Source organism: Pseudomonas sp. FW305-7 (genome assembly GCF_058786735.1).
In genome coordinates this window covers 625,953-667,540 of sequence record NZ_JBYSZA010000001.1, presented here as the reverse complement: position 1 = coordinate 667,540, position 41,588 = coordinate 625,953, and the positions used below count along the sequence as shown (strand labels likewise).

General features: G+C 60.5%; 31 protein-coding genes (1 of these 31 only partly in view). 26 read left to right on the top strand and 5 right to left on the bottom strand.

Features of this window, described 5'->3' with window-relative positions:
* The first annotated feature begins 15 nt into the window (after positions 1-15).
* The 3 genes from AC3WMT_RS03060 (at position 16) to AC3WMT_RS03050 (ending at position 1,723) form a co-directional block, all read left to right on the top strand.
* Positions 16-375 (top strand): DUF6124 family protein, encoded by a 360-nt coding sequence (locus AC3WMT_RS03060; protein WP_103302434.1) that lies wholly within the window; start codon positions 16-18, stop codon positions 373-375.
* Between the two features lie 226 nt (positions 376-601).
* Positions 602-889, top strand: a complete 288-nt coding sequence (locus AC3WMT_RS03055; protein ID WP_103302433.1) for a hypothetical protein — start codon at positions 602-604, stop codon at positions 887-889.
* Positions 890-1,363: 474 nt separating this feature from the next.
* Entirely contained in the window at positions 1,364-1,723 is a 360-nt protein-coding gene (locus AC3WMT_RS03050; RefSeq protein WP_103302432.1) for a DUF6124 family protein, read from the top strand.
* Positions 1,724-1,880: 157 nt separating this feature from the next.
* Here AC3WMT_RS03050 and AC3WMT_RS03045 read toward each other — a convergent pair whose 3' ends face one another.
* The 3 genes from AC3WMT_RS03045 to AC3WMT_RS03035 form a co-directional block, all read right to left on the bottom strand.
* Positions 1,881-2,270 carry a hypothetical protein gene (locus AC3WMT_RS03045; protein ID WP_103302431.1) on the bottom strand — a complete coding sequence of 130 codons (390 nt, stop codon included), beginning with the start codon at positions 2,268-2,270 and terminating at the stop codon, positions 1,881-1,883.
* Positions 2,271-2,427: 157 nt separating this feature from the next.
* Positions 2,428-2,913 carry a hypothetical protein gene (locus AC3WMT_RS03040; protein ID WP_103302430.1) on the bottom strand — a complete coding sequence of 162 codons (486 nt, stop codon included), beginning with the start codon at positions 2,911-2,913 and terminating at the stop codon, positions 2,428-2,430.
* Positions 2,914-3,360: 447 nt separating this feature from the next.
* Complete coding sequence (locus tag AC3WMT_RS03035) at positions 3,361-3,843, bottom strand: GNAT family N-acetyltransferase (protein WP_103302475.1); 483 nt, start codon at positions 3,841-3,843, stop codon at positions 3,361-3,363.
* A gap of 541 nt (positions 3,844-4,384) precedes the next feature.
* Between AC3WMT_RS03035 and AC3WMT_RS03030 the strand changes: the two genes are divergently transcribed.
* The 3 genes from AC3WMT_RS03030 (at position 4,385) to AC3WMT_RS03020 (ending at position 6,115) form a co-directional block, all read left to right on the top strand.
* Positions 4,385-4,744, top strand: coding sequence for a DUF6124 family protein (locus AC3WMT_RS03030; protein WP_103302429.1), 360 nt, complete (start codon positions 4,385-4,387; stop codon positions 4,742-4,744).
* Positions 4,745-4,984: 240 nt separating this feature from the next.
* Positions 4,985-5,488 carry a hypothetical protein gene (locus AC3WMT_RS03025; RefSeq protein ID WP_103302428.1) on the top strand — a complete coding sequence of 168 codons (504 nt, stop codon included), beginning with the start codon at positions 4,985-4,987 and terminating at the stop codon, positions 5,486-5,488.
* Positions 5,489-5,590: 102 nt separating this feature from the next.
* Positions 5,591-6,115, top strand: coding sequence for a phospholipase D family nuclease (locus tag AC3WMT_RS03020; RefSeq protein WP_103302427.1), 525 nt, complete (start codon positions 5,591-5,593; stop codon positions 6,113-6,115).
* Positions 6,116-6,381: 266 nt separating this feature from the next.
* On the opposite strand, the gene gspI is transcribed toward AC3WMT_RS03020, so the two are convergent.
* Positions 6,382-6,756 (bottom strand): type II secretion system minor pseudopilin GspI, encoded by a 375-nt coding sequence (gene gspI / locus AC3WMT_RS03015; RefSeq protein WP_158249162.1) that lies wholly within the window; start codon positions 6,754-6,756, stop codon positions 6,382-6,384.
* A 147-nt stretch (positions 6,757-6,903) separates the two neighbouring features.
* On the opposite strand from gspI, the gene gspG reads away from it, so the two are divergent.
* The 9 genes from gspG to AC3WMT_RS02970 all read left to right on the top strand — a co-directional run bounded on the left by gspG (position 6,904) and on the right by AC3WMT_RS02970 (position 29,531).
* Positions 6,904-7,362, top strand: a complete 459-nt coding sequence (gspG, locus tag AC3WMT_RS03010; protein ID WP_103302425.1) for a type II secretion system major pseudopilin GspG — start codon at positions 6,904-6,906, stop codon at positions 7,360-7,362.
* Positions 7,363-7,370: 8 nt separating this feature from the next.
* The gene (gene gspK / locus AC3WMT_RS03005) at positions 7,371-8,330 is read left to right on the top strand and encodes a type II secretion system minor pseudopilin GspK (protein WP_103302424.1); all 960 of its coding nucleotides are present in this window, start codon (positions 7,371-7,373) and stop codon (positions 8,328-8,330) included.
* A complete protein-coding gene (gspL, locus tag AC3WMT_RS03000; protein WP_103302423.1) occupies positions 8,327-9,505 on the top strand; it encodes a type II secretion system protein GspL in 1,179 nt (392 codons plus the stop codon). The genes gspK and gspL overlap by 4 nt, the downstream gene beginning before the upstream one ends.
* Complete coding sequence (locus AC3WMT_RS02995) at positions 9,498-10,043, top strand: type II secretion system protein M (RefSeq protein ID WP_103302422.1); 546 nt, start codon at positions 9,498-9,500, stop codon at positions 10,041-10,043. Before gspL ends, AC3WMT_RS02995 begins: the two co-directional genes overlap by 8 nt.
* The gene (gene gspD, locus AC3WMT_RS02990; protein WP_103302421.1) at positions 10,040-12,421 is read left to right on the top strand and encodes a type II secretion system secretin GspD; all 2,382 of its coding nucleotides are present in this window, start codon (positions 10,040-10,042) and stop codon (positions 12,419-12,421) included. Before AC3WMT_RS02995 ends, gspD begins: the two co-directional genes overlap by 4 nt.
* Positions 12,422-12,650: 229 nt before the next feature.
* Positions 12,651-14,057, top strand: a complete 1,407-nt coding sequence (gene gspE / locus AC3WMT_RS02985) for a type II secretion system ATPase GspE (RefSeq protein ID WP_103302420.1) — start codon at positions 12,651-12,653, stop codon at positions 14,055-14,057.
* Entirely contained in the window at positions 14,057-15,268 is a 1,212-nt protein-coding gene (gene gspF, locus AC3WMT_RS02980) for a type II secretion system inner membrane protein GspF (protein ID WP_103302419.1), read from the top strand. The genes gspE and gspF overlap by 1 nt, the downstream gene beginning before the upstream one ends.
* Positions 15,269-15,764: 496 nt before the next feature.
* Entirely contained in the window at positions 15,765-16,865 is a 1,101-nt protein-coding gene (locus AC3WMT_RS02975; RefSeq protein WP_103302418.1) for a substrate-binding domain-containing protein, read from the top strand.
* Positions 16,866-17,045: 180 nt separating this feature from the next.
* A complete protein-coding gene (locus AC3WMT_RS02970) occupies positions 17,046-29,531 on the top strand; it encodes a filamentous hemagglutinin family protein (RefSeq protein ID WP_103302417.1) in 12,486 nt (4,161 codons plus the stop codon).
* 186 nt (positions 29,532-29,717) lie between these two features.
* On the opposite strand, the gene AC3WMT_RS02965 is transcribed toward AC3WMT_RS02970, so the two are convergent.
* Positions 29,718-30,665 (bottom strand): SphA family protein, encoded by a 948-nt coding sequence (locus AC3WMT_RS02965; RefSeq protein ID WP_103302416.1) that lies wholly within the window; start codon positions 30,663-30,665, stop codon positions 29,718-29,720.
* 211 nt (positions 30,666-30,876) lie between these two features.
* Between AC3WMT_RS02965 and AC3WMT_RS02960 the strand changes: the two genes are divergently transcribed.
* The 11 genes from AC3WMT_RS02960 to AC3WMT_RS02910 all read left to right on the top strand — a co-directional run.
* A complete protein-coding gene (locus AC3WMT_RS02960) occupies positions 30,877-31,917 on the top strand; it encodes an AraC family transcriptional regulator (RefSeq protein WP_103302415.1) in 1,041 nt (346 codons plus the stop codon).
* A gap of 230 nt (positions 31,918-32,147) precedes the next feature.
* Positions 32,148-33,035, top strand: a complete 888-nt coding sequence (locus tag AC3WMT_RS02955) for a Dyp-type peroxidase (protein ID WP_103302414.1) — start codon at positions 32,148-32,150, stop codon at positions 33,033-33,035.
* Positions 33,036-33,059: 24 nt separating this feature from the next.
* A complete protein-coding gene (locus AC3WMT_RS02950) occupies positions 33,060-34,028 on the top strand; it encodes a Gfo/Idh/MocA family protein (RefSeq protein WP_103302413.1) in 969 nt (322 codons plus the stop codon).
* A gap of 223 nt (positions 34,029-34,251) precedes the next feature.
* Complete coding sequence (locus AC3WMT_RS02945; protein ID WP_103302412.1) at positions 34,252-35,004, top strand: GntR family transcriptional regulator; 753 nt, start codon at positions 34,252-34,254, stop codon at positions 35,002-35,004.
* A complete protein-coding gene (locus AC3WMT_RS02940; protein WP_103302411.1) occupies positions 35,001-36,731 on the top strand; it encodes a fumarate reductase/succinate dehydrogenase flavoprotein subunit in 1,731 nt (576 codons plus the stop codon). The genes AC3WMT_RS02945 and AC3WMT_RS02940 overlap by 4 nt, the downstream gene beginning before the upstream one ends.
* A gap of 28 nt (positions 36,732-36,759) precedes the next feature.
* A complete protein-coding gene (locus tag AC3WMT_RS02935; RefSeq protein ID WP_103302410.1) occupies positions 36,760-37,005 on the top strand; it encodes a 4Fe-4S dicluster domain-containing protein in 246 nt (81 codons plus the stop codon).
* 213 nt (positions 37,006-37,218) lie between these two features.
* Positions 37,219-38,643, top strand: a complete 1,425-nt coding sequence (locus tag AC3WMT_RS02930) for an ABC transporter substrate-binding protein (protein WP_177431348.1) — start codon at positions 37,219-37,221, stop codon at positions 38,641-38,643.
* A 137-nt stretch (positions 38,644-38,780) separates the two neighbouring features.
* A complete protein-coding gene (locus tag AC3WMT_RS02925; protein WP_103302408.1) occupies positions 38,781-39,563 on the top strand; it encodes an ABC transporter permease in 783 nt (260 codons plus the stop codon).
* Entirely contained in the window at positions 39,563-40,411 is an 849-nt protein-coding gene (locus AC3WMT_RS02920) for an ABC transporter ATP-binding protein (RefSeq protein WP_103302407.1), read from the top strand. Before AC3WMT_RS02925 ends, AC3WMT_RS02920 begins: the two co-directional genes overlap by 1 nt.
* Positions 40,408-41,370 (top strand): HEAT repeat domain-containing protein, encoded by a 963-nt coding sequence (locus tag AC3WMT_RS02915; protein WP_103302406.1) that lies wholly within the window; start codon positions 40,408-40,410, stop codon positions 41,368-41,370. The genes AC3WMT_RS02920 and AC3WMT_RS02915 overlap by 4 nt, the downstream gene beginning before the upstream one ends.
* A protein-coding gene (locus tag AC3WMT_RS02910) for a DUF971 domain-containing protein (protein WP_103302405.1) crosses the window boundary here: on the top strand, positions 41,367-41,588 show its 5' portion. 57 nt of this gene lie beyond the right edge of the window; the window shows 222 of its 279 coding nt (coding positions 1-222); it begins with the start codon at positions 41,367-41,369; its stop codon lies off the right edge, out of view. Before AC3WMT_RS02915 ends, AC3WMT_RS02910 begins: the two co-directional genes overlap by 4 nt.

Sequence of the window (41,588 nt, the reverse complement as noted above, 5' to 3'; positions counted from 1 at the left end):
TTTGGAGATTCACTCATGATCAAACCAACACCCAACCCGCCCGAAACCGACTCGGTTTCCCCCTACGAATCCCTCGACTCAAAAAAACTCCACGAAGCCGCCGACCGCGCCCTCGACCATTATCTCTGTCCGCCCGGGTCCACGCCGCCCCCACGTAGAATCCGCGGGATGTATGCCGTGACTGCGGACAACAAAAACGAAGAATTGCTGATTGATGCCAGCGAAACACTTGCTTCGGCCAAAACCATCGCGCAGGACTGCGCCAGTCTGTTGCCGGCGGCGCAGCGTCGGGCGTTGTTGGGGATTGCGCAGTTGATCATGCTTGGTGAGTTGGCGGTGAATCGGGCGCTGGATAATCTGCAATTGGCGGATTGATGCTGGCGTCGGGCACTTCTGGTGATTGATTAGGTGTCCGTTCTGGCGCCTTCGCGAGCAGGCTCACTCCTACAGGGTTTTATGTTGATCACAGATATTTTGTAGGATGCTGATACCTGTAAGAGTTGGGCTGGTGGTGAAAAATGGCGACTGATTCATTTTCTGAAAAGCAATCAGCCTTCTTTCCTGCCAAGACCCAACTACTCCTACCTCCGGCGCCGCAAGAATGAAAAAGCTTTTAATCGCAGTAATCCTCGCCGTGGTGACGATGCTCTACGTCGGTTACTACGAAGCCCTAGAGGATGGTGACATCGAGACGATTGTCTTCATCAAGAAACATCCCACGTTTCAGATGAAGTTCTACAACATCCACGCAAACGACGGTGAGATCAGGAAGGTAGAGCGCCTGACGGCAGAGGAGCGGGGGAGGATTATCGACTACTGCCGGTACCGCTTGGGAATTGATGCAGACCTGAAAACCCAGGATGACGTTGAGATGTGCCGGAAAAAATAGAGCTGTTCATTTGGCCGAGGTTGTTAGTTACGACTGACAATCTCGGCCATTTTCTTTTGTCTGTTGGGACAAGGGCACGAATCTGTTGAGGGATCCGAGACGGAATGAGGGGCCCCCATAAACACCAATGTTTAAAAGACATCTTCAAACACTCTCTCAGGCTACAAATCCTTGCGCCTTTGCCTACAGCTACGCCAGAATCCGCCGGCTTGTGCGCTTTGTACCTGGTCTTTATCGTCTACGTGTCGCTGGCAACCCAGCGACCGGGTTTAGCGACCTGACCAGGTATAAGTACAACGACGCTCCAGTTTGTCGCAGACGTTTGCGATGACGATATGGTGGCTGTGCGTGGGAGACCTTCGGGTCTGCCGGGTCTTATACCTCTCGGTTCGCTAACCCGCGTACAGCTGCCACCCTTACTTGTTTAGCGACAGGTGTTGGTGGTTCCACCAGGTATAAAAATGGAGCTTCACCATGATCAAACCAACACCCAACCCGCCTGAAACCGCCTCGGTTTCCCCCTACGAATCCATCGATTCCAAAAAACTCCACGAAGCCGCCGACCGCGCGCTCGACCATTACCTCTGTCCGCCCGGTTCCACGCCGCCGCCACGTAAAACCCGTGGGATGTATGCCGTGACTGCGGACAACAAAAACGAAGAACTGCTGGTCGATGCCAGTGCAACACTCGCTTCGGCCAAAACCATCGCCCAGAACGTCTCCAGCCTGTTGCCGGCATCGCAGCGTCATGCGCTGGCGGGGATTGCGCAGTTGATCATGCTCGGGGAGTTGGCGGTGAATCGGGCGTTGGATAATTTGCAATTGCCGGAGTGATGCGGGTGCCGGGATAACCTGGTGATTGATCGGGTGTTCATTCTGGCGCCTTCGCGAGCAGGCTCGCTCCCACAGGGTTTTATGCTGATTGCAGGTGTTGTGTACGATGTTGAAACCTGTGGGAGCAGTTGATTATTACCGCTTCGTCTTCGTGTGATTATTGAGGCGCTTCAGGACATTCGCGGGTCCATCGCGTCACGGTCATGTCATTGAATTTCTCACCGATGGTATCGACGCGTAGGCAAGTTCCTTTCTTCGCGTAGTACAAGATGCAACGCGAGCTATCAAACGAGCAGGTATCCAGTTCGAAGAACTCGTGTGCAGCCAGCTCCTTCTCTACGCCGCTGTATTCATAGCCGTCGTTGGTATGCATCCGCGTCGGGTTCCATCCTTGTTTGATTAGCTTGGGTCTGGCCGCAGCCAAACGCTCACCGACGACGATGTCTGCTGGCCCGTGCATGTCGTTTGGCGCCTGTGAGTCATCGGCAAACGCTGCGCTGATACCCGTGCAATAAATTGCGAAAAATACGAGGGTCGAGGCCTTCAATTACAGTTCCTATAGCCGACTCTAGCTCGACAAAAACTCCGGATCCTCGGTATGAGGTTGCGGAGGATGGTGATTCTTGGTGCCAGCCATTCGGGACGTGCTGCCTCCCTTGTTGCTGCTTTCGGCCTAGCGCCGAGCCTAGTAGAAGTGACCTAGGTTATTGCCTGCTTTTATTAGTCGTTCCTGTGATTTTTCTTCCGGTGCAATGAAAGGCTGCCACCAAAAAATCCTTGAGCGACCACGCCCAAAGACCCAGAAGCATGCAGATCACCAAAAAAGTGAAATATTGATGAAAGTCCGTACGGGGCACATTTTGGCTGCTTGTTCCAACCAGCCCGAGACTTATCACGCTGACGCAAAAAAAACTCAGGCATCGAATAGCGAGATAGCAAAGGTCTCTGAAGTTAACCGTGCGTACCCAGCTTTTTGCAGTTTCAGAAAATAAAGCCGACCACACCAGATGAAACAGGCTTGCGTACATAAAGCTCAGGCTCAGGCGTTCCGCTACATCAGCGCCGGAACCAAGGAAAATTTGTGAATAGAAATGGTCGAGGAAAACACCTACGGGACGCATGAGGTCGAGGAAAGGAAACAGGGCAACCCCACCTGCGAGGTAAATGGCTAAAAAAGCGATGATTTTCATCTCGCACTCCTTTGCTTTATTTACCAGATCGATTGATGTCAGATCGGTGTCTCGCGTTCTAAACATCAGCCTCGATATTGGCATTGCATGACTTTTTTCAGCTAGGTAAGTCAACAGCATAGTCATGCTGACCACGTTCGGTAATTCAGTCGTTGGCCATCAGGAGGGAAGAGGGCCAGACGGCAGAGAAGCACGGTTTTGCGGCGAGCGGGGTTTCGATGGGCTGCGAGGTTGAGCATTTCGCTAGGGATAAGTGGACGGATCTATTCAGAGAGGCGTTACGGAATTCGTTCCCGATAAGAAGGAAAAGGGTGCGGATTTATTTTTGAAAAATAGATCCGACCCTTTGAATGTTCAGCGGGCGAATGAGATTACCGACTTACTGCCGCACAGGTAGATGCCCATCCAACGGTGCAACCTCTGACAGGGCACCGTATCAACATCTGCCTAGTCGCCAAAATCAACGGCATTACCGCTAGCCCGGACGTAATAGTTATCGAATTCACCGCTTTCGACGAACACGAAGCCATGGCGAGTGTAAAAACGATTTGAAGCGCTTTCCTTGAGAGCACCTACTTTGATGGGACGCCCGATCTCATCAGCCTCTCTGAAAATCCGAGTAAGAACTTCAGAGCCGATTCCTGCTCCTTGCGCACTGGGTATCACATACAAGTGGTCAAGCAGAAGCTCGCTCTGATGGTCTTTGATTACGACAAAACCGACCAGATCACCTGAGACTTCTATGCGGCGTGTGCTGTTAGCGTCGAACCCAGCAATGAATCGTTCGCGCGCACGATCCGGCTTAAATCGTCCAAGCCGTTCAAGGCTCTCGCGCATGGCCTCAATCCTGATGGCTACCAGATCTTCCAGGTCGTTACTGGAAGCTGCGCATAAAACGACAGCGGAGTTTTGATCAGCGGAGGCTGGCATAACAAGCACCCTAAGCATGGCCGGTCAGTGATTATAGAGAACAGAATCCGCGTAACCACTGCGGCCTCGGTTCAATGGAGGCGATGGTTCCATAGTCAGCTTCAGGGGGATGTGTTCGCTGGACGCTTAAGTCTGTTGGGGCAAGGGGGTGGAGCTGTCGTGGGGTTCGAGACGCAATGAGGATTCCGATAAACACCAATGTTTAAAAAGACATCTCCAGTCACTCTCTCAGGCTACATATCCTTGCGCCTTTGCCTACAGCTACGCCAGAATCCGCCGGCTTGTGTGCCTTGGGGGCCGGTTCTATTGTGGTGCGGTCGCTGACGAATCAGCGATCGGGTTTCGCAGCCCGGATCAATCAAGGCGCACAGCGCTCCGAAACGTTGCCACCTTTGGCAACGGTGCATTATGGCGGCTGTGCGCGGGATACCTTCGGGTATGCCGGGTGCCTTGATTCCCGGTCTGCGAACCTGCGTACAGCTGCCACCTCTCTTCGTTTCGCAGCGAAATGTGGCGGCTCCAACAATCAAGGAGCTTCACCATGATCAAACCAACACCCAACCCGCCCGAAACCGACTCGGTTTCCCCGTACGAATCCCTCGATTCCAGAAAACTCCACGAAGCCGCCGACCGCGCGCTCGATCATTACCTCTGTCCACCCGGTTCCACGCCGCCGCCACGGAAAACCCGTGGGATGTATGCCGTGACTGCGGACAACAAAAACGAAGAACTGCTGATTGATGCCAGCGAAACACTCGCTTCGGCCAAAACCATTGCGCAGGATTGCGCCAGTCTGTTGCCGGCGGCGCAGCGTCGGGCGTTGTTGGGGATTGCGCAGTTGATCATGCTTGGTGAGCTGGCGGTGAATCGGGCGCTGGATAATCTGCAATTGGCTGATTGATGCGGGTGTCGGGTACATCTGGTGATTGATTGGGTGTCCGTTCTGGCGCCTTCGCGAGCAGGCTCACTCCTACAGGGTTTTGGGTTGGTCACGGATAGTGTGTCCGGGTGCTGAAACCTGTGGGAGTTGGCTTGAGCGCGATGGCGGCCCGACAGCCTGGATTTTTGTCTGTAAGCGGAGGGACGCTTGCCCATGCTAAATTTCGCGAAATCAAATAGTTGAAAATAGAGTTCGAACGCTATGTTGACCCTTTCCAAGGGCGAGAATCAGGGCTTGAAGGTCAAACCTCGCTGGCCATCCTCTGAAGTACTGATTGAACAAAATGTCTTCCTTAAATTGATTGAAGCCCAGTCGAAGCTTCCCCCGTCAATTCAACTCCTGCTCGTTCGGGGATATGAAAATAAAACCAGTCAACTTGGGTTATTCAGGGTCCTGTCGAGGTGGCTGGGCATCCGGTTGTTTTGCGCTTGCTACCCAGGCCGAAAAGACGAGGTGAGCGATATATTCGGCTCCAATGGGCATGACGTGGATGGCTCTCATGTGGATGTTTCAATCATTCTGAATGGCAGGAGACTGCGATTTTTGCCGTTGGGCGTATTTACATCGCCGAGCCTTCAACACAGCAGGGCGGCTGAACATCTCAGCGTTCTCAAAGAGGTCAAGGCTGCGCTGATGCAGTGCGGCTTCAAGATTCACCGCAACCCGACAGAGAGCATGCAGATACATTGCGACTTTGCAGGATAGTTGGCTGGTGCGGCTGATGATCTTTTTCGGGAGGAGGTGGCTCAGATGGATTTGCATCCTGCGAGTAAAGCGTCCCGGCTGTTTAACTGAAGGTCTTCAAGCATGACTAAATTGCAATGCGCCGCGCTGGCGATCTTGCTCAGTACCACGGCCATAGCCCAGGCCGAACCAAGCGTGCAGGTCGGTTTTTCCCCGGAAGGTTCGGCGCGAAAGCTGGTTTTGGAAACCATCGGGTCTGCGCAGCACAGTATTCAAATGCTCGCCTATGCGTTCAAGGCCCCCGATATCGTGCAGGCTTTGATTGATGCGGAGAAGCGTGGGGTGGAGGTGCGCATTGTGGTCGATAAAAAGCGAAATCTGGGCAAGTCCAGTAAGACGGCGATGGACCTTGTGGTTTTGAACGGTGTGGAACTGCGTACCAATGAACATTTCCATCTTCATCACGACAAAACCATCATCGTCGACGGTAATACGGTAGAAACAGGTTCGTTCAATTTCGCTCCGTCCGCCGAAACGGCTAACTCGGAAAACGTGGTGGTGATTCGAGATATGCCGGAGGTTTCGCGTCAATACATCGCGCATTGGCAATCACGCTGGGAGCTTGGTGTGCCTTATCCGCAACGCTGATCGGCATATGAATGTCTGGCTGGGATGGCAGGTTAGTCAGTCATCGGGCGTAAGCCGATATTCGACCGATTGCCGTGTTCGGTTATAGGGAGTGCTGGCGGTGAATCGGGTGTTAGATAATTTGTAATTGACGGGGTGATGCGCGTGTCGGGGTCACCTGGTGATTGATTGGGTGTCTGTTCTGGCGTCTTCGCGGGAAAGCCCGCTCCCACAGGGTTCTGTGGTGAGTGCAAAATCTGCAAACACCACAAAACCTGCGGCAGCTCCTACAGGGGGCGGTTTAGTAGGGTTTCGAGTTTTGCTAGCGGCGGCGCATCCTGATTGCGGTCGAATACCTGGATGCCAATCTTGAGTAAGCGGCCGTTTTCGGCTGCGCTGATCAGCTGTTCACAGCGCAGCATTAGTCGCCCCTGATCGCAATCCAGCGCTTTCATACCCATCGGCAACTTGCCTTCCAACCGCAACTCCGCCATCCGACTCTGCGCCGCAATCAGCGCCACCGACCGATCCCTTAAAACCCCGCTGCTCTGCGTCATCAACCCCGCCACCCGCACAGCCGCCGACATCGCCACAGCAATAATCGCCAGCGCCACCAGCACCTCAATCAATGTGAAACCCGCTTCTCGCGAACGCGCACGCATAAACCGCCCAAAACCCAAACCCAGCCCTCGACGCTAACCCCCGTCCTTGACGGCTTGACGACGAAAACACCCGAGGATTTTCAACATCACTGACATATCTTCTTGCAACACTGCGCGTCGAATCGAATCAAGCCAGGGAATGTCGAGATGGATATCGCACCTTTCAAATCGCTTCAGCAACCGATGCGCAAGCCGCGTGGGCAGCAGGGTTTTACCCTGATCGAGATCATGGTGGTCGTGGTGATTCTGGGGATTTTGGCGGCGATGGTGGTGCCCAAGGTGCTCGACCGGCCGGATCAGGCGCGGGCGACGGCGGCGAAGCAGGATATTGGTGGGTTAATGCAGGCGTTGAAGTTGTATCGCCTCGATCATGGCACTTACCCGAGCATGAATCAGGGGCTGAAGGTGCTGGTGGAGCGGCCGGCGGATGCGAAGAACAGCAATTGGCGTTCGTACCTGGAGCGCTTGCCGAACGATCCGTGGGGGCGTCCTTATCAATACCTCAACCCCGGCGCCAATGGCGAGATCGACATCTTTTCCCTCGGTGCCGACGGTCAGCCTGACGGCGACGGCGTGAATGCCGATATCGGTTCCTGGCAGTTGTAAGGCCGGCCATGAACAGCCGCTCGCCTGAGGGGGCGAAGCAACAGGGCATGGCGATTATCAGCGCGTTGTTGATTGCCGCCGTGGTGGCGGTGATTGCGGCGGGCATGTTGACGCGCCAGAGCGTGTCGACCCGTGCGCTGGAGGCGGATCAGCAGCGTGTGCAGGGGCGTTGGCTGGTGCAGGGCGGTTTGGAGATCAGCCGTCAATTGCTTTGGGATGCACGTCAGCGCGATCCGTTGACCCGGCTCGATCAGCCGTGGGCACAACGTCTCTCCGCGCAAGGTTTTGAGGGGCGACTGGAGGATGAGCAGGGCAAGTTCAACCTGCGCAATCTGGTGGCCAACGAGCGGGTTGATGAGGCGCAGGTGGCGGCGTTTCAGCGCTTGTGCGAGTTGATCGGGGTCAGTGCCGGGTTGAGTCAGCGCATCAGTCAGCGGGTGATTGCTTCCTACCCGCGACTGCTGAATGCGCAGATTGCCGAGGCGCCGAAAAGCGGTTTCGACAGTGGTCGCGCGACCTCGCCCAACGCTTCACACAAACCGCAGAAGCCGACGCTGCCGATGCTGCGCAGCATCGATGATTTGCGCAGTGTCGATGGCGTGAATGAGGCGCTGATCGGCAAACTGGCGCCGTACCTGACGGTGATCCCCGCGACGACTTGGCTCAACGGCAACACCGCCACCGCGCCAGTGTTGGCCGCGTATGTGCCGGGGCTGTCGCTGGAGCGTGCCAATGCGCTGATCGCCGAGCGCGATGCCGGGCGCTGGTTTATCAACCGTGGCGATTTCGTTAACCGTTTGCGCATGCCGCAACTGGAGCTGACCAGCGTCAAGGTTGGCATCACCAGTGACTGGTTTCGCCTGCGTGGCGAGGCGCGGCGCGATCAGCGGCGGGTCAGTCTTGAGGCGTTGCTGCATCGCAGCCAGGACCGCTTGCCGCAAGTGATCTGGTCGCGGGTGGGCGTATGAGCCAGTTGAAAGTGGCGTTGCCGCCCTTGGTGGAGCTGGATTTACAGAGTGAATTGCACTGCGCCTGGCTGGATCGTCAGGGTCAGGTCACGCGGGAAGAGCGCCTCAGCCTGAGCCAGTTGAGCCAGCAGGCGAAACTGCCGCCGCTGGTGTGTTTTCTGCACCCGGTCGACAGCCTGTTGGCGAGTCTCGATTTACCGCCGTTGCCTGCCAACAAGATTGTCGCGGCGGTGCAGTGTGCGGCGCAGGCCTTGATGCTGGGCGACAGCAGCGAGATGCACATCGCGCACAGCTCGCGGGACGAGGCCGGGCAGGTGCAGATCGCCTGGGCGCCTCGGCAGCACTTGTTGCGTTTTGGCCAGTTGCTCAAAAGCGCTGGGCTGAACCTGCGTGGCCTCTATCCGGCGCCGTACCGTTTGCCGGTGCTGCCCGGCACTGTCGCTTGCGTGCAGGACGGTCATCTGTTGCTGCGCGACAGCGTGCAAGTGGCGCGGGTGCAGCCGTTGTTCGATGACGGCCTCGACGGTGTCGTATGGGAACCGGGCGTCACTTTGCACTGGATCGGTGATCAACCACCGGCGGGCGCCGAATTGCCGATGGCCGATGCGCAACGCTGGACCGGGCCGCTACCCGGTTGGGGATTGCACGGCGCAGTCCAGCAGCAACAAACCGAGCATCGTGGCTGGGGCAGGGCGATCGCCCTGTCAGCGTTGGCCGTGGCGGTGTGGGTGATCGGTTTGAGCCTGTATGCCGCCCGTGAAGCCGGTCAGGGCCAGCAATTGAAAGCCCAGATGAACCTGCGGGTAAAGCAGGCCTTTCCCGAGTTGCCGGTGATCCTCAACCCGCTGCAACAGGCGCGTCAGCAATTGGCGGCGCGGCAGAAGAGCACGGCGGATGATCCGGCGCAGACTTTCAATCGTCTGGTGTTGCAGGCCGGCAGCGGCATGCCGTCGATGGCGGGCAGTGTCGAGCGGCTGGCGTTTGTCGACGGCGCCTTGCAGCTGAGTCTGCTGAGTGAAGCCCGTCGTGGCGGCAATGATCAGGACTGGCAAAGCACCTTGGCCCAGGCCGGTATCAGCGTGACGGCAGATGAGGAGGGTTGGACCTTGCGTCCGTCCACTGAAGCCACCCCAAGCGACAGCGATGACAGCGGCGGAGCAGAAGAAGATGAATAAGGCCTCGCTCGCGCTGTACCGCGCCAAGTGGCAACGCGTTAACGCTCAGGTGCAGGCGCGTTGGCAGCCGTTGGCGCTGCGCGAAAAACGCATGGTTGCCGGCATGGCCATAGCGCTGGTCGGCCTGCTGCTGTGGGTCGCGTTGATCCAGCCGCCGTTGAAGAAAATTGCTTATTGGCAAACCGAAACGCCAAAGCTGCGCGCTCAGACCGAGGCGCTGGAAGTGCTGCTGCGCGAAGTCAGCGTGCGCCCGGACGGGCAAACCGTGGCGCAGTCGCTGGAGCAGACCCTGCAGGCCAGTGGCCTGGCGGGACATTACCAATTACAGGAGGCGCAGGGTGCCTGGCTGCTGACCTTCGACGCGGCACCGGCCGACGCCGTGCTCGACTGGCTGTTGAGCAACCCGGCACAACTTTCTCTGCAAGTGGTCGAGGCCCGTTTGCAACGCGCAGACAACCCCTCGACCGAAGTCACCGCCGGCACTTTGTCAGGCACCGTTCGCATGGATCAGGCGCTGGGCGCTAAGGAAGCTTCATGAAGGGGTCAGGATCCAAACCGGCACGTCTGGCGTTGCCGATGTTGCTGATGGCGTTGAGCGCGTGCAGCAACACCACCACACCACAGAATCAGCCGCCGTTGCTGGTCGACAGTGAGCTGGGCCGGCCGCTGGCCAACACCCAACGCAGCGGCGACGCGGTGCTCGACCGCGAGCGCGCACAGGCGCAGGCGCGACCTGTGCCGAAGCAATTGCACAACATCAGCAAGCGTGCGCGCAGTGGTGCGGCGGCGTCGGGCGTTGCCTTGCCGAGCAATCCTTTGGGCGATCAACCGGTGACGCTGAATTTTGTCGACGCCGATATTCAAGCGGTTGTGCGGGCGCTGTCGCGTTCGACCGGGCAGCAGTTTCTGGTCGACCCTCGGGTCAAGGGCACGTTGACGCTGGTCTCGGAAGGTCAGGTGCCGGCGCGGCAGGCTTACGACATGCTGCTCGCGGCGTTGCGTATGCAGGGTTTCAGCGTCGTTGATGTCGGCGGCGTGGCGCAGGTGGTGCCCGAGGCGGATGCGAAGTTGTTGGGTGGGCCAATTTACAGCGCTGACAAACCGGCCGGTAACGGCATGCTCACCCGTACGTTTCGTTTGCAATACGAGAACGCGGTGAACCTTATTCCGGTGCTGCGCCCGATTGTTTCGCCGAACAATCCGATCAACGCCTATCCGGGCAATAACACCATCGTCATCACCGATTACGCGGAGAACCTGACCCGCGTGGCGCAGTTGATTGCGAGCATTGATTCGCCGAGTGCGATTGACACGGATGTGGTGCAGATCCAGAACGGTATCGCTGCCGACATTGCGCCGATGGTGGCGGATTTGCTCGATGCGCCAGGCAATGATCCGACGCAGAAAATCGCAGTGATCGGTGATCCGCGCTCCAACACCATCATCATTCGCGCCGGCAGCCCCGAGCGCACGGAGCTGGCGCGTAATCTGATCTACAAACTCGACAACGCGCAGAGCAATCCGAGCAATTTGCATGTGGTTTATTTGCGCAACGCGCAAGCGGCGAAACTGGCGCAGGCATTGCGCGGTTTGCTCACGGGCGAGAGCGACAGCGGCACCAGCGACAGTGCGCGTTCGGTGCTCAGTGCGATGGGTGCGAGCACTGGCGGCAACGCTGGGCAGAACGGCCAGAGTGGTGCGCAAAGCAGCGGCACGACATCGACCAGCAATAGCAGCGGAAGTACCGGTGGCAGTTACGCCCAAGGCAGTGGCGGCACCAGCAGCGGCGCTAATCAGGCCAGCGAGCAGAACGTCGCCTTCAGTGCCGGTGGCGTGACCATTCAGGCCGACGCCACCACCAACACTTTGCTGATTTCTGCGCCGGAACCGCTGTATCGCAACCTGCGCGAAGTCATCGATCTGCTTGACCAACGGCGTGCGCAAGTGGTGATCGAAAGCCTGATCGTCGAAGTCGGCGAGGACGATGCCAGTGAGTTCGGCGTGCAATGGCAGACCGGCAACCTCGGCGGTAATGGCGTGATCGGTGGCGCGAATCTGGGTGGTTCGGGGATCAACCTCAACGGCAAAACCAGCCTCGACGTGCTGCCGCAAGGCTTGAACCTCGGTTACGTCAACGGCACGGTGGACATCCCTGGCATCGGCAAGATTCTTGACCTGAAAGTGCTGGCCCGGGCTTTGAAGAGCAAGGGCGGCACCAACGTGCTGTCGACGCCGAACCTGCTGACGCTGGACAACGAAGCGGCGAGTATTTTTGTTGGCCAGACCATTCCGTTTGTCAGTGGCAGTTACGTTACGGGCGGCGGGGGCACCAGCAATAACCCGTTCCAGACGGTGACCCGTGAAGAGGTTGGCTTGAAGCTCAATGTGCGCCCGCAGATCTCCGAGGGCGGCACGGTGAAGCTCGATATCTACCAGGAAGTCAGCAGCATTGATGAGCGTGCCTCCAGCAGCGCAAAAGCTGCGGGCATCGTCACCAACAAACGCGCAATCGATACCAGCATCCTGCTCGATGACGGCCAGATCATGGTGCTCGGCGGCTTGCTCCAGGACGGTTACAGCCAGAGCAATGACGCGGTGCCATGGTTATCGACGATCCCCGGCCTTGGCGCATTGTTTCGCAATGAACGCCGGGCGATCACCAAGACCAACCTGATGGTGTTCCTGCGCCCGTACATCATTCGTGATAGCGAAGCGGGGCGCAGCATTACGCTGAACCGCTATGACTTTATGCGCCGGGCGCAGGGTGGATTGCAGCCGGAACGCAGCTGGGCGATGCCGGACATGCAGGCACCGCAGTTGCCGGCGGCGGCGCAGGGTGTGCCGGCGGTGGGGCCGAGTTCGGGGCCGCGAGCAACCATCAAAGCCGTGCCTATTGAAGGGAGCACACGCTTTTGAAACCCGCCCTCAATGTGAGTGATGCCTTTGTGGTGAGGGGATTTATCCCCGATGGGTTGCGCAGCAGCCCCAAAACCAGTCACCCGGATTTTACTGATGGACCGCATGTGCAGGATTTACGACTGCTGCGCAGCCGATCGGGGATAAATCCCCTCGCCACAGGGGATCCCAGTGCTCCAAGGGATTGCATTGCCACCGGGGAGATCATTCGGGTTGCGGAGGGGCGGCGATGAGTGTGTTGCCTTACGCCTGGGCCAAGGCGCAGCGGGTTTTGTTGTGTGATGGGGTGTTGACGGTGTGCCCGTCGACGCCGGGTTGGTCGATCAGCGAGGCGCGGCGGCAGTTTGGTGCGACCACGATTCAGCGTGTGCGCGATGACGAACTGGATGGCTTGCTTGCCAGTGCCTATGCCGACACGGGTAGTGCGGCAGCGGTGGTCGGCGCAGCAGAAAACGAAGTCGACCTCGACCGCTTGATGCAAGACATGCCGGAAATCACCGACCTGCTCGACACCCAGGACGGCGCACCGGTGATTCGCATGATCAACGCCTTGCTCACCCAAGCCGCGCGCGATGAGGCCAGTGACATTCACATTGAGCCCTTCGAAACCCATTCGGTGGTGCGCTACCGGGTCGACGGCACGCTGCGTGACGTGGTCTCGCCGCGCAAGGCGTTGCACGGTGCGCTGGTGTCGCGGATCAAGATCATGGCGCAACTCGATATCGCCGAAAAACGCCTGCCGCAGGACGGTCGCATCGCTTTGCGCGTGGCCGGGCGGCCGATTGATATTCGTGTTTCAACGGTGCCGACCGGGCATGGCGAAAGGGTGGTGATGCGTTTGCTCGACAAACAGGCCGGGCGTCTGCATCTGGAAACCCTCGGCATGGACGCGCAGGTGTTGGCCAAACTCGATCACCTGATCCGCCAGCCCCACGGCATCGTGCTGGTTACCGGCCCGACGGGCAGCGGAAAAACCACCAGCCTGTACGCCGCCCTGGCGCGACTCGATGCGAGCACCAGCAACATCCTCACCGTCGAAGACCCGGTGGAATACGACCTGCCGGGCATCAGCCAGATTCAGGTCAACGCCAAGATCGACATGACCTTCGCGCTGGCGCTGCGAGCGATCCTGCGCCAGGACCCGGACATCATCATGATCGGCGAGATCCGCGATCTGGAAACCGCACAAATCGCCGTGCAGGCGTCGCTGACCGGGCATTTGGTGCTGGCAACGCTGCACACCAACGACGCGGTGTCGGCGGTCAACCGCTTGATCGACATGGGCGTCGAACCGTTTCTCCTGGCCTCGTCGATGCTTGGCGTACTCGCGCAACGCTTGGTGCGACGCTTGTGCAATCAGTGCAAACAGGAAGACCCGGCGACACCGGGGACGTGGCGCCCGGTCGGCTGCGCGGCTTGCAATCAAACCGGCTACAGCGGCCGCACCGGCATTCACGAATTGTTCTGCATCGACGACGACATCCGCACCCTGATTCACCAAGGTGCAGGGGAGCAGGCTCTGCGTGCATCGGCGGCCAAGGCGGGGATGTTCAGCCTGCGCGAGGACGGTGAGCGCTGGATCCGCAGCGGCGCCACCGCCCCTGAAGAAATCCTTCGTGTGACACGGGACGCCTGATGAATCGCTATCGTTTTGAAGCCGCCGATGCGACCGGCAAGATCGAATCCGGGCACCTTGAGGCGGACAGTCAGGGCGCCGCTTTCAGTGTGTTACGCGGGCGCGGGTTGACCGCGTTGTCGGTACACAAGGAAAGCAATGTCGCCAGCCATGGCGGTGGCGGATTGTTCAGCGCCAAGCTCTCGGACAACGATCTGGCCTGGGCCACGCGGCAATTGGCGAGTCTGTTGGGCGCCAGTCTGCCGCTGGAAGCGGCGCTGAGTGCCACGGTCGAGCAGGCCGAGAAAAAACACATCGCCCACACCCTCAGCGCCGTGCGCGCCGATGTGCGCAGCGGCATGCGTCTGGCGGAATCGCTGGCGGCGCGGCCACGGGATTTTCCGGAGATTTATCGCGCGCTGATTGCAGCGGGGGAAGAGTCCGGGGATCTGGCGCAAGTCATGGAGCGCCTGGCGGATTACATCGAGGAGCGCAACAACCTGCGCGGCAAGATTCTCACCGCGTTTATCTATCCGGGCGTGGTCGGGCTGGTGTCGATCGGCATTGTGATCTTTCTGCTCAGTTACGTCGTGCCGCAGGTGGTCAGCGCGTTTTCTCAAGCGCGGCAGGATTTGCCGGGGCTGACCCTGGCGATGCTCAATGCGAGTGATTTCATCCGCAGTTGGGGCTGGCTGTGTGCAGGGATCATGGGCGCAAGCTTCTGGAGTTGGCGCTTGTATCTGCGCAATCCGGCGGCGCGTTTGAGTTGGCATCATCGGGTGTTGAAGTTGCCGCTTTTCGGGCGTTTTATCCTGGGTCTGAACACCGCACGTTTCGCTTCGACCCTGGCGATTCTCGGCGGCGCCGGGGTGCCGTTGTTGCGCGCATTGGAAGCAGCGCGGCAGACACTGTCCAATGACCGCTTGAGCCTAAGTGTCACTGAGGCGACGGCCAAGGTGCGCGAAGGCGTCAACCTCGCCGCAGCATTGCGAGTGGAAAACGTCTTCCCGCCGGTGCTGATTCACCTGATCGCCAGTGGTGAGAAAACCGGTTCGCTGCCGCCTATGCTGGAGCGGGCGGCGCAGACGTTGTCCCGCGATATCGAGCGGCGGGCGATGGGTATGACGGCGTTGCTCGAACCGCTGATGATTGTGGTGATGGGCGGGGTGGTGCTGGTGATTGTGATGGCGGTGTTGTTGCCGATCATCGAGATCAACCAACTGGTCCAGTAGTGGTGTGTCTGAAATATTGATGGTGACTGGGCCGGCCTCATCGCTGGCAAGCCAGCTCCCACAGGGAACAGTGTTGTTAATGCGATTTGCGGCACAACATAAAAAACTGTGGGAGCTGGCTTGCCAGCGATGGGGCCAGTCAGGGCAATAAATAATCCAGATTTTTTCCCAGGACTCCAGCGTCACCCGATCCTTGATTCCCCCATCCTCGGGTTCTCCTTTCTGTCATCTGCAACCACCCGCCAACGGCTCCAGCCCGATTCAGCCCAACCCGCGATCCAGACGCTGCGCAGCATCCGACAAACACCCGAGAAAATCCCTTCAGAAACACCCCGCAGCTCCCGAGGTTTTTTCCTTTATCTGTCACCGGAAACTGCGAATTTCTCAGTGCGACTCAACCAAGGCCAGCGCTAGCGAGGGCCCGGTGAGTCCTCCCAGTGTCATGCAAGCCATCCGAAACCCTGTGTTCACAACCCAGTTGAAAAGGAGATTCTTCATGTTCAAGCGCACTCTGATCGCAGCCTCACTGACTGTCGCCGCATTGGCCTCTGCCCAGGCCATGGCCGTAACCGGTGGTGGCGCTTCACTGCCTGCCGCTCTGTACAAAGGCTCTGCCAACAGCATCCTGCCTGCCAACTTCAGCTACGCCGTGACCGGTAGCGGCGTTGGCAAAAGTGCTTTCCTGACCAACAACTCTGCACAGTTCAGCACCACCGGCACTGTGCACTTCGCCGGTAGCGATTCGATTCTCAGCGCTTCGGAACTCAGCACCTACACCACCAACTTCGGTACTTCATACGGCCCGCTGATCCAGTTGCCATCGGTGGCCACTTCGGTTGCCATTCCGTACAAAAAAGCCGGCCAGACCGCGCTTAACCTGACCAGCACTCAGCTGTGCAACGCGCTTTCGGGCAGCGTGACCGATTGGGGTACCCTGTTGGGCACTTCCGACACCACCCCGATCCGTGTGGTTTACCGCAACGTTTCCAGTGGCACCACTGAAATCCTCAGCCGCCACTTGAATGCTGTTTGCCCAGGCAAATTCGCCGTCAACTCCACCTTCAGCAACGCTCGTCTGCCAGCCGGTTCTGCTCTGCCTTCGACTTGGGTCGGCGTAGCCAACACCGCTGACGTGGCGACTGCCGTGAACGCCGTAGACGGTTCCATCGGTTACGTCGGTCCGGACGGCGTGAACGCAACCAGCAACGCCGTGGTTGCCCGCGTCAATGGCGTACAGCCAACCAACGCCAACGTGACCCTGGCACTCAGCACTGCTGCCTTGCCAACCGCGCCGGCCAACCCGGCACAGTGGGCGCCAGTCGTGCCTAACCCGGCCACCGGTTATCCGATCGTGGCTTACACCAACTTCATCTTCGGCCAGTGCTACAAGGACGCAGCCGTGGCCGCTGATGTCAAAGCCTTCCTGACCACTCACTACAGCAACCCGGGCAACAACGTTGCCACCGTTGCCCACAGCTTCACGCCGGTTCCAAACAACTGGAAAACCGCTGTGACCGCCAACTTCATCACCAACAGCTCGGGCAACAACCTGGACATCAACAACGCCAACGCCTGCAACGGTGTCGGTCGTCCTTAAGCAAGCCTCGTTTCACGCGCAATGAAATGGCAGCTGCCTTCGGGCTGCTGCCATTTTTTTTGCCGATTTACACCTCGAACATGAAATTTGTGTGACATCCGTTCGGTCGTGATGCTCGCCAACTGCCTATGTCGTAACAGCAGGGCTGAACCGGCCTGCAATCAAAAAGGATCTGTAGTGATGCTTGCTCGCACCTCCCGTCGCAGTACCCGTGTCCAGCCTGCAAACCGTGGCGCTGGCGATCCGGCCCAGTGGTTGCTCAAGCCGCTGGCCCAGGCGATGGCGTTGTGTCTGGTGGCGGGCAGTGCCGAGGCCGCAACCGCGTTCAGCTCGAGCTGGTTTGCCGCTAAAGGTGTTGCGCAGCAAGCAGCGGCGGCGAGACCTGGCGTGGGTGGTTTGCCGGGGATGACGCCACCGCTGGCCCAGCAGCAGCGGGCCAATCAGCAGTTACAGCGTTCGTTGCAGACACTCAACAACACCGTGGCGGCGATCGCCGCCCAGCAGGCGGCACAAGCGGCCGGACGCGCCGCCGCACTGGGCAGCGTGCAAGTGGTGCCCGATGGACTGGGCGAGGGCGGTCTGAAAGTCGACAACAGCCTGGCCCAGGGCTGGATGAATGCCAAAGGCCCGCAACAAACCCAGGCCGACGGCAAGACCTCGGTGAAGATCGAGCAGACTGCCGACAAGGCGATTCTCAATTGGGAAACCTTCAACGTCGGGCGCAATACCACGGTGGAATTTGCCCAGCAGTCCAACTGGGCGGTGCTCAACCGGGTTAATGATCCGAGCGCGCGGCCCAGCCAGATTCAAGGACAGATCAAGGCGGACGGTACCGTCATGCTGATTAACCGCAACGGCATCGTGTTCAGCGGCAGCAGTCAGGTCAATGTGCGTAACCTGGTGGCGGCAGCGGCGGATATCAGCGATGTGCAGTTCCGCGACCGTGGTCTGTATTTCGACAGCAAGGGCAGCCAGCCAACCTTCACCGACGCTGCCGGCAAAGTCCTTGTGGAACGTGGTGCCGCGATTGAAACACGCAAACCTGCGCTTTCCACCGATTCCGGCGGCTACACCCTGTTGCTCGGCAAGGAAGTGCAGAACGACGGCTCTATCAGCACGGCCAAAGGTCAGACTGTCCTCGGCGCGGGTGACCGCTTCTACATTCGTAAAGGTTCGGGCACCGAGGGTAATGGTTATTCCACGACCTTTGGCAGCGAGGTCATTCCCGGTTTCAAGGCTGACAGCACCGGCAAGGTCAGCAACACCGGCCTGATTCAGGCCGCGACGGGCGACATCACTCTGACTGGCCGCGACGTCGTGCAAAATGGCGTGCTGCTGGCGAGCACTTCGGTCGCGACGCGTGGCACCGTGCACTTGCTCAATCCGGCCACTGACACTCGGGGCCGTGTGACATTGGGCGAAGGCAGCGTCAGTGCAATCCTGCTCGACAGCAGCGACCTGACCGCCCTCGACAGTCAGCGCGAGTCGGCGCTGATCGGTGTGAATGCCGACAACCGGATTCGCAGTGACCAGTCACGCATCGATATCGGCAGCGGGGGTACCGTCGAGTTTCAACGAGGCTCGATCACCCTCGCTACTGGCGGTCAGGTCGCCGTGGCTGCCGGCCAGCGCAGTCTGGTGCGCGACGGGTCGGTGATTGATGTCTCCGGCGCCCTGGGCGTGAAAGTGGCCATGGAAGCCAACAACATCAAGATCAACGTGCAGGGTAACGAGCAGCGCGATGCCTCGGTCAATCGCCAGAGCGGTGCGCTGAACAGTAACGATGTCTGGGTCGATGTTCGCGAATTGGTCTTCGTGCCGGTGGGCACCAACGGTTACGCCACTGACCGCTGGTACACCGCCGGCGGGCTGCTGGAAGTGGGCGGTTACCTTGGCACCCAGGGCCACGGTATCGGTGAATGGATGGCTCAGGGCGGTGAAGTGAGATTTTCCGGCAATGATGTGATCAGCGAAAAAGGTTCGCTGATCAATTTGTCCGGCGGCACGCTCGATGTGCAAAGCGGCGAGATTCGCCAGAGCTGGCTGCGCGGTGCCGACGGGCGCTTATACGAAGTCTCCCGTGCGCCGGGCGACATTCTCTACAGCGGTCTTTACAAAGGTTACGAAAGTAGCAGTGAGCGCTGGGGGCAGACTGAATATTTCTATAGCCCATTGATCGCGCCGACGCGTCGTCTGGAAGCCGGGTATACCGTGGGTCGTGACGCCGGGCAATTGGTGATTGCCACGGGCAACGCCGTGCTGGACGGTCAACTGTTGGGCGAGGTGTTTCAGGGCGAACGGCAAACCCGGACCCCCCGGGCCGGTCTCGACGGATATGAGCAGGCGCAGACCGCCCGGGCACGGCGTGGGCAGTTGATCGTGGGTGGCTACGATGCCGCCTATGTCGCTGCCAGTTCGGGCTTGCTTTATCAGCTCAGCCCGCTGCTGGATCAAGTGCAGGTCGGGGGCGTGCGTGACACCGGTACTGATTCAGGATTGGCTGGCGCGGTCGCTGAAGAGCGTCGGGGCAAACTGTTTCTCGATGCCGGGCTGCTTAATGGATTCAAGCTGGGGGCGCTGAAGATTTCCGCCAAAAACAGCATTGAGGTCAATGACCGCGTGGCGCTGGACAATGGCGGTGACATCACGCTGTTCAGCCCTGAGGTACAGGTCAACGCTGACCTGGTAGCGCAAGGTGGCAGCCTGCGTCTTGGCAACGTGTTGAACCAGCTCGCCACGAATCGACGCGACGACGTCAGCCTCCCGGTGTCAGCGGCTAAACAGGCGCGGGTGGCCGTTGCACAGGGTGTGCATTTGCAGACTCAAGGTCTCTGGAGCAACCTGTCGAGCAACCCGGACGACGCTGGCGGACTGGCGTACATCGACGGCGGGACGGTGTCGATCCGCAGCAGCGGCGACATCCTTCTGGCCAGTGGCAGTCAAGTCGATGTCTCGTCGGGCGGCGCGATACTGGCCAACGGCAAGACCCGTGGCGGCAAGGGGGGCGACGTGACCCTTGAATCCAGCACCAACAGCGCGCCCGGCCAGTCACACATGGTGCTTGATGGTGACATTCAGGGTTACGGCGTGAGCGGCGGCGGTACGCTGACCCTGCAGGCCAATAAGGTGCTGATCGGCTCTGCCAGCGAGGGCCTCGATGGACAGACGTTGCGTCTGGCGCCGGGACTGTTCCGCTCGGGCTTCAGCGCCTACAACATCATCGGTTTGAAGGGCCTGGAACTGGCCGATGACACCGCCCTCGATGTGCTGATGCCGGTCTATCGTTTCGCCGAATCAGCCTCGAACGTGCCGTCCGGTACGACACCAGGCAATGCTCTTGAGCTTTGGACGCCGACGCTGTTCCAGGAAAATCCGCTCAAGGGCGTACTGACGCAAAGAGCTGGTGCCTCCGTTGCATTGCAGGCCGGCGCAACGTTCCCCGGTTTGATTGACCCCGCCGACAGCCCGTTGTCCATCGGCCAGGGCTCACGGATCAACGTCGATCCCGGTCAGCGCATCAGCTTGCGCGGGGCAGGTCAGATCACGGTGGACGGTGAGCTCAACGCGTGGGGCGGCAGCATTGATATCCGTCAGCAGCAATTCGGCTCGATTGATGTGGCAACGTCGTTGCAAGAGGCGGATCCGACGGCGCACAACCGTTCGATCTGGATCGGTGAGCATGCCGTGCTCGATGTCGCCGGTCGGGCCGCGACAGCAGTGGATGCGTTGGGCAGAGTCTACGGTCAGGTCGGCAAGGGCGGCTCGATCATCCTCGGTGGCGAAATTGATGCGAAGAAGGCCACCGCGACCGCCGCCGACGCTTACGTCATCGTCCGTCAAGGTGCGCGTCTGGAGGCTTCCGGCACGCAAGCGGTGCTGGACAATACCGGGCAAGGACCGGTTCGCGTGGCCACCGATGGCGGACGCATTGCCTTGAGCTCCTACAATGGCCTGTTTATCGAAGGCAGTCTGCAGGCCGGCGCCGGTGGTGCAGGCGCGGCGGGCGGACGTCTGGAAATCGCGCTGGACACGCCGGCCTACGGTGCCGCGGTCATGACCAATGCGGTGCGGGTGCCACGGGAATTGATCATCGGCCAAGGGCCGACGGAGGCACTGCCGCAGACGCTGCAAGCGGGCGAAGCCGCGGCACTTTTACGTTATGGACGGACGCGTCTGAGTGCTGATCAATTAACCAGTGGCGGTTTCGATAACGTCAGTCTGCTGAGCAACGGCCTGATGTCGTTCGAGGGCGATGTCGACCTGAACATGGGGCAGAGTCTGAGTCTGTTCGCCGGTTCCATTTCCCTGGCCGAGTCGGCGAAGGACAGCACTCGGGTCAACCTCAGTGCGCCTTATCTGCGCCTGTCCGGGGTGGGCACTTACCTGAGTTCGGACAGCAAGATTCGTCCACGGGTCATGAGCAACCCGACCGCGCTGTTGTCCACTGCGCAGTTCAACGCCTCTGCGAACCTGCTGGACCTTGGGAGTTCGCTGTCTTTTGGCACCGAAGGGACTGTTTTGCAAGCAGGAGCACCGGAGCTCAAGGTCAGTCGGCGTGGCTTTGCTGAGGTGACGCTCGACAGCGCAGGCGACATGAGATTTCTCGCGCCGAGCGATGAGCAACAGCGAAGCCGTCTGTGGACACCCGGGGACATGCACTTGCGTGCAGCGCAAATCTATCCGGCCAGTGGTGTCCAGGCTGAAGTGCGCGTGGGTTATCAGAGCCAGGCCGGATCGGTGCCGGAGCATACGTTGCGTATCAGCAGTCACGGGGCGGCGCCGACGACACTGCCTTACTCGGTGTTCGGCAGCCTCACATTGAGCGCTGGCCACATTGAGCAGGGGGGCGTGATTCGGGCGCCGTTGGGTCTCATTGCGCTGGGTGAGGACGTTTTTGTCAAAACCCGTGAATTGCACCTGCTGCCCGGGAGCGTGACGTCTGTCAGTGCCGCCGGACTGGTCATGCCTTATGGCGGAACCACCGACGGGATCGACTATCGATACAACGGCAAGTCGGTGATCCTCAATGGCATTGCCGGTGCGACATCCGGGGTGATACTCGACGCGCAATACACCGATGTACAGGCCGGCGCGCTGATCGATCTTGCGGGGGGCGGCGATTTGCGCGGGGCCGGTTTTGTTTCCGGGCGAGGCGGCTCTACCGACGCACGTTTCAATCCGCTGGTACGCAATGCCACAGATGGCACCTTCAGCCTGCCGGGACTGGCCAGCAACCCCGTTTATGCCATTGTCGCGGGTGACCAGAGCCGTTATGCGCCGATGCTCGCCGAGGCCGGCGCCGTCGATCCGCGTATCGGCCAGCAGATCACGCTCCAGGCCGGTATTCCCGGGCTGGCGCCGGGCACCTACACTTTGCTGCCGTCAACCTTCGCCTTGTTACCGGGTGCCTTCCGGGTCGAAATCAATGGTCAGGCGATGGCCGGCCCGATGGGCAGCGCGTTGCCGTTGCGCAACGGTTCCTGGACCAGTTCCGGGCAGATGTCGATTGCCAATACCGGCATTCGTGACAGCCTGCCCAGCCAGGTGATTGTGACGTCTGCCGATGTCCTGCGGCGTTATTCGCAGTACAACGAAACCGGCTACACCCAATTTGTTCTCAACGATGCCGCACGGCGCGGCCTGCCACGTGCTCGCACGCCGCTGGACGGCAACACGCTGCACCTGCGCATAGTCAGCGGCGGCGAACATGACAACGCTCTCGACTTCAATGGGCGGGTGCTGTTCAAGCCCGCCGATAGCGGGGTGATGGGCACCACTGTCGTCCAGGGCGGTTATACCGGCGGTGAGTTCGAGATTCTCGGCGCCGGGCGGACGCGCACGGCGGGGTTTACCGGTGTATCGCTGTATGCCGACACCCTCAATGCGCTGAATGCCGGACGACTGACCATCGGTGGCACCCCGACCGTGTATTACGGCGCGGAAGGCAGCTCCATAAAAATGATCGGCAGCACCTCCGCCATCACGCTGAGAGAGGGAGCCATCCTCTCGGCGCCGGAGGTCGTGCTAAGCACCACCAGCGCCAATGGCGGCATCACGATTGATGCGGGAGCGGGCATCAATACCTTGGGGCGCGGCGCCGTTGCGTACGATGCGGCGGGCGGTTTCATCTATGTACCGGAGCGCAACAGCCTGCTGGTGGTCTCCAATGGCTGGACGCCAGTGCTTGCGCCTTCTCCGGGCGGAGGCGGGAGCATTCGTATTGGCGCCTGTCCGACCGCCGAGTGCACGGCGCCGGCGTTGCTGTACTCCAATGGCAGCATCATCGCCGCCACCGACAAAGACTTCGAAATGGGCGAGAGCGTTCGTTTCGGCACCCGCCAGTTGGGACTGTCGGTCGGCGTGGTGAATGCCGGCAGTGCGCAAGCACTGGCAGCGGCCACCGGTCGTCTGCCCGCAGGCCTGACGCTGAACCAGAACGTGCTTGATCGTTTGTTGCAGGGCGACACGCAATTCGGCGCGCCAGCCCTGGAAACCCTGAGCCTGGTGGCCCGCGATGCATTCAACTTTTTCGGCGATGTCACCCTCGACACGCTCGACCCACAGACCGGCGAGAGCCGATTGCAGAATCTGGTGCTGGGCACCCCGGCCATCTATGGCTCGGGAGGTGTCCGCGACGTGGCGACGATTCGCACCCGGAATCTGATCTGGAACGGTGCCACGCAAGCGCCGGGCACGGTGGTCAAGGATGGCGCTGGCAACGGCCACGGCACGCTGGATATTCAGGCGCAACGGATCGAACTGGGTTATGGCCCGAATCCACAACCCAATGGTCTGGATCTCAACAACCGACTCACTCTGGGTTTTGCCAACGTCAACCTCAATGCCAGCGAACGCATCACCGCCAACCACAAGGGCAGCCTGGCGGTGTACGAATCGCAAGGGGCTTACGACGCGGTCACGGGGTTCAGCTACAGCGGTGGCAATCTCAACCTGCGCACGCCATTGTTGACCGGCGAAGCCGCCTCGGTCAGCGAGCTCAAGGCCGGCAACAACCTGAGCCTGAGCGGCACCGCCACCACGGCGGTGGCGGATGCCCTCGGCGCGCAACTGAGTCTGTCGGCACGCAGCGTTGTGCTCGACAGTCGCATCGTGCTTGCCAGCGGCAAACTGCTGGTCAATGCCGAGGACGATCTGACGCTTGGCAGCGGCGCGCAGGTGGACATGGCAGGTCGCGTCCTGCCGTTCAACGATGTGAAGAAATACAGCTGGGGCGGCGATGTGTCGTTGCACAGCAGCGCAGGCAATATTCATCAGGCGGCGGGTTCGCGGATCGATCTGTCGGCAGTCAACAATCAGGCCGGCCAACTCAGTGTCGTGGCCCTGGCCGTCGACGCCGGACAGGTTGACCTGCAAGGGCAGATCGTCGGCAGCAGCAGCGGCTACTACGATGCGGGCGGCACCTGGGTGCCGTACAAGGCCGCCGGTGTGGACATTCGCGCTCAGCGTCTGCAGGGTGATTTGAGCCAGGCCTTCGCCAGCCTCAACCAGCGCCTGAATGAGGGCGCAGTGACTGGAAGCCGCAGCTTCCAGTTCAAGCAGGGTGATCTGGTCATCGGTGACGGGCTCAAGGCCGGCGAGGTCAATGTCTCGGTGGACAGCGGCAGCCTCACCGTGGCCGGGCTGATCGATGCCAGTGGCGAACGGGTCGGCAGCATTCGTCTGGCCGGCAAAAACGGCTTGAGCCTGACCGGTGACGCGGTGCTGGATGCTCATGGCCGCGTGCTGCGAGTCGACAGCTACGGCCAGATCATCGACGCGCCGAACCGCGCCATGGTCGAGCTCAATTCCGCTGACGGTGTACTGACGTTGGCCGCCGGTGCACGGATCGATCTGCGTCACGGCACCGATGCAGTGGCTGGAAACCTGGCGGGACAACGCGATGGTCTGGCGCGTGGGACGCTGGAGCTGAATGCACCGCGCCTGGGCGGCAATGACATTGCGATTGATGCCAGCGGCGCGGTGAATATTCAAGGTGCCCGCTCCATTGGGCTGAACGCCGTGCGCCGCTACAGCGATGCCGTCGACGGCACCGATCCGGCGGCCAGCGGTCGCCCGTATCAGGTGATCGATCAGGGCTACCTGGACCGCATTCACACTGACAGCGACGGCTTTATCAACGCGGCACTGAACAACAGTGATCTGCTGCAACGTAAACTGGCCGGCCTCAACAATGCGACCTACGCGGATGTATTTCACCTGCGCCCGGGTGTCGAAATCGTCAGTAAATCTGCCGACGGTGATCTGGTTGTACAGGGCGATCTCGATCTGTCCGGCTACCGTTATGCAAGCCTCAACCCGAACACTCGCCGAACCTCGGTGTATGGCAGCGGTGAGGCGGGCAGCCTGTTGATCCGGGCGGGTGGCAATCTCGATATCTACGGCAGCATCAACGACGGTTTTGCGCCGCCGCCGGAAACTGCCGACGATGCTGGCTGGAAACTGGTACCGGGCATTCAGCCGTACGGTGGCGACCTGATTGTGCCGGGCGCCGGGGTGAGCCTTGCCGAAGGTACGCTTTTCCCGGTCGGTGCAACATTGAACTACGACTTGCCGATTCAGGCCGCCACGCTGGCAGCGGGTACTGTGTTGCCGGTTCAGGGCACGCTGGCCGCACCCTATACGCTTGAGGCCGGAACCGTGCTGGCTGGCGATGTGCATGACTCGGTGGGCAATCTGCTGTATGCCGCCGGCACATTGCTCGAAAACGCTGTGACTCTGCCGGCAGGCAGTCGTTTGGGCGCAGGCATTCGTTTGAACAACGCCACTGCGTTACAGACCCTGCTCTGGCCCAAAGGTGTGCCGCTGCCGGGTGCTGTCGATGGCGACAATAAAACGGTCGGAGTCTTGCTGAGCACTACGCTGGAGCTGTTACGTGGTTCGCTGATTCCATCCATGACCAATGTGAAGCTGGCGGACGGCACCGTGTTCCTCGATCTGCGTCCGTCCAATGGCACACAACAAGGTCGCAACTGGGCGATTGCCAGCATGCTGCCGGCAGGCAGTGCGTCGTGGTCGATGCGCATGGTGGCAGGCGCCGATCTGGCCGCAGCCGACAGCCGTGCAGTGAAACCTCAGGCCAGCGCCGGCAACTTGCAGCTGGCGGACACCCACTATGGTGTGACCATGATCGAGGTGGCCGGCAAACTGGTCTGGGCCGTAGGTAACGAGTATGGCTTTACTCCGTACGAACCGGTTCCAGAGGAATACCTGCTGCTTTGCGAGATCGCGCCCGACGCCTGTGCGCCGATGGCGCGCACGGTGTGGGCGCCGGGTAACTGGATGGGCATGCCGGATTACACGCCGATGAACGATGACGAATTGTTCTGGTGCAGCATCGATCCGGCGCTGTGCATCGAAAACAATCCCCGCAAGAGCGCCGAAGCCCATTCGCAAATGTTCAGCGTGTTGCGCACCGGCACCGGTGACCTGGACCTGATGGCTGCCGGTAACGTGAGCATGGCTTCACCGTTTGGCGTGTACACCGCCGGCACTCAATCGAGCAACGTCGATGCGCGTTACAACCAGGCACGAGGGCGTCTGTCGGCCGATGGTTCGGTGTTGGGCAGCGCGGGCAGCGATGCCGAAAAATGGGTCGATGGCGGCAGTGCCAGTCTTTATCAGGCCTGGTATCCGCAGATGGGCGGTAACCTGACGATCAATGCCGGCGGGTCGGTGTCGGGTGACGTGCTCGGCCGTCGTACCACTGCCGTTGCCGACGGCACGCGTGAGCAGCTTCCAAGTGTCGCGGTGGGCAATTGGCTGTGGCGCCAGGGGACGGGAAACGACGATGTGCCGACGGCCTGGTGGATCAACTTTGGCAGCTACGCTGCGCAGCCTCTACCAATGCAGGGTGTGGAAAGCAAACCCTATCTGGTGGGCTTCACCGGTTTCGGTACGTTGGGCGGCGGCAACATCAGTTTGAGCGCCACCGGGGATGCCGGCATGCTCAAGGCCATGGGCGATGAAAAGTATGCGGCTTACCCACGCAGTCAGGGCCTGATCGTGGCGGTCGGCAGCACCGGCCGCGTCGGTAGCGACGGCAACCTGCAACTGACCGGGGGCGGAGACCTGGATATTCGTCTCGGTGGCACCCTCAATCCGTCTCTGCAAGCACGCGCGGGCCTGTCGGGTACAGGCACGCCGACGCACGATTTGCAGGGCGCGATCATCAACCTGCGTGGTGCTGCGCAACTGACGGGCGCCGCGTTGGGCGGGGTCAATCTGCAGTACGGCGCGTCTTCGCTGTTTCACGACCCAAGGGAAACGCGCGCCTTCGATCCGTTCAATTCGACGGCCAGCAATGCCAGCGGCGGGGTGGTGCTGATTCCCGGCGACTCGGGTATGCGCCTCAATACCCGAGGCGATCTGGTACTCGGTGGCGCTGCGGACCCAGGCCGCGTGCGTCTGCAGAACTCGACACCGTTTACCACGGCCGATGGCGTTTACCACGCCGGTGGCGGTTTGACGGGGTTTTCGCTGTGGACCGATCACACGGCCATCGATTTATTCTCGGCAGGCGGCAATCTGACGCCGAACACCCAACTGATGGAAACCACCGTCCAAGGGAAAATCGACGGGCTCAATACGTCGCCCACCGATGATCGCTACGTGATCCCGTCGATACTGCGCGCCGTCGCGGGCCAGGGTTCGATTTATGTCGGGCCGTCAGCGGCTTACGGTGTAGGCAACGCTGCACCGGCCCTGAACTATTCGCTGCTGCTGGCGCCTTCGAACGCGGGGCAGCTTGAGCTGATCGCAGGCGATTCGATCTATGCCGGTGGCTACGCCATCAACCAGTCAGGTGCCAGCCCATCGGCCATCGCGACACCCTTTGCACCTGCATTCAATGGCTACGGCAACAACGTCTACAGCCGACCGATCATGAGCAACGCCGGCAGCGACGGTGTGCTGGCGGAGACCAATACGCGCTACCCACTCTTTGCTTTTGGTCCTGATAGTTACTCGGGGTTGAGCCGTGTCCAGGGGCCGGCGCGTTTCTATGCATTGACCGGTGATCTGGTGGGGATTCGTACGGGCGAGACATTGTTCTTCGAGACCACGAAACGCACCTGGTATGAAGCCGCGGGTCCGGTGTGGATGGTGGCGGGGCGCGACATCGTCGCTTCCGGTACGAACCTGGGACAACAGACGTATTCGGCCAGCGAGGGCAGGGGCCGCAGTAACGAGCAGATCGCCTCTACCGGCAATCTGTTCGTGCACAGCCAGCCTGGCGATGTCTCTCGGGTCTCGGCCGGGCGCGACATCCTCTATAGCAGTTTCGACATCGCCGGGCCGGGTGTTCTGGACGTGAATGCCGGGCGCAACATCCTCATGGAGGATCGCGCCAGCATCAACAGCATAGGGCCGTTGGTGGCCGGGGATAACCAGCCTGGCGCGAGCGTGGTGTTGCAGGCTGGCGCAGGGGCACAGGGGCCGGATTATTTGCGGTTCATCGCGCGGTATCTGAACACGCTGAATGTTGCCAATCCGGATACCTCGCTCAGCGCGCAACCGGGCAAGGTGGTCAAAACCTATCTCGACGAACTACAGAGCTGGTTGACCCTCGGTTACGGCTTCAGCGGCAGCGCCGAACAGGCGCAAGCGTTCTACGCCGCGTTGCCGAGTGCCGAGCAGGCGATCTTCGCCCGTCAGGTGTACTTCGCCGAACTGCGTGCCGGTGGCCTGGAATACAACGATGTCGACGGCCCGCGCAAAGGCAGTTACCTGCGCGGTCGCAATGCCATTGCCGCGCTGTTCCCGACCACCGATGTGGCCGGCAATCCGATCCGCTACGACGGCGACATCACGCTGTACGGCGGCGCCGGGGTCAAGACCCTGTTCGGCGGCGACATCCAGATGCTTACGCCGGGCGGTGGTCAGGTGTTCGGCATCGAGGGCGCGGCACCGCCCTCCACGGCGGGGATCATCACTCAGGGTTCGGGCAACATTCAGCTCTATTCGCAGGGCAGCATTCTGCTGGGGCAGAGCCGGATCATGACCACCTTCGGTGGCTCGATTCTCGGCTGGTCGGCGGAGGGCGATATCAACGCCGGTCGTGGCTCGAAAACCACTGTGGTCTACACCCCGCCGAAACGCGTCTACGACACCTGGGGCAACGTGACCCTGTCGCCATCGGTACCGAGCACCGGCGCCGGTATCGCCACGCTCAATCCGATTGCCGAAGTGAAGCCCGGCGACATCGACCTGATCGCGCCGCTGGGCACGATTGATGCGGGCGAGGCGGGGATTCGTGTGTCGGGCAACGTCAACATCGCCGCGCTGACGGTGGTCAACGCCGCCAACATTTCGGTGCAGGGCAAGTCGACTGGCGTCCCGGTGGTGTCGGCGGTGAATACCGGGGCAATTACTTCGGCCAGTTCCGCCGCATCGTCCGCCACCCAGGCGGCGGAAGACGTCGCCCGTCAGCAGCAGGCGGCAGCGCGACAGAATCAGGCATCGGTGTTTACCGTGCAGGTGCTGAGTTTCGGCAACGAACAACTCGCGCCGTCCCGCGATGGCGCCAGCCGCGCGCCGGCTCCGGGTTACAACCCGAACAGCCCGGTGCAGGTGCTGGGCGCGGGGGCGCTGGATGAACAGGCGAAACAGCAGTTGACCGAGGAGGAGCGTGGACAACTGACGTTGTAAAAGACTCTCGTGTAGTACGTTTGGGCGGCCATTTGGCCGCCCTTTTTTTCTGCTAAAAACTTCGGAACTGGCCACAACCCTTGTAGGAGTGAGCCTGCTCGCGATAGCGGTGTGTCAGACAGCACATCAGTAATTGATACACCGCTATCGCGAGCAGGCTCACTCCCACAGGGGATTGCGGTGGGGTCAGAAAGCGTAAGGAATGCTGACTTTCGCCCACAACATTTCCCCTTCCGGCCGGTTCTCCACATCAAATTCCTTGGCCCAGCGAATCTCCGCACTGGCGTACTTGAGGAAGGTGAAGTGGAGCGCCGGACCAATCGCGAAGACCTTGCCACGCACGCCGTCATCGACGTCCTGCCCGGCAAACTGCACGGTGTGGCCGAACTGTTTGTCGTCGGTGGTCTGCTTGAGGTAGTAGCCGTTGATGCCGAGCATCAGATCGTCGGTGATCTTGTAGCTGGCCGAGTAATCGAAGTGGAAGATCTGCCCCGATTTGTAATCGGTGTCCTTGTTCTTCTCGTTGAAGCTGTAAGTGGTCTTCATCGAGACTTCGGTCTTGTCCGTGGGCAGCCAAGTGAAGGAGAACAGCGGTTTGTAGGTGTAGAAATTGTTGCTGGTGTTGGCCAACCGATCGACGCTGTATTCGCCGGTCGGCACGGTGATTTCCACGGCGGCACCGAGGGTCAGGTTCTTGCCCATGTCCCACAGAATGATCGGCGCGATGGTGGTGTCGCCCATGCCTTCGCGGGTGTCGCTGAGGCCGAACACCGAGACTTCCTGCTTCAACCACGGCTGGGCAATGTAGCCGGCCAGACGTCCGCCGAATATCCGCACGGGGCTCAGATAATCGAGGCGTGGAATGACGGCGGTGGATTCGATCTCGACATTCGGCACCTTGCCGCCAAACGAACTGATGTTGAGCTTTCGCGCCTTGTAATGGTTGTAGTAGAGGTTGAACGCGACCATGTTCTCCGGAAGGCTGTCGACTTCCAGCGGCAGCATGAAGAAGCCGTCGGTGCCGGTGCCGATGTTGTCGACGCCGGCTTCGGTGGCCAGGGCCGGCAGGGTCGCGGTGCCGGCCAGTAATGTCAGGGCCAGGCGGCAACGGTAAGTCGCGCGGTTCGGGTTCATATCCGTCCTCATTATTATTGTGATTGGGCGCAACGCCGGCACGCAGGACGCCCGGCACTATAGAAATAAGCGCTTGGCGCCTGACAGGGCAGGGTATTGGCGGACAGTTAGGGGGACTTCTGCGGACAGTGCGCCAACCCTGTGCTAACTTCTTTCGACATAACCGGTTACAAAAATAACAATCAAGCGTGTTCCGGAATGTCTCGCCCTCATGAACGTAAAAGTCCAAGACCCGACCTTTGAACTGGCGTTGGTATCGCCATTTCTCCTGCAAACCCTCGCCGAAGTCGCGCAGAACAAGGGCGTCGACCCCGAAAGCCTGTGCCGTGGGCTGGGTTTTACCCTCGAAGATTTGCAGGATCCGGCGCAGCGGATTTCCTATCGTCAGGCCGTGGCGATGATTCAGCGCGCGCTCAAGGTGCTGCCCAATCAGGGCCTGGGCCTGTGGGTCGGCGCGCAGAATGTACTGGGCACGCTGGGGCTGCTCGGTCATGTGCTGTCGCTGTGCAAGACCTTGCGCGATGCCTTTGCCCTGGGGATTCGCCATCAGCACACGTCGGGCGGGATCGTGGTTTCCAGCGTCGATGTGGTCGGTGAGCAGGTCCATCTCGATGCCGAATGCCGCTTGCCGTTCGCCGATGTGCAGGTGTTCGCGGTCGAGGAGTTTTTCGCCAGTCTGCTGGTGTATGGCCGGGCGCTGGCGGGGGCCGATTTCCAGGCAATTGCCGTGGAGTTCGTGCATGCCGCCCCGGATTACCTGAGCGAATATCACCGCCTGCTCGGGCCGCAGGTGCGTTTCGGTTGCCTGCACAATCGCATGTTGATCGACGTGCAATGGCTTGATGTGAATCTACCGAATCACCACTCGCTGGCGTTGCGTCAGGCAGTGGCGTTGCTGGAGCTGGAGGCGGCGCAGGTGCATCAGAAACTTGATCTGATTCAGGCGGTGGAGCGGGCGATTGCCCGGGACCTGAGCCGGGGCAGCCATATCGAAAAGATTGCCGGTGACCTGAACATGAGCAGCCGCACCTTGCGTCGGCGCCTGACCGAACATTCGCTGACTTTTGAAGCACTGCTGGAGCAAGTACGGCAGGCGCGGACGATGAGTTTGCTGGCCAATCCGGACATGCCGATCGAGCGGATTACCGAGGAGGTCGGATACAGCGATGTGCGCAGTTTTCGCCGGGCGTTCAAGCGCTGGACGGGGATGAGCCCGAGTGCGTGGCGGGTTGAGAGCATCGCAACGGTTTAGATGAACCCTGTGGCGAGGGGATTTATCCCCGATGGGTTGCGAAGCGGCCCCAAAACCTCAATACGCGGTGAATCAGGCTGACCAGTGGTGGCTGAATTGGGGCCGCTGCGCAGCCCATCGGGGATAAATCCCCTCGCCACAAGGGAACTTCGTGCTTAGTACATCAGCGTTTCAACCCCACAAACCCTCCGGCCACAGGTAAACTCCCGCGCACTTTCCAAGGAGTTCACATGAGTTACTACCAGCCGGGCATTCTCGCCACCCCTGTTCCTGCGCAAGCACGTCATCTGTTTTTCGCCCTTGAATCGGTTGAAGCACTGCCGCAGGCGATCGACAACCTGATGAATCTGGTGGACGGCAAATCGGCAGTGGTCGGTTTCGGCGAGTCCCTGGCCAAAGCCCTCAACGTGGAAATCGACGGCCTGCGCAGCTTCCCGGCCATGACCGGCGTCGGCGTGGAAAACCCGTCCACCCAGCATGCGCTGTGGGTCTGGCTGCACGGCGTCGACCGTGGCGAGTTGCTCAACCGCTGCAATGCCTTCGAAGCCGCACTGGCGCCGGCACTGCGTCTGGCAGATGTGCAGGAAGCCTTCCGCCACAAGGACGGCCACGACCTGACTGGCTACGAGGACGGCACGGAAAACCCGCACGATGACGCAGCCATCGCCGCTGCATTGCTGGGTGACGGCGCCGATGGCCTGGTCGGCGGCAGCTTCGCCGCGATCCAGCAATGGCAGCACGATCTCAAGGGTTTCCATAAGCTGTCCGCCGAAGACAAGGACAACATCATGGGCCGTCGCCTGAGCGACAACGAAGAGATCGACGACGCGCCGGTCTCCGCCCACGTCAAACGCACCGCGCAGGAAAGTTTTGCGCCGGAAGCGTTCGTCGTGCGCCGCTCGATGCCGTGGATCGAGGGTGATCGCGCCGGCCTGATGTTCCTCGCGTTCGGTTTTTCGCTGGATGCGTTCGAAGCGCAATTGCGCCGCATGAGCGGTCTGGAAGACGGCATCACCGACGGTCTGTATCGCATCAGCCGTCCGATCACCGGCGGCTATTACTGGTGCCCGCCACTCAAGGACGGGCATCTGGATCTGCGCGCTTTGCGCATCGGCTAAGGCCTTCAAATACAGGGAGTAGACATGAACGTGGTGCGTTGGGGCATGATCGGTTGCGGCAGCGTCGCTGAACGCAAAAGCGGACCGGCCTTCTACAAGGCCCCCGGTTCGGCGCTGGTGGCGGTGATGGGGCGACGCCTTGAAGCGGTGAGCGATTACGCCACGCGCCACGGCATCGCCCGGGTCTACACCGATGTCGATGCGCTGATCAACGACCCCGAGGTGGATGCGGTGTACATCGCCACGCCCCCCGACAGCCACCACGCCTATAGCCTCAAAGTCGCTGCCGCCGGCAAACATTGCTGTGTGGAAAAGCCCATGGCGCTCAACGCCGGGCAAAGCCGTGAGATGCAGCAGACGTTTGCCGACGCAGGCCTGCACCTGTTCGTTTCCTACTATCGCCGTTCGTTGCCGCGTTTTGCGCAGGTGCGTCAGTGGCTGGAGCTGGGGCGTATTGGTGACGTGCGGCATTTGAGCTGGACGCTGACCAAGGCGCCATCAGCAGCGGATCTGGAAGGTCGCGATAACTGGCGCACCGATCCGGCGGTGGCCGGCGGCGGTTACTTCGCCGATCTGGCCAGCCATGGTTTTGATCTGTTCCAGTATCTGCTTGGCGACATTGTTGAAGTCGCCGGATTCACCGCACGGCAAGCCGGGTTGTATGCGGCCGAGGACGCCGTCAGCGCCAGTTGGCGGTTTGCTTCAGGGGCGCTGGGCATGGGCTGCTGGAGCTTTGTCGCGGATCGGCGCGAGGATCGCGTCGAGATCATTGGCAGCCTCGGGCGGATCAGTTTTTCCGTATTCGATGAGCATCCGGTCCAGCTATTTGCCGACGAACAGATCAGTCTGGAAATCCCCCATCACGAACACATTCAGTGGCATCACGTCCTCGGCATGAACGCGCACATCCGTGGCGATTCGCAACACACGGCCGTGGCCGCACAAGCGCTCAAGACTGACTGGGTCATGGACCAGATCCTCAAACGCCACTGATCCTCCATGCCTACACCATTCCCCTGTGGGAGCTGGCTTGCCAGCGATAGCGGTGCTTCAGATAGCCAACCCGTTGGCTGACAGGACGCCATCGCTGGCAAGCCAGCTCCCACAGGTGACAGCGTGTGCCATGCATCTAAGGTTATGCCCATTCGGTATTTCTCAACCTTGTCATAACAACTCTAAGATCACGTCATAACTCGTTATAACAAGTGATCCTGTGATGACCGATAACGTTCTATCTCTTTCCAGCGTGCCGCTGCACACCCAACTGCGCGATGTCCTCCGTGCGCGCATTCTCGACGGCGAATACCCGCAAGACAGCCAGATGCCTTCCGAAAGCGAACTCGGTGCGCTGTTCAAAGTCAGCCGCATCACCGTGCGCCAGGCCTTGGGCGATCTGCAGAAGGAAGGGCTGATCTTCAAGATTCACGGCAAAGGCACTTTCGTTGCCAAACCGAAAACCTTTCAGAACGTCAGCAGCCTGCAAGGCCTCGCCGAGTCCATGACCGGGCGCGGTTATGAGGTGATCAACCGCCTGCGCAGTTTCAAATTCATCCCGGCCGACAAACGCGTCGCCGAGCGTTTGCAAGTCGCAGAAGGCGAGACCGTCGCGCAGATCAAACGTGTACGGCTGATCAACCGCGAGCCGATCTCGCTGGAAATCACCTATCTGCCCAAAGGCGTCGGCGAGCGCCTGGCGAAGGCTGATCTGGTCACCCGCGACATCTTCCTGATTCTCGAAAACGACTGCGGCATCGCCCTCGGCCACGCCGACCTGGCCATCGACGCGGTGCTCGCTGACAGCGACCTGACCCAGGCACTCAACGTCGAGGCCGGCTCGCCGATCATGCGTATCGAACGCCTGACCCACGACGCCAACGGCCAGCCGCTGGACTTCGAACACCTTTACTACCGTGGCGATGCGTTCCAGTACCGCCTACGGATCGACCGGCAAAAAGGGGAGCAGGCATGACCCGCAACGTTCTCGAACAGGAATACGACATCGTCGTGATCGGCGGTGGCACCGCAGGCCCGATGGCGGCCATCAAGGCCAAGGAAAAGAACCGTGACTTGCGTGTGCTGCTGGTCGACAAGGCCAACGTCAAGCGCAGCGGCGCGATCAGCATGGGCATGGACGGCCTGAACAACGCGATCATCCCCGGCCATTCGACGCCAGAGCAGTACACCAAGGAAATCACCATCGCCAACGACGGCATCGTCAATCAGGCGGCGGTGTACGCCTACGCGACGCACAGTTTCGAAACCATCGAGCAGCTCGACCGCTGGGGCGTGAAGTTCGAGAAGGACGAAACCGGCGATTACGCGGTGAAAAAAGTCCATCACATGGGCGCCTATGTACTGCCGATGCCGGAAGGGCACGACATCAAGAAAGTCCTTTATCGCCAGTTGAAACGCGCACGGGTGAGCATCACCAATCGCCTGGTGTGCACGCGTTTGCTGACCGACGAGGAGGGCGCCGTCAATGGCGTGATGGGCTTCGATTGCCGCACCGCCGACTTCCATGTGATCAAGGCCAAAGCAGTGATCCTCGCGTGCGGCGCCGCCGGGCGTCTCGGTCTGCCGTCGTCGGGCTACCTGATGGGCACCTACGAAAACCCGACCAACGCCGGCGACGGTTACGCGATGGCCTATCACGCCGGGGCCGAACTGGCCAACCTCGAGTGCTTCCAGATCAACCCGCTGATCAAGGATTACAACGGCCCGGCCTGCGCTTACGTCACCGGTCCCTTGGGCGGCTACACCGCCAACAACAAGGGTGAACGTTTCATCGAGTGCGATTACTGGAGCGGGCAGATGATGTGGGAGTTTCACCAGGAACTGGAGAGCGGCAACGGCCCGGTGTTTCTCAAGCTCGATCACCTGGCCGAGGAAACCATCCAGAACATCGAGGAAATCCTGCACAGCAACGAGCGTCCGAGCCGGGGCCAGTTCCACGCCAATCGCGGCACTGACTACCGTACGCAGATGGTCGAGATGCACATCTCCGAAATCGGCTTTTGCAGCGGCCATTCGGCGTCGGGCGTGTGGGTCAACGAACGGGCCGAGACGTCGGTGAAAGGCTTGTACTCGGCCGGTGACATGGCCGCGGTGCCGCACAACTACATGCTCGGTGCGTTCACCTACGGCTGGTTCGCCGGGCACAACGCGGCGGATTTCGTCGCCGGTCGCGAGTTTTCGGCGCTGGATACCGAGCAGATCGAGAAAGAGAAAGCCCGAGTTTACGCGCCACTGGATCGCGAACACGGTCTGCCGCCGGCACAGGTCGAATACAAGCTGCGACGCTTCGTCAACGATTACCTGCAACCGCCGAAAGTGACCAAGAAGATGCAGATTGGTCTGCAACGCTTCAGCGATATCGAGCGCGATCTCGAGCAGATGAAGGCCAACAACGCCCATGAACTGATGCGCGCGATGGAAACCAGTGTGATCCGCGACTGCGCCGAAATGGCCGCGCGCGCCTCGTTGTTCCGCGCCGAAAGCCGTTGGGGCCTGTACCACTATCGCGTCGATCACCCGCAGCGCAACGACAGTGAATGGTTCTGCCATTGCCATCTGAAGAAGGGCGAGGACGGGCAGATGACCAGCTTCAAGAAAGCCGTCGAGCCCTACATCATCCCCCTCGATGCTGAAGAAATGCAGGCTTACGACCGCTTGCGGGTGGGCGCTTTTGCCGCTTGATACATCAATACATCAAAGAGTCCGAACCATGGCCTATCAAGCTCAGGAAATCTTCTTCCGCTCCAACGCCCCCGTCACCGTGGACGAGGACAAATGCATCGCCGAAAAGGGCTGCACCGTGTGCGTGGATGTCTGCCCGATGGACTTGCTGGCGATCAACCCGGTCACGCAAAAGGCCTATATGGCGTTCGATGAATGCTGGTACTGCATGCCGTGCGAAAAGGATTGCCCGACCGGGGCCGTGAAAGTCGACATTCCTTATTTATTGCGTTGACTGACAGGGCGCCATCGCTGGCAAGCCAGCTCCCACAGGGATTTTTGTTCGGACATAGATCTTGCAAACACCCGAAAACCCTGTGGGAGCTGGCTTGCCAGCGATGAGGCCGGCCCAGACAACAATAGCCATCCGGAAACACCGGACGCTGGATTCAAGACACCCCTCGTTTCCCACCGCGCCCTGATCGCGGCGGAGACGAACATCCAATAAATGATTCGAGGGGAAACACTTATGTTGCGTGCAGCAATCGCCGGTCTGGTACTGGCTTCGTTCACCTTGTCGGCCTCGGCCGAAACCATCCGCATTGCCATCGGCACCCAGGACACCACCATCAACTGCGCCGCCGGCGGCTTGTTGATTCGTGAGCTCGGTCTGCTCGACAAATACCTGCCTCACGACGGCGCCTATAAAGACGCCAAATACGACGTGCAGTGGAAGAACTTCACCAGCGGCGCACCGCTGACCAACGAGATGGTCGCCGGCAAACTCGACTTCGGCGCCATGGCCGATTTCCCCGGTGCGTTCAACGGGGTCGCCTTTGAAACGGCGGGCAAGCACAGCCTGTTCATCAGCGTGTTGTCGGGCAGCATCAAGGGCAGCGGCAACGGTATCGTCGTGCCGAGCGCATCGGGCGTGCAGTCGTTGAGCGAACTCAAGGGCAAGACCATCTCTGTGCCATTCGCCTCGACCGCCCACGGCATGTTGTTGCGCGCGGTGGCGGAGCAGGGCTGGGATCCGCTCAAGGATGTGAACATCATCGCTCAGCCGCCGGAAGTTGCCGGCTCCGCGTTGCAAGCCGGCAAGATCGACGCCCACGCTGATTTCGTGCCGTTCGCCGAACTGTTCCCGAGCCGTGGTTTCGCCCGCAAGATCTACGACGGCGCCCAGGCCAATGCGCCGACTTTCCACGGCGCATTGGTGGATCAGGCCTACGCGAAACAGTACCCGGAGATCGTCGTCGCTTACCTGCGTGCGAGCATTGAGGCCAATCAACTGCTCGCGGCTGAACCTGAAAAGTACAGCGAGCTGATCGCCAAAGTCACCGGCGTCGATGCCGAGGTCAACTACCTGTTCCACGGCCCGCTCGGCGTGCAGACCCGCGACCTGAGCTGGAAACCGGAATATCGCCAGGCTGTCGGAACCGCCATTGAAACGTTGAAGTTGCTGAAGAAGGCCGATCGTGGCCTCGATCTCAACACCTTCATCGACGACCAATACATCCGGGCGGCGTTCAAGGCGTCGAATCTGGATTACACCGCGCAACTGGCCAACTACACGCAGACGCCGCTGAAGGCCATGGATGCGGCGAGCGGTAAAGCGATCACCGACTTCAGCCACGTCGCCGAAATCTGGGTGCGCGGTGAGGACAAGGTGCGCCAATACGCCTCCGCCGAATCAGCGTTCACCGCGCTCGCTGCACTGAAGCAGGAAGGCAAAAACATCCGTGCGGTGTATGCGCAGGCCAGCGACAGCGGGATCAAATTGCTCGCCGATCAGGCGTGGTTCGCCAGTGATGCGAAAGGGCGTCTTAGCGCGTTCCTGCTCAAAGGCCAGGCGCAGCAATATGCGGCGGCGCAGGGCGGCAAGGTTTTCGACTTTACCGATGCCACGACCCAAGCCGTTGCCAACCGCTGATTTCATGCACACCACATTCCCCTGTGGGAGCAGGCTTGCCCACGATGAGGCCGGTACAGCCAACATATTTGCTGAATGTAAGTCCGCCATCGCGGGCAAGCCCGCTCCCACAGGGTGCGTTGTACTGAGGAAGAGCTATGTTCATATCCATCACACGCTGGGTTCCGAGGGCCGCCTCCCTGCTGCTCTGCCTTCTATTCTGGCAACTCGCCGCCAGCCACCACTGGAACCTCGGCCTGGTCACCTTCGCCAACGTGCCAACTCCCTTGGCCGTGATCGAAGCGGCGCTGGGCCTAGGCGACTCCGGCAAGCTCCTGCAACACCTGACCGCCAGCCTTAGCCGCGTCTTCGCCGGTTACCTCGCCGCATTGCTCATCGGCATCGCCCTGGGCCTGGCCATCGGCCGCTCGAAATGGGCCGAAGACTTGTTACTGCCGCCGCTCGAAGTCCTGCGCCCGATCCCCGCCGTGGCATGGATTCCACTGGCCATCCTGATGTTCCCATCCTCCGAGCTATCGATGGTCTTCATCACCTTCACCGGCGCCCTGTTCCCGATCCTGCTCAACACCGTGCACGGGGTCGAAGGCGTCGATCCGCGCCTGATCGCTTCAGCGAAAAGTCTTGGGGCCGGGCGCCGGGCGATCCTGCTGGAAGTGATCCTGCCCGGCGCTGCGCCAAGCATCATCACCGGCCTCGCCATCGGCATGGGCACGTCGTGGTTCTGCCTGGTGACAGCGGAAATGATCTCCGGCCAGTTCGGTATCGGTTACTACACCTGGGAGTCCTACACCATTCAGAACTACGCCGATATCGTCGTCGGCATGCTCTTGATTGGCGTATTGGGCATGGGCAGCAGTCTGCTGATCAAACGCCTCGGTGGGTTGTTCACGCCCTGGCATCGACCGCGAGGAAAAGCCTGATGAGTGTGATGCAAACCCCGGAAGGGCGGATCGATATTCGCCAATTGTCGATTGTCCTTGGCGAAGGCCGTGAAGCGTTCGAAGCGGTACAGGGCCTCGATTGCCAGATCGAACCGGGCCAGTTCGTGTGCATTCTCGGCCCGTCCGGTTGCGGCAAATCGACCTTACTCGGCGCGCTGGCCGGGCATCTGAGCGCTCATGCCGGCAGCCTGAAAGTCGATGGCGGCGAAGTGTCCGGGCCGTCGCCGCAGCGTGGCATGGTGTTCCAGCATCACACGCTGTTCCCGTGGCGCACGGTGCGCGACAACGTCGCCTTCGGTTTGAAAATGCGTGGCATCGGCAAGGCTGAGCGCCATCGCGCGGCGGATGAAATTCTCAACCTGGTCGGCCTCGACGGCTTTGCCGAACGCTGGCCCGATCAACTCTCCGGCGGCATGCAGCAACGCGTCGAGATTGCCCGGGTGCTGGTCAATCGCCCGCGCCTGTTGCTGATGGACGAGCCGTTCGGCGCACTGGATGCGCTGACGCGGTTGAACATGCAGGAACTGCTGCTGGACATCTGGACACGGATCCGCACCACCGTGGTCTTCGTCACCCATGACATCGACGAGGCGCTGTTCCTCGCCGACCGCTTGCTGGTGATGAGCGCACGGCCGGGGCGCATCATCGAAGACTTGCGCCTCGACTTCGCCCGGCCACGCACCAGCGAACTGGTCACCAGCCCCGAGTTCTCCCGACTCAAGCGCCACTGCCTCGACCTGCTGCGCCACGACGACAACCGACCGCTGCCGCGCCTCAATCCGCTCGGCCTGCCTCCCGAAAACCCTTTGCCGCGATTTGCCTTATGACCTCTATTTTTGCTGTGACCGATAACGAAGACATCCTTGCCCTGCAACCGCGCCTGACCGCCGACGACGCCGCTGTGCGGCGCATTGCCCTGATCGATCTGGCGGATCTGGAGGAGCCAGATGGCTTGCTCTGGCTGGTCGATCGCCTCGCTCAGGATCCCGCCGAAGAAGTCCGCGCTGAAGCCGCGCGGTTGCTGGAGGCCTGGGAAGATCAGCCTGTTGTGCAAGCCTTGTGCGAAGCGCTGACCGACCCGTCGCCTGCCGTGCAAGCCGCCGCTGCGCAAAGCTTGAGCCTGCTCAAGACCGAGGCGGCGGGGCGGGTGATTCTGCCGTGGACCGATCATGCCGACGTCAGCGTGCGCATCGCTGCCTTTCGCGCCCTGCGTGAATTGCGTTTCGCCGATGCCGCGCCGGCAGCTCTCGCGGCACTTAATGATGCCGACGCCAATGTGCGCCGCGAAGCCGTCGGCGTACTTGGCTGGCTCAAGCAACTCGATGCATTACCGGCATTGGCACGACTGGCCAGCGACGATCCGGACACCGAAGTCCGCCGCGCTGCCACCGGTGCCCTTGGTCTGGCCTCTGGTGCTGAAGTCCTTCCGGCCCTGCGTCAGGCCTTGCAGGACGACGCCTGGCAGGTGCGCGAAGAAGCTGCGACGACTTTGGGCAAGGTCGGCCACAGCGACGCCGGCCCGGCACTGGTCGACGCCTTGGGTGACGATTATTGGCAAGTGCGTTTACGCGCCACTCGCAGCCTCGGCCGCTTGCGTTTCGCTCCGGCGCTGGACGCGCTGATCGAAACCCTCGGCCATCGCATCAGCAACCTGCGCAAGGAAGCCGCACTGGCCTTGGGTGAACTGAATGATCGCGGCGCCGTGGCGGCATTACAGGCGGCGCAGGATGATGGCGACCCGGAAGTGCGCAAAGCGGTGCGCATTGCCTTGAGTCAGCTGCAATGAACCCGCTGTCAGTGGGGAACTCGCAGAGCGAGCAAACGCTACGGTTGAGCTGGCCGGACGGTCGCGAACAGCATCTCAACCACGCCGAATTGCGCCGCCAGTGCCCGTGCTCGCAATGCCGCGCGTTTCGCCTGAAAGGCATGGTGCCGCTGGTCGATGACCGTGTGCGCCTGATCGAACTCAATCCCCAGGGCTACGGCGTGCAACTGGTGTTCAGC

Bases quoted from the DNA above. Each gene is read 5' to 3' on its own strand.
- AC3WMT_RS02960 (WP_103302415.1), top strand. From the start codon at position 30,877: ATGAACGTAAAAGTCCAAGACCCGACCTTTGAACTGGCGTTGGTATCG.
- gspI (WP_158249162.1), bottom strand. From the start codon at position 6,756: ATGCGTGCGCGTTCGCGAGAAGCGGGTTTCACATTGATTGAGGTGCTG.
- AC3WMT_RS02945 (WP_103302412.1), top strand. From the start codon at position 34,252: ATGACCGATAACGTTCTATCTCTTTCCAGCGTGCCGCTGCACACCCAA.
- AC3WMT_RS02920 (WP_103302407.1), top strand. From the start codon at position 39,563: ATGAGTGTGATGCAAACCCCGGAAGGGCGGATCGATATTCGCCAATTG.
- AC3WMT_RS02915 (WP_103302406.1), top strand. From the start codon at position 40,408: ATGACCTCTATTTTTGCTGTGACCGATAACGAAGACATCCTTGCCCTG.
- AC3WMT_RS02965 (WP_103302416.1), bottom strand. From the start codon at position 30,665: ATGAACCCGAACCGCGCGACTTACCGTTGCCGCCTGGCCCTGACATTA.
- AC3WMT_RS02955 (WP_103302414.1), top strand. From the start codon at position 32,148: ATGAGTTACTACCAGCCGGGCATTCTCGCCACCCCTGTTCCTGCGCAA.
- AC3WMT_RS03050 (WP_103302432.1), top strand. From the start codon at position 1,364: ATGATCAAACCAACACCCAACCCGCCTGAAACCGCCTCGGTTTCCCCC.
- AC3WMT_RS02975 (WP_103302418.1), top strand. From the start codon at position 15,765: ATGTTCAAGCGCACTCTGATCGCAGCCTCACTGACTGTCGCCGCATTG.
- AC3WMT_RS02995 (WP_103302422.1), top strand. From the start codon at position 9,498: ATGAATAAGGCCTCGCTCGCGCTGTACCGCGCCAAGTGGCAACGCGTT.
- gspE (WP_103302420.1), top strand. From the start codon at position 12,651: ATGAGTGTGTTGCCTTACGCCTGGGCCAAGGCGCAGCGGGTTTTGTTG.
- AC3WMT_RS03025 (WP_103302428.1), top strand. From the start codon at position 4,985: ATGTTGACCCTTTCCAAGGGCGAGAATCAGGGCTTGAAGGTCAAACCT.
- AC3WMT_RS03035 (WP_103302475.1), bottom strand. From the start codon at position 3,843: ATGCCAGCCTCCGCTGATCAAAACTCCGCTGTCGTTTTATGCGCAGCT.
- AC3WMT_RS02940 (WP_103302411.1), top strand. From the start codon at position 35,001: ATGACCCGCAACGTTCTCGAACAGGAATACGACATCGTCGTGATCGGC.
- gspG (WP_103302425.1), top strand. From the start codon at position 6,904: ATGGATATCGCACCTTTCAAATCGCTTCAGCAACCGATGCGCAAGCCG.
- gspK (WP_103302424.1), top strand. From the start codon at position 7,371: ATGAACAGCCGCTCGCCTGAGGGGGCGAAGCAACAGGGCATGGCGATT.
- gspL (WP_103302423.1), top strand. From the start codon at position 8,327: ATGAGCCAGTTGAAAGTGGCGTTGCCGCCCTTGGTGGAGCTGGATTTA.
- AC3WMT_RS03040 (WP_103302430.1), bottom strand. From the start codon at position 2,913: ATGAAAATCATCGCTTTTTTAGCCATTTACCTCGCAGGTGGGGTTGCC.
- gspD (WP_103302421.1), top strand. From the start codon at position 10,040: ATGAAGGGGTCAGGATCCAAACCGGCACGTCTGGCGTTGCCGATGTTG.
- AC3WMT_RS03060 (WP_103302434.1), top strand. From the start codon at position 16: ATGATCAAACCAACACCCAACCCGCCCGAAACCGACTCGGTTTCCCCC.
- AC3WMT_RS03030 (WP_103302429.1), top strand. From the start codon at position 4,385: ATGATCAAACCAACACCCAACCCGCCCGAAACCGACTCGGTTTCCCCG.
- AC3WMT_RS02950 (WP_103302413.1), top strand. From the start codon at position 33,060: ATGAACGTGGTGCGTTGGGGCATGATCGGTTGCGGCAGCGTCGCTGAA.
- gspF (WP_103302419.1), top strand. From the start codon at position 14,057: ATGAATCGCTATCGTTTTGAAGCCGCCGATGCGACCGGCAAGATCGAA.
- AC3WMT_RS02925 (WP_103302408.1), top strand. From the start codon at position 38,781: ATGTTCATATCCATCACACGCTGGGTTCCGAGGGCCGCCTCCCTGCTG.
- AC3WMT_RS02970 (WP_103302417.1), top strand. From the start codon at position 17,046: ATGCTTGCTCGCACCTCCCGTCGCAGTACCCGTGTCCAGCCTGCAAAC.
- AC3WMT_RS02930 (WP_177431348.1), top strand. From the start codon at position 37,219: ATGATTCGAGGGGAAACACTTATGTTGCGTGCAGCAATCGCCGGTCTG.
- AC3WMT_RS03020 (WP_103302427.1), top strand. From the start codon at position 5,591: ATGACTAAATTGCAATGCGCCGCGCTGGCGATCTTGCTCAGTACCACG.
- AC3WMT_RS02935 (WP_103302410.1), top strand. From the start codon at position 36,760: ATGGCCTATCAAGCTCAGGAAATCTTCTTCCGCTCCAACGCCCCCGTC.
- AC3WMT_RS03055 (WP_103302433.1), top strand. From the start codon at position 602: ATGAAAAAGCTTTTAATCGCAGTAATCCTCGCCGTGGTGACGATGCTC.